Here is a 57671-nt window from a genome sequence, read left to right as displayed (position 1 = left end):
CAGAGCAAGGTCGGTGTAATGCCTTGCTCTTCGATATACAAGTGCGCCTGCCTGCCGCCCCATGCCATTGGGTCGTAGCGAATGTAGGGCTGGCTCGCCAGCGCCGCATTGACCTCTCCACGCTGGTTGGCTTGCGACAGAAAGACCAGTTCTTCTCTCTTCAGCGAAACGCTGTTCAATGTCTTGGGGATATCGAAGGCTGGCGCGACCAGAATGGCGGCATCGATTTCTCCGGTCAAGAGGGATTGATATAAGGCGCGTGAGGTGCCCGGTACGATGACAGGCCGGATGTTGGGCCCGCGCTGGGCTAATGACATCAGCGCGGACGGCAACATGCCTGTCAACACGGTAGAGATGGCACCAATGCGTAACGTGCCGGTCAGTCCGACTTTGTCGGCATCGCCGGCCAGCAGAGCAACTTCGCGCACAATCCGGCGGGCCCTGGGCAACATGTCGATACATTCATTGGTTGGCTTGGCAGCACTACCGACACGGGAAAGTAGTGCAAAGCCAAAGCGTCGCTCCAGTGCCTGGACACGCTGACTGACTGCAGCAGCGGTTAAACCTTCGTGGCGTGCGGCCTCGGCAATCGATCCGCAGTCGACGACGCTGATGAGACTCTGTAGGTAGCGGACATCCATAAATAATTCTTACGATGGCAGATAAAACAATATGCTATTCGCTTACGGGAGATCAGGCTACTCTCTTGCTAGAGAATGTTTGACACCCATTAATACGGGAATCGCAGCACCTTGCCTGCTGTGGTCTCTCGGCTGATTGCGCTTCTGGAGATAGATGATGAAATCGATTTTTCACCTTGCTTATCATGTTCGCGACTTGAACATTGCGCGTGACTTTTACTGCAATTTGCTAGGATGCAAGGAAGGGCGAAGTACCGACACGTGGGTTGATATTGATTTTTTCGGACATCAGCTTTCGCTACATCTGGGCGAACCGTTCACTGTCACCAATACCGGCAAAGTGGGCGAACACATGGTGCCGATGCCGCATCTTGGCGTCATCCTGCAGATGGATGACTGGCGCCGCCTGGCTGATACCTTGTCGAACAAGGAAGGATTCCGTTTCATCCTGTCGCCGACGATCCGCTTCGCTGGGGAACCGGGTGAACAGGCGACCATGTTCTTCCAGGATCCGTTTGGTAACCCTATTGAGATCAAGGGCTTTACCGATCTTCTCGGCGTGTACGCAACATAAGCTTCAATGCTGGCACAGGATATCGATCCCAGATGGTAATCCATCACTGTTACCGGCATTGATATCAAAGTAGGTATTGTCAGCTCACAAATAGTCATTGGATTTTCGCGTTGCTGGTCGCTATGATCCACTCCGCACGGATCGCCCATAGAAGTACCTCACCAGCTAACGGATAAGACATGCAAGCGCGCAAACTAGGTAGCACTGGATTAACCATTCCTGAAATCGGTTTGGGTTGCTGGCAATTGGGAGGTGGTTGGGGCAATGACTGGGATAACACTATCGCGCAGCAAATTCTCGAAGCGGCCTATCAATCCGGTGTACGTTTTTTCGATACGGCGGATGTCTACGGCGATGGTGCGAGTGAGCAATCCATCGGTGAGTTTCTGAACCGGCATGCCGATGTCAGCGTCGCAACTAAACTGGGACGTGGTGCAATCTATCCTGACCATTACACCCGCGACACAATCCGCACGGCAACCCAGCGTTCTCTAGAACGACTGGGCGTGAGGGCACTGGATTTGACGCAGTTGCACTGCATTCCACCGGCCGTTTTGCGGGATGGCAAAGTCTTCGACTGGCTGCGTGAGTTGCGTGATGACGGCTTGATTGCCCGCTTTGGCGCCAGCGTGGAAACGGTCGAAGAAGGCTTGCTCTGCCTGGAGCAGCCGGGGCTGACCTCCTTGCAGATCATCTTCAATATCTTCCGGCAAAAACCACTGGAACAACTGCTAGCGCGGGCGCAGGAAAAAGGCGTCGGTATTATCGTCCGGCTGCCGCTGGCGAGCGGTCTCTTGAGTGGCAAGATGACGCGCGACACGGTATTCCGTTCGGGTGACCATCGTCACTTCAATCGCGATGGACAGCAATTTAATGTCGGCGAGACCTTCGCCGGAATCGAATTCGAGACCGGTGTCAGTCTGGCTGAAGACATTGCGCACCATGTCCCCGCCAATATGACCATGGCACAAATGGCCTTGCGCTGGATTCTTGACCATGACGCCGTGTCGGTCATCATTCCCGGTGCCAGTTCACCTGCGCAAGTGGCAGCAAATGTCACTGCGTCGCAACTGCCGCCGTTACCACAAGAGATACATCAAGCCTTGGCAAGTTTGTACCGGGAGCGCATCCACGGCGCCATTCGTGGGCCTTACTAAGCTCTGCTGAGACACCCATTCCATGATTATTTTTATCACCGGTGCGAGCGCGGGATTCGGCGCTGCCATGGCACGGCTTTTTGTACAGCGTGGTCACAAGGTCATCATCAGTGCGCGCCGTGCTGACCGATTGCATGAGCTTGCCAATGCGCTTGGCGATCAGGCACTTCCGCTGGTGCTCGACGTCAGTGACAGCGCATCGATTGCGACTACGCTGGCGACATTGCCCGCGCCATGGCAAGAGATTGATGTGTTGATCAACAATGCGGGTCTCGCACTGGGCACAACGGTTGCACAGCAATCGTCTTTGGCCGACTGGGAAACCATGATTGCAACCAATTGCACCGGACTGGTTGCCATGACCCATGCTGTGCTGCCGGCCATGGTCAGCCGTGGCAGCGGTCTGGTGATCAATATCGGCTCGGTAGCGGGTCACTTCCCGAGCCCGGGCAGTAACGTGTATGGCGCGACCAAGGCCTTTGTTGAGCAATTTACCCTCAATTTACGCGCCGATCTGATCGGCACTGGCGTCCGTGCGACCAATATCGCGCCGGGCATGAGTAGCGGTACAGAATTCTCCAACGTGCGATACAAGGGCGACGATACGGCAGCGGCCAAAGTCTATGAGCGCACGCAGTCATTGAGCGCGGAGGATATCGCTGAGATGGCTTATTGGCTCGCGGTTCTGCCACCGCATATCAATGTCAATCACATCGAAGTGATGCCTACCTGCCAGGGGTTTTCACCGTTGGCGATCAAGCGCGACTAATCGTTTTACTTAATGGTTTTACTTAATGGCTTTACTTAGTGAACTGACTTAGTGGCCTGTCAATTTGACGCCTATCATCATTTATCCACGTGGAGAACTGCACAATGCATTTACGGAACAAGGTCGTTTTGATTGCTGGTGGTGCATCGGGCATCGGTCAGGCGATTGCCGTGGCATGTGCGCAACAAGGTGCCAACGTGGCGTTCTCTTATTTATCGAGCAATCCGGAACCGACGCTGGAGCGCATTCGCCAATATGATCGACAAGCCTTGGCCATCAAGGCGGATCTGACGATTGAGGAACAAGCCGAGCACCTGATACAGGAGGCTGAATCTACGTTTGGCGCGATTGATGTCTTGATCTGCAATACGGGCGGGCTGGTTCAAAAAAGTCGTATTGTCGATATGCCGCTATCGTTGTGGAACGAGGTCATGTCAGTCAATCTGACCAGCACCTTCTTGTCTTGTCGTGCGGCGCTGCGCCGTATGGAACCACGTCAGCGCGGTAACATCATCTTGATCAGCTCCCTTGCTGGCCACAATGGTGGCGGTGCAGAAGCAACACATTATGGCGCCTCCAAAGGTGCACTGATTACATTCACGCGAGGCCTTGCCAAAGAAGTTGGTCCGCTGGGAATCCGTGTCAACGGGATTGCACCGGGTCTGATTGCGACCAGATTTCAGGACAATTTCAACACGCTCGACAATCGCAACGCTGCCATCAAAATGACGCCGCTGCGTCGCGAAGGCACCGCGGAAGATGTCGCCAATGCGGCAATTTACCTGGCATCAGATCAGGCATCCTTCCTGACCGGGGAAACGATTGAGGTCAACGGTGGATATGGGCTTTATTAACGGATTCTTTCAATCCATTCATACAGATAATCCATCAGCCATCTGCCAGCTGGGCCGGGCGGCGATGAGGCGAGGTGACAGGCCGACATCGGCAAGGCATGACCGGTAGAGGGCATGTCATCGACGTCCAGTAGGACCAGTGTGCCGGCCGCAATATCTGTCTCGACCATGTGCAAAGGCATGCTGCCCCAGCCTAGCCCATCTTTCAGGAAAGCATATTTCGTCGACAGATCTGCCAGCCGCCATGTCGACGCAGACATGACGCCATAGTCACGTCCTGCCATCAATTCGGAGCGGTCCGTCAGTACCAGCTGCACGTGATTTCTCAGCTCGTGTGGTGGAATCCGCTGGCGCACCATTGCCAAAGGATGATCTGGTGCGGCAACCATCACCAATGTCACTGCCCCCAGTCGCTGACTGACTAGCCCCGGGAAGCTGATCGGTAGCGAGGCGAGAATTCCTAAACTGCACCTGCCGTCCAATACCGGCTGATAGGCGGCACCCAGGCCTTCCACAAATATTCTCAGCGGTGTCAGGGGAAATCGCGTTGCAAATTCTTTGGCAGCAGCGCTGATGACGGTGGTCGGAAAGAAGACATCGACCACCACCGAAAGCTCCGCCTCCAGACCGGATGACATCAACTTGGCCCGCGCTTTCAGGGTATCGATTCCAGAGACGATATTGCGTGCATCGGCCAGCAGCAAGATGCCCTCTGATGTGAGTTTGGGGAAGCGGCCGGAACGGTCAAACAGGACCACGCCAAGTTGTGCTTCAAGGTCCCCGATCCAGCCACTGACTGCGGACTGAACGCGGTTGAGCTTTCTGCCGGCGGCAGAAAAACTACCCTCATCAACTGCGGTGACGAAGGTTCTGAGTTGATCCAAAGACACACCATCTAGCATGGTCGCACTCCATCTCAAAAAGAGATACATCAGTTCTCAATATACCATCTTCTCAGATATACAGAGAGCACTCATCATTCATCCCCATGCACACCACTGCATGCGGGATACGAAATGAAGACAGGATCAGCTCATTGCCGAGGCTGGTATGAGTCAGTTTCAAGTTCCCTCTTTTTCTCAATTTTTCAGGAGTTTTCATGCGCGCAACACTTATTGCCACGCTCATCGCATCCACCGCTTTTGCGCACGCGGCGCACGCGGAGGTGTCGACCTATGTGATCGATCCCGCCCATACCTTTGTGACATTCGAAGTCCAGCACTTTGGCACTTCCACTAACCGTGGACGATTCGACAAGAAAACCGGTTCCGTGCAACTCGATAAAGCTGCAAAAACTGCGAAGGTCGACCTGACCCTCGATACAGGCTCAATCAATACCGGTACTGCAGCCTTTGACAAACATCTGCAAAGTGACAATTTCTTCAATTCAGCGGTCTTTCCAACCGCCAGATTTGTGGCTGACAACTTCAGCTTCAATGGCGAAAAAGTGACCAAGGTCACCGGCCAACTGACCTTGCTTGGCAAGACCAATCCGGTCGTGCTGACGGCCACTAATTTCAATTGTTATATGAGTCCGGTTCTCAAGCATGAGGTCTGTGGCGGCGATTTCGAGACGACGATTGCGCGCGACCAATGGGGCATGAGCTGGGGTATTCAGTACGGCATTCCCAACAGCGTCAAGCTGCTCATCCAGGTCGAAGCAGTGCAGCAATAAAGTCCGTATTTTTCGCAGCCTGCGGGCTGCCAACATTATCTTAGAAAGCCATCATGAAATTACTTCATCTCGATTCCAGCATTCTTGGCGACTACTCCGCCAGCCGCCAATTGTCCGCCCAGATCGTTGCCCGCCAAAAGAGTCTGCATCCTGAACTCACCATCGCCTCCAGAGACCTCGCTACCGATCCTGCGTTGCACTTGTCGGGCAGCCACATCGCCGCATTTCAGGGCGCTGAGGTCGGCGATGCGGAGGTTGCGGCGGATCTCGTCAAGGGCAATCTTTATCTCGAAGAATTGTTTGCGGCGGACATTCTGGTCATCGGCGCGCCGATGTACAACTTGTCCATTCCTACGCCATTGAAGGCCTGGATTGATCGTATTGCGGTTGCCGGCAAGACGTTCCAATACACGGCAACCGGTCCTGAAGGGCTGCTGAAAAACAAGAAAGCCTACATTGCATCGTCGCGCGGCGGTATTTACTCGGCAGGTAGTCCAGCCGCAGCATTGGAACATCAGGAAAGTTATCTGCTCGGCCTTCTGGCATTCCTGGGTATTTCCGATGTGACCGTCATCAGAGCCGAAGGTCTGGCATTGAGTCCAGAGGCCAAGGAAGCCGCGATAACGCGTGCATTGACTGAAATTTCCGCCTTGTCTGCGTAAGCGGCCATCTCAATAGCCATCGATTGAAAGGAATCTCCATGTCATACGCCATCATCGGCTCTGGCAACGTGGGCGCTGCACTGGCAGCCCAGTTTGCACGTAGTCAAATCCCGGTTGGAATCGCCAATACCCGCGGGCCTGAATCCATTGCCCCGCTGGCAAGTGAGTTGGGCGCATTGGTGACGCCCATGTCGTTGATAGATGCCTTGCGAGCAAATATCATCATCCTGGCAGTACCGTTTCGGGCGCATTCCCTCGTTGCCCAGGCTGCGCCCGATTGGAATGGCAAAATCATCATTGATGCCATGAATACGTATGGTGTATCACCAGAAGAGTTGCAAGGTCTGGCCTCCACTGAGGTGGTCGCCCGGGCATTTCCCGGTGCGAGCATCGTGAAGACCTTCAACCAGCTTCCTGCCAAGCTCCTGGCAAAAGATCCGGCTCAGGACGGTGGCCGGCGTGTCATGTTTGTTGCCAGTAATGACGAAGTAGCTTCCGCATCGGCAGCCAAACTGGTCAGTGACCTTGGCTTTGCGCCAATCAACCTGGGCAAGATTACTGAAGGAGGGGCATTGCTGGGTATGGGTGCACCACTGATTCTGCAGAATCTGATCAAACTGTCCTGATGTCATAAGACTTTCAGCGCACGCAGAATGAATTTTCTGCAACGTCATTTGCCACACTCCCCTCGCGGTAACGCTACCGCTTCAGAGGGGAGTGCAAATGCGTTTTACAGCTCAACGCGCGGAAAATCAATCTCGGTCGCCGCCAGATTATTGAAGTAATTGGTCAACACGTTGAGTGCCACTGCACTGACGACTTCCACGATCCGTGCGTCATCCAGACCAGCAGCACGGGCTGCTGCCAGTTCTGCATCGCTGATGTTGCCTTGTGACTGCAGTACCTGACGGGTCAATATCGCCACCGGGTCAACCACACCCTGACGTGCATCGGCAATCGCCTGAGGACTTAAGCCTGCGCCCTTGCCCATCAAGGTATGCGCCGACAGGCAATAGCCGCAACCATTGAATTGTGCTGCCGCCAGAGAGATGGTTTCGCGCTGGGTTGCAGTGAGGGCGCCGTGACGCAATGCGTCTCCCAATTGCAGGTAACCAGATAGCGCTGCCGGCGAGTGCGCCAAGGTGCTGAACAAATTTGGCAACATCCCCAACTTGGTCTTGGTGGCTTGCAGCAAGGTCTGTGCGGTGGGGGCGGCTTGTTCGATGGTGAGTGCAGAAATACGGGGCATGGTCTTCTCCAGTGAGGCGTGCGGGATTGCACAGGACCGATATTGCGCCTATAGTTGATCGTATTGGATGCAATTAATCTTAATAAATATACCAATCGTCTCAATGCAAACGGATCCTCTCTCTAACTTGTTCACCCGCTTCAATCTGCAAGCGGGTGTCTTTCACAATGGCAATCTGTGCGGCATCGTTGATTTTGGTATTGATGGCGACACGGGTGGGCACCTCCATCTTCTGCGCGCAGGCCGGTTACGGGTGCATCTGAAAGAGGGCAAGACAATGCAGGTGCATGCGCCTAGCCTGCTGTGCTTTGCGCGCTCCAGCGAACACCGCTTTGAGGTGACCGAGGAGGACAAGGCCGAGCTCACCTGTGCTTCATTGCATTTTCAGGGAGGCAGTAACAATCCGATTGCACAGGCAATGCCAGAACTGTTGGTCTTGTCGGTGGATGAACTGGTTCACGCGCGGCCGCTGCTGAACTGGTTATTTGCGGAAGCCTTTGAGCCGGCAGAGGGCCGCGTGGCAGTCTTGAACCGGCTGTGTGAATTACTGGTGATCCAGATCCTGCGCCATTTGATCCAGCAGGGAAAAACTGACAGCGGATTGCTGGCCGGGTTGGCAGATCCCCGTCTGGTACTGACACTGGAAGCACTCCATGCAGAACCTGCTGCAGCATGGACTATCGACAGCATGGCACAGGAGGCAGGCATGTCACGTGCGCGGTTCGCGGCGCACTTTCGCGCCATCATCGGATTCACACCGCTCGACTACCTGACGCGCTGGCGACTCATGCTGGCACAACAGCAATTGCTTGCTGGGCAAGCCATCAAGCTGGTTGCCAATGCCGTCGGTTATGAAAGCGCCTCGGCACTCACGCGGGTATTTCGGCAACGTCTGGGAAGCTCTCCTGCAAGCTGGCTGAGTCAGCAACGCAAAGATGCCGCACGTTTCTGATTCGGAGTTTTAGGCAAGAATAGGAGTGAAATGCACCTATCCATGCAGCGTACGTATCGCGACAATCAAGATCGTCGCAATCGCGTTCGGCATGCCCGCACGCGCTGCCTTTCCTCACCTTCCCTTACCTGCCTGCTTGCTCAAGGAGATCTCATGTTAGTTCATGCTTACGGTGCTCACGCCGGAGACAAACCGCTCGAACCGCTACAAATTCAACGCCGTGCGCCGGGTGCGCACGATGTCCAGATTGACATTGCCTACTGTGGCATCTGCCATTCGGATCTGCATCAGGTCCGTGCAGAATGGGAAGGCACGCAGTTTCCTTGCGTGCCGGGCCACGAAATCGTCGGTCGTGTCGCCGCTGTGGGCAACCATGTGTCCAGCTTCAAGGTCGGCGATCTGGTCGGTGTTGGTTGTCTGGTCGATAGCTGCAAGCACTGTGCAGACTGTGACGAAGGACTGGAGAACTATTGCGATGGCATGATCGGCACCTACAACTTCCCGACGCCGGATGCACCGGGCTGGACGATGGGTGGCTACTCGGAGCAGATCGTGGTCCACGAACGCTATGTACTGCGTATTCGCCATCCCGCGCAAGATCTTGCAGCCGTCGCACCATTGCTCTGCGCTGGTATCACCACTTACTCGCCGCTGCGCCATTGGCATGCTGGTCCGGGTAAAAAAGTAGGGATCGTCGGTATCGGCGGTCTCGGTCACATGGGGATCAAGCTCGCGCGGGCAATGGGCGCACATGTGGTGGCCTTCACGACGTCGGAGTCCAAACGTATCGATGCACTGTCACTCGGTGCGGATGAAGTCGTGGTCTCGCGCAATGCCGATGAAATGGCGGCGCATGCCAAGAGTTTTGATCTGATCGTCAACACCGTCGCAGCACCGCATCGTCTCGATGACATCCTGGTATTGCTCAAGCGAGATGGCACGATGACACTGGTCGGCGCACCGGCAACACCACACCCTTCACCAAATGTGTTCAACCAGATCATGAAGCGTCGTTCCATCGCGGGCTCAATGATCGGTGGCATTCCCGAGACGCAAGAGATGCTGGATTTCTGCGCCGAGCACGGCATCGTTGCCGACATCGAGTTAATTCGCGCTGACGAGATCAACGCTGCCTATGAGCGCATGCTCAAGGGCGATATTAAATATCGATTCGTCATCGATAACGCAACCTTGAGTGGCTAAGTTTAGTTTATCCATGTGAACACGCGGGGGAAGGCACAGCCATTGCCCCGTGTGTATACATTGAGTACAGGGCCACACCGCTATTGATGTTCGCCGCGCGCCCTGGCCGCATCAATCTGTGCCTGACGGCTTTCCAGATAGGCATCACGCACGAAGACGTATTTATCCAGCGACGCATCCTCCAGCAAATTGCTTGCACTGAGTAATTGCGCACGCCGATCCACCAGCCGCACCACCGTACCAATATTACGCACATCCACCGGGTACTTGTAGTGCCACGGATCACCATACAGGTCGATTGGCGTACCGGCGACATCACGCAGCGTGGATGAACCCAGCAACGGCATCACCACATAGGGCCCAGCGCCGACACCCCATACACCCAAGGTTTGACCGAAATCAGATTTTTGTTTGGTAAGGTGCGCTTCGGTGGCAATGTCGAGTACACCACCCAGACCAAACGTGGTGTTGAAGGCGACTCGCGTCAAGCTGGTGAAGCCAGCTTCACCACGTCCCTGTAACAGTTGGTTGACGGCAGACCATAAATCACCAAGATTGCCGAAGAAGTTACCAATACCGGTTTGTACAAAACCTGGTGTAACAGTTTGATAGCCTTTGGCTAAAGGCTGGAACGCGACCGTATCGACCTTATCATTGATCTTGAACATCATGCGGTTGTACCCCTCCAGCGGATCGCCTGGGTTGCCAGGGGTGCCGGAGCTGGCACAGCCAGTCACGGTAACGATCAGTGCCGCAGCTGCGAGCTGCTTTATCTGGTTCATATTGCTTTATCCTTTTGAGGAACGATGTATCCGATGACGATGCAACGGAAACTAAAGTGGATCCGAAAGCGCCAGCAGGAAGATAAAAACAGTCATTCCTAGTGCGAGCAGGATGATCAATGTTGCGGCAAATTTTTTGGCTGCCATCAATTTATCAAGAATCATCTCGACAACTCCTTTTGCTTCAGATTGAGCTGACCAGCAACGCGCATCGGGAACAAGGTTCGCTCCTTGCGTGGGTCTGCACTGGCACCCAAGAGCACAAGTTCCAAAGGGAGAAAAAACGTAGGTGAAAGCTTCCGTACAAGTTGGCTGGTGTTTTCAGCCAATACGCCTAGCCCGGTTGCATGAATACCTGTTGCAACATCAACGGGAGTTAATCCCCGCCGCAGTCCGTGGCGCATATAACTAATATTGAGTACCGCCGTCAGACTCTGTATTGATTGTGTTGTTAGCTGCTCCAACCTTTGACTTACATCGTCTGGCAGATCAGGCGCGCCACGACTCTTGATCAGCAATTCGATCATGTTGCGCTGTGCGGTATCATCGAGGCAATTTTTCAGCCGCAACCAAAGCACATCGCGTAGCGTGTGTAATGGATTACCGGAGCGTCGGAACAATTCGATATCGCTACCCACATCAAATGGCCACACCATGTCATTGAATACTTCCCTCACGATCGCCAGTTTGTCTGCAAAGTGCCAGTACACGGCTCCCCGGGTGACTTTGGCGGCCAGCGCAATATCTTCCAGCGTGGTGGCTCTTATTCCACGCTGGGCAAACGCATTCAGGGCTGCATCAAGCAGGGTCGCGCGCGTGCGCTCAGACCGTAAATTCATTGCCGCTCCTTAACTATGGCGTCAACGGCTGTCATCGTAACTACCTCTGATTACTTATATTGTCAGCACAACGATATTGGATACCAGCTTTAATCAAACCATACTGTACGGTATTATTAATTGACAACATAAGCAAGTCAAGCAATACTCAGCGCCTTCGTACAAATAAGGAGACATAACCATGCGCGTCAAGACAGAAGCCAAGCGCGAAGCAATCCTTGCGGCTGCGTCCGAGGTCTTTCTGGAATCAGGCTTCGATGGGGCGTCGATGACCGAAATTGCGCGTCGTGTCGGCGGTTCCAAAGGCACGCTATACGGTTATTTCAGCTCCAAGGAAGAATTGTTTGTGGCGGTTGTCCATGAAGAAGCGAACAGCCAGTTTGAGCCTGCCTTCGTTGCCCTGAATAAAGAAGTCGACGATCTGCAAAAGACCTTGCAGACCTTTGGAGAGAAAGCCTTTGAGTATCTTTGTTCGCCAAGCTCTATGCAGGCGCGTCGCGCCATCATTGCAGAATCTGGTCGCACCGACATTGGCCAACGCTTCTATGAATTAGGGCCAAAGCAAGGCATGCTGCGACTGGCAGGCATCTTCGAAAAGCAAATGGCATCGGGTAAATTAAGGAAGGCCGATCCGCAGCTCGTCGCCATTCAACTGTGTGCATTGCTGGAGTGCGAGACGATTCATCCCCTCTTGCTCGGCGTCGAAAAATCACTGTCCAAAGCCCAGATCAAACTTGCTGTCAGCCGTGCCTTGAACACGTTCTTTGCGGCGTATGGTGCCACCAAGACTGAAGCAAAGTAAGTCAAATCCAACCAGTACTTAGCCCTGCAGGCATGTCCAGATATGCAGACACACCGCAGGGCTCACCATCCGTTGATGACCGTTCACTTGGCAGAATCAGGCTCTTCCCAACCGCCACCAAGTACCTTGTACAAGGTGACCTGATTGGAAATACGCGACAACTGCGTGCTGATCAGCGACTGCTGCGCCGCATACAGTGAACGTTGCGATGTCAGCACATCCAGATAGCTGTCGATACCGTGCTTGAAGCGCGCCTCGGTCAGCGCCAGACTTTGTGCGGATGCGTCCACCAGTGCCTGTTGTGCTTGCAGCTGCCGTCCCAGTGTGCTGCGCTGTGCCAGCGCGTCGGCGACCTCACGGAAGGCGGTTTGTACCGTTTTCTCGTATTGCGCGACGTCGATGTCACGGGTGAGTTTGGAAACTTTCAGATTTGCAGCGTTGTAGCCGCCATCGAATAGTGGCAGGGAAATCTGCGGTGTGAAACTCCAGCTACCCTGCCCGGCATTGAACAGGCGGCTCAACTGACTGCTACCCGCACCTCCTGAAGCGGTCAGACTGATGCTGGGGAAAAACGCTGCACGTGCAGCACCGATATCAGCATTGGCAGCCTTGAGCGTGTATTCAGCCTCCAGCACATCAGGACGTTTGAGCAGCAGATCCGACGGCAGACCTTCTGGCAGGTCCATCGGTACACCAAGCGCTGCAGGTAATGCTTGCGGCAGCAGTGCTTCCGGTACATTGGCACCCACCGCCAGATTCAGGGCATTGATATCCTGCGCCACCTGGCTGGTGTATTTCTCAACATCGACCTTGGCGCTCTCCACACTTTGCTGCGTCTGCCGCAGCGTCAGCAGCGATGCGTTGCCCAACTGATAGTTGCGTTCAGTACGTGCATAGGTAGCATTCTGGCTGCTCAGCGTCTCCTGTGCCAGTTTTAGCAAAGCGCGGTCGGAGGCTAAGGTCAGATAATCATTGGCGACTTCGGCAACCAGGCTGATATGGGTACTACGACGTGCCTCCACCGTCGACAGAAAGGTTTGCTGCGCCTCTGCGGTCAGACTGCGTACACGGCCAAAGACATCCAGTTCATAGCTGCTGAATCCCACCGTTGCGCTGTATTGACGAGAAGTAAGTGCCTTCCCGGTCGATGACAGATCGGCAGGCGTGCGCGAGGCTGATTCACTGGTACTGGCCTTGATCGTCGGAAACAGCGAGGACTCCTGAATCCGATACTGCGCGCGCGACTTTTCGATATTCAGAATCGCCACGCGTAGATCGCGATTATTCTCCAGCGCCATGGCAATTACCTGCCGCAGATGCTCATCGTTGAAGAAGGTACGCCAGCTAATGTCAGCCAGTGCCTGCCCCGGCTGCGATCGCGTACCAGCATCGGGATAGCTGGTTGGCACCGGCGCTGCCGGCCTTTCATATTCCGGCATGAGCGTGCAACCGCCCAATGTCGCCACGATGGCAAGCGCCATGATCCGTATGCGTAATGTGTTCATATTATTCGCCCTCGATAGATGGATGCGCGATGGCTGCCTGACGTGGTCGCGCGGTCAAACGCATGACCACCACGAAAAACAGCGGCACAAAAAAGATCGCCAGCACGGTGGCAGAAATCATCCCGCCAATGACTGCCGTGCCCAGTGCATGCTGTGCACCGGAACCGGCACCTGTACCAATCACCATCGGTAATACGCCCAGCGTAAAGGCCAGCGACGTCATCAGAATCGGCCGCAAACGCAAACGGGCCGCTTCAATTGCTGCTTCGCTTGCTGATTTACCGTGGGCATATAACTCCTTGGCAAACTCGATGATCAGGATCGCGTTCTTGGCCGACAACCCCACCGTGGTCAGCAAGCCAACCTGGAAATAGACGTCATTCATCTTCCAGGTCAGCACGGCTCCAGCCAGCGTTCCCAGTACACCCAATGGCACCACCAGCAATACCGAAACGGGAATGCTCCAGCTTTCATAGAGTGCCGCCAGACAGAGGAAGACAATCAGGATCGACACGGCATAGAGCATCATCGCTTGGGAACCGGCCTGCTTTTCCTGCTTTGAAATACCGGTCCACTCATAGCCAATGCCCGGTGGCAGGGTCGCAGCGAGTCGCTCCATGGTCGCCAGTGCTTCACCACTGGACGACTTGCCGGGCATGTCCATGCCCAGAATTTCGACCGACGGTAATCCGTTATAGCGCTCCAGACGCGGTGAACCACTGGTCCAGTAGGCCTTGGCGAACGTCGAGAACGGGACCATGGTTCCAGCACTGTTGCTCACGTACCATTTGTCGATATCGCTGGGCAACATGCGGAATGGGGCATCCGCCTGCAGATAGACCTTCTTGACGCGGCCCTTGTCGATGAAGTCATTGACGTAGGAGCTACCCCAGGCAATCGAAAACGTCTGATTGATATCACTCAACGACAAGCCCAACGCGGTCGCTTTGGCCTGATCAATATCGAGCTGGAACTGTGGCGAGTCGTCCTGTCCATTGGGCCGCACGGCAACCAGTCCGGGCTCTTTCATGGCCAGGCCCAGCAGCTGATTACGCGCTTTCATCAAGGCATCGTGACCCAGATTAGCGTTGTCGACCAACTCCATATCAAAGCCGCTGGCGTTCCCCAGTTCCGACACCGCCGGTGGCGCAAAGGCAAACACATTGGCGTCACGGATCTTGGCAAATGCCTGACCAGCCTTGGCGATCACACCAGTCGATTGCAGCTCGGGCGTCTTGCGTTCATCCCATGGACGTAGTTTGACGAAGGCAATCCCCATGTTCTGGCCATTACCCGCAAAGCTGAATCCACTCACCGTAAAGATAGAAGAAACGGCATCCTTCTGATCGACCAAAAAATGATTCTCTACCTGCTCCAGTACCTTCAGTGTGCGGTTTTGCGTCGCACCTGGTGGCAGCTGCACCATGGCATAGACAATCCCTTGATCTTCATCCGGCAGGAAGCCACCAGGAATTTTCATGTAGACCATCACCACCAGCGCCGCCAGCACGGCGTAGATCAGCATATAACGCTTGCTGCGCCCGAGAATATGACCAACGGCGCCCTGATAGCCAACATTGCCGCGATCAAAATTGCGGTTAAACCAGCCGAAAAATCCTGTGCGGATCTGGTGATCCTTGGATACCGGCTTGAGCAAAGTGGCGCACAGTGCGGGCGTCAGAATCATTGCCGTGAGCACCGACAGAGCCATGGCCGAGACGATGGTGATCGAGAACTGACGATAGATCACGCCGACAGAACCGCCGAAGAATGCCATCGGTACAAATACCGCCGCGAGCACCAGCGCAACGCCCACCAGCGCTCCGGTAATCTGCCCCATCGACTTGCGGGTAGCTTCGACCGGTGACAAGCCCTCCTCACTCATGACCCGCTCGACGTTTTCCACCACCACAATGGCGTCATCCACCAGTAGGCCAATGGCGAGCACCATCGCAAACATGGTGAGCGTATTCATCGAATAGCCGAAGGCATACAACACACCAAACGTACCCAGCAACACGACCGGCACTGCAATAGTCGGGATCAGCGTTGCGCGGAAGTTTTGCAGGAACAGATACATGACCAGAAACACCAGTACCACTGCCTCGACCAGGGTCTTGATCACGTCCTCGATCGACAACCGTACAAATGGTGTGGTGTCATACGGCACTTCTGCCTTCATTCCCTGTGGATAAAACTTGCTCAACTCATCGAGCTTGGCATTGATTGCCTTGACCGTATCGAGCGCATTGGCACCGGTGGCCAGCTTGATCGCCAGACCAGCAGCCGGTTTGCCGTTATAGCGCGACAATGAGTTATAGGACTCACTACCCAGCTCGATACGCGCGACATCCTTGAGCTTGACGGTAGAGCCATCGGTTTGTGTACGCAGCACGATATCGCCAAACTGTTCAGCTGTCCGTAAACGGGTCTGCGCAGTAATGGTGGCATTGATCTGCTGATTCGGTGCGGCTGGCAAAGCACCCAGCTGACCAGCTGAAATCTGTGCATTTTGTGCGCTCACGGCAGTAGAAATATCCAGCGGCGTGAACTTGTACTTGGTCAGTTTGTTCGGATCCAGCCAGATCCGCATCGAATACTGCGCACCAAACAGCGTCGTATCACCGACACCGCTCACGCGGCTAAGCTGGTCCTGGATATTCCCGCCCACATAGTCGGAGAGATCTGCATCGCTCATGCTGCCATCAGTAGAAACAAAGGCAACCACAACCAGGAAGTTGTTTGATGACTTGGTGACCTGTACCCCCTGATTCTGTACTTCCTGCGGCAACAAAGGTGTCGCCAGAGACAGCTTGTTTTGCACCTGTACCTGCGCGGTATCCGGATCGGTGCCGTTCTCGAAGGTCAGCGTAATGGTGACCGCGCCCGACGAATCGCTGGTCGAGGACATATAGCTAAGCCGGTCCAGACCCTTCATCTTTTGTTCGATGATCTGGGTCACGGTATCTTCCAGCGTCTTGGCGGAAGCGCCAGGATAGTTGGCCGAAATGGCAATCGTCGGTTGTGCAATGGTCGGATATTGCGCAATCGGCAACGTTTTAATCGCGACGATACCTGCCAGCATCACGATAATGGCGATCACCCATGCAAAGATGGGACGATCAATAAAAAAGCGGGCCATGAGTTTTCTCCGTCAAAAATTAAGGCACTTTTTTCGCGGAGTCACCAGCACTTGCGTCGGTAGACGCGAGTGAGCCGGTACCAGTGCTACTAACAGATGTATAGGGCAGCGTCTTGACCTCTACACCCGGACGGATTTTCTGGAGGCCTTCGACCACCACGCGGTCGCCCGCCTGCAAACCACTACTGACAAGCCACTGATCGCCAATGGCACGATCAGTCACCAGGTGGCGTTGCTCAACCTTGTTATTCGCATTGACGACATAGGCCACAGGCTTGCCGGCACCATCGCGACTGACCGCAGGCTGCGGCACCAGCAATGCATGCTCCTTGGTACCTTCTTCAACGACGGCACGCACAAACATACCGGGCAATAACTGATGCTTGGGGTTGTCGAACTTGGCGCGCAGATTGACGGTGCCGGTATTCTGATCCACCGTGACATCCGAGAATTGCAAAATACCGATCACCGGGTAGCGGCTACCGTCATCAAACACCAGACTGACGGTGGCGCCACCATGCGACTTGCTGCTCAACTTGCCCTCCTCCAGCTCACGCTGCAGGCGCAACAAGACATTGCTGGACTGGGTCAGATCGACATAGATCGGGTCCAGTTGCTGGACATTGGCCAGCGCGGTGGTCTGATCGGCTGTCACCAATGCTCCGGGGGTTACCGAAGATTTCCCGATACGACCACTGATTGGTGCGGTGATGCGGGTGAAATCGAGGTTGATCTTGGCTGAATCCAATGAGGCCTGTGCGGCTTCGACATCAGCCACATCTTGCTGCAAGGTGGCCTGGATATCGTCATTGTCCTGCACGCTAACGGCCTGAATCTTGACCAGTTCCTGATAGCGCTCCGCTTTCAGGCGTGCCGTATGCAAGCTCGCCACCGCCTTATCCAGCGTGGCCTTGGCGTTGTTGTAAGTAGCACGATAAGTCGCGGGATCAATTTCGTAGAGCAGGCTGCCAGCCTTGACATCACTACCCTCAACAAAGTTGCGGGAACGGACCAGACCAGTGATTTGTGGGCGCACATCGGCAGACAAGACCGCATTCACGCGGGCTGGCAATTCGCTGGTCAACGCCACGCTTTGCTCCTGCAAGGTCAGCACACTCACGACGGGCGTGCCCTGTGCCGGTGGCGGCCCCATTCCAGCAGGCTTGCTGCAGGCTCCCAGCAACGAAGCAACGGCAGCCGCAGTTGCCATGGCAATGATGATTTTTTTCGGTGACGACATGAACAACTCCTTTATTGACCCGGAAGGATGACGCGACAATTTATATTAATACTGTACGGTACGGTATATTAATAGAAAAAAGATCGCTGTCAACCAAATTCATGTCGGTATCAAAAAATGCCGGGGAAAAACGACCAATTTGTACAGCCATGTAAAGAAACAGGCTGTGACCAGAAGACAGGCAAACGGAAGAACAACCAGCAATAGCAGGAGCAAGATCAGGAGATTGAGGAAGCGATGAGGGAAGATGCCAAGCCGTCAACAGTCGGTTTGGTCCAATGCAAAACGGCCCGTGATGACGGGCCGTTTGTTCATCGGGTGGGATATGCTGTCAGGACTGACTGTTTTCCTTGTCATCGGCAGCACGCAAAGCTGCCTCGCCAAGAATCGTGGAACCGCGTGCAGTGAGTATCTCACCGACACTACGCACGTCACGCAATTCCTTGTTCTGGCTCAGCTTGTTCTTGCCGACCAGACGGGTGATATCAATCTCGATACCGACGATAGCCTTGAGCAAAGTGTCGATGTAATCAGCCGGACTGTCGCCGATCTTCCAAGGCTTGGGCATGGCCGCCTCATGCGTGCGTGTGAGGCGGGCGACCACGCCGCGGACATAGCGCTCATCGTCATGAATCGATATCTTGCCGTAGGCATGCGTGACCATGTAGTTCCAGGTCGGCACCTGTTTGTGGGTCTCGTGCTTGCTGGGATACCAGGTCGGTGAGATATACGCGTCAGCGGCACGGAACACCACCAGTACTTCATCGCCATTCTTGACGTCCTGCCAGACTGGATTGGCACGTGCCACATGCGCCGTGAGCTTGCCCAGTTCCCCCCCCTCGAGCAACTCGAAAGGAATGTGATTGGCATCCAGACCACTTTGACCGTTAGTGACCAGCATGCCAAACGGATAGGTCTTGATGAACTCCTGCAACACCTCGGGGCGGGATTCATTGAAATGGGCTGGCACGTACATCTGACTGACTCCTGATAAAAGTAAAAGGGTCATGTAGCACCCGGTATATACCTTACTTTATCGACACAGAGATGCCGCGCATAGATCCAATTTCGATCAATTTTGGTGGTCCAACATGGCGCTGCGCACATCGGCAAACACCATGCTGAATCAATAACAACCCCGCCTACCTCTTGCCGGACCAGGTGGCAGGCAACGATTAGTCGGCTTCCATATTGCGGTCTGTCACCACATACAGTTTGCTGGCATCTTCAACAATTCGGAATATACCTTTGAAACCGGGTTGAATGATGCCGGTATCACCTGGCCCGAAGTGCTTTACGGCACCGGTCTCATCGCAGCTGATCGCGACCTTGCCTGTGAGAATATGAAAAAACTCGTGCTTGGAGTCTGGCATGGCGATCCGGTAGGCGCCAACGCCTGCACTCCAGGTGCCTGAACTGAGGCCAAAGGCAGGCGCCAGAAAGCGGCTTTGTGTTTCCCGCTCAGGTGCGCCTTCGATGCGCATTTCAGGGTCGGGTTGACGGGTGGTGATCGTCGGCTTGATCTCGGCAAAGTGTAATACGGTCGCTTGAGTCATGTTGATTTTGTCTGTCATGGTTAAGGGTTCATTGTCAGGTCGCAGCTCAAACCAAGGCTCAGGCCAGTCCGCCCTGACACAGATACTTGATGTGCATATAGTCTTCGAGGCCGTGACGGGAACCTTCACGGCCATAGCCGGATTCCTTGACACCCCCAAAGGGGGCCGCTTCACTGGCGAGTGCACCTTCGTTGATGCCGACAATACCGGTCTGCAAGGCACGCGAGACACGCCAGATACGTGCTGGTGTATTCGCGTAGAAGTAAGCAGCGAGACCGAACGGGGTATCGTTAGCCATCTGGATCGCCTGTTCTTCAGTGCCAAAGCGAAACAGCGGTACGACCGGGCCAAAGGTTTCTTCGGCAAAGAGCTGCATGTCGCGATGGGCATCGCCCAGAATGGTGGGTGCATAGTAAAAAGGCCCGTCTGCCAGCGCAGTACGCACGCGCTCACCACCCAACAAGAGCTTGGCACCCTTGCTGATTGCATCGTCAACATGGCGGCTGATTTTTTCTACGGCACGGGCATTGATCATGGGGCCGATCTGCACGCCGTCGGCTTGTGCGGGGCCGAGCTTCAAGGCTGCTACGCGCGCAACCAGCTTGGCCGCAAAGCGTTCGTAAATGGTCTCTTGCACATATACCCGGTTAGGCGACACGCAGGTCTGCCCCCCGTTGCGAAACTTGGCTTTCATCAGCCCCTCAACGGCGGCGTCGAGATCAGCATCGTCAAATACGATAAAAGGCGCATTGCCACCCAGCTCCAGCGACAGCTTCTTGAGGGTGTCAGCCGAGCCGCGCGCCAGATGCTTGCCGACCGGTGTGGAGCCAGTGAAGGTGATTTTGCGTACCCGGGAATCGGTCAGCCAGACATCCACCACACGCGGCGTATTGTCCCGCGAGGCGCTCACAAGATTGAGTACCCCTGCCGGAAATCCTGCCTGTTCGCCCAGATACGCCAATGCTAATGCGGTGAGCGGTGTATCTTCGGCTGGCTTGGCCACAACCGTACAACCGGCGGCCAGTGCCGGTGCGATCTTGCGTGCAATCATCGCCAGTGGAAAATTCCACGGTGTGATGGCGGCAACTACGCCGACGCCTTCATAAACAGCACTCATGTGCTTGCCCGGCACCTGCTCGGGAATGATGTCGCCATAGGTGCGCACAGCTTCTTCGGCAAACCATTCCACATAGGAGGCGCCATAGCCCACCTCGCCACGCGCTTCGGCCAGTGGCTTGCCCTGTTCGGTCGAGATCAGCAAGGCGAGTTCATCAATGTGGGCCATGATTAACGCGTGCCAGCGTTTGAGCAGACTAGCCCGTTCGCGCGCAGGCCGGGCCTGCCAGGCGGGCAAGGCGGCCGCTGCAGCATCAACTGCTGCTGCGGCATCGCTGGCGTTGCCATCGCTGACGGCGGCGATGCTTAAGCCATCGGCAGGATTGATAACGGTGAAAGATGCGCCATCGCTGGCATCACGCCAACTGCCTGCAATAAAATGCTGGGTGCGCAGCAGCGGCTGACTGGTAAGCGTATCGGGCATAGCGTTTCCTGTGAAGTCGTTAAAATGAATGGGTGATCACGGGGTTCAGGCTGCGACGTGGGCGGCGATCGCCTGCCCCAGCTCGGTGGTGGAGGCAGACCCACCGAGATCAGCCGTATGCGGACCGCTGATGAGCACGGCCTTGATGGCGGCAACGATGGCGTCATGGGCTTGACGGCCAGCACCTTCACTACCGGTGAGGAAGTCCAGCATCATCGCGCCAGACCAGATCATAGCGACCGGATTGGCAATGTTCTTGCCATAGATATCGGGTGCCGAGCCATGCACCGGCTCGAACAGCGACGGGAAATTGCGCTCCGGATTCAGGTTGGCCGATGGTGCCAGACCAATGGTGCCGGTACAGGCTGGTCCCAGATCGGAGAGGATGTCGCCGAACAGATTAGAGGCGACGACCACGTCAAAGCGTTGTGGTTGCAGTACGAAGCGGGCGCAGAGAATATCGATGTGCTGCTTGTCCCAGGAAATATCGGGATACTGTGCCGCCATTGCTGCGGCGCGGCTATCCCACCAAGGCATGGAGATGGAAATGCCATTGCTCTTGGTTGCCACCGTGACGTGCTTGCGATGGCGCGAGCGTGCCAGTTCAAAGGCAAATTTGAGGACCCGGTCACTGCCCCGGCGTGAAAAAACCGCCTGCTGCATGACAACTTCCTGCGGCGTGTCCTGATACATAATGCCGCCGACGGAGGAATATTCACCTTCGGTATTTTCGCGCACGATCATCATGTCAATATCACCGGGACCACGTCCAGCCAGCGGGCTGCGTACACCCTCAAAGGTTAATGCCGGGCGCAGGTTGATGTACTGATCAAACTCGCGCCGGAACTTCAACAATGAGCCCCACAGTGAAATATGGTCAGGCACGATATCGGGCCAGCCAACCGCGCCAAAGTAGATCGCATCCATGCTTGACAGCTGGGCCTTCCAGTCATCAGGCATCATCTGGCCAGTGCTGGCGTAGTAGTCACAGCTGGCCCAGTCGAAGTGGTGCAGATGCAGATCAATGCCAAAACGTTGGGCGGCGGCCTGCACTACGCGCAGGCCTTCAGGCATGACTTCCTTGCCGATACCGTCACCGGGGAGTACGGCAATGTTGTAGGTTGTTTTCATGATGTTCTCAGGAGGAAACTGACATAAGAAAATGCGGAATAAGGGAAATACGACGGACGTACACTGTCGCGCCGCATGCGCAGCAGAACGGTGAACCGTGGGAGGTGTTGCGGATAGAGCCGGGAATTGTTGACCCGCTGCGGATGCAGCGGTCGCCAGATCAGGTTTGTGCGTTCAGGAATTTTTCCAGCGGGTAGTGATTCTTGATGAACGGTGACTTGATCACGATGTAGCTGAAATATTTTTCGATACCAAGGTGCTGCTCCAGCAGGTTCTCGATGATGCTTTGGTAATGCACCACGCTTTGCGTAACGAACTTGAGTAGATAATCGTAGCCACCACTGACCAGATGACATTCGACAATTTCGTCGACACTGCGAATACCGGCTTCGAACTTGGCAAAATCCTCGCGTCGATGATCCGATAGCGTCACCTCGGTAAACACCATCTGTACGTTGCTGAGCTTTTCCAGCTGGATGTGGGCACCGTAGCCACTGATATATCCCGCCTTTTCCAGACGCTTGACGCGAATCAGGCAAGGGCTGGGTGACAGGCCGACGGCATCGGCCAGTACGACATTGGTGATACGGCTGTTTTGCTGCAAATGGCAAAGAATACGCAGATCGATCCGATCTAGTTTGAGAGCGTTGTTTCCGATCATGGTCTGCTCCAGGGTGAGGCCTTTTTTGTCTTGCAATGATGATATCACGCAAGCTTTTTATGCTTGCGTGTGGCGCGGAAGAAAACATGCCTGTGTGCATCATTCAGGCCAGTGCGGCACGGACCTCGGGCTGGGCAGCAACTTCATCAAGGATCGTGCGCAGCCTGCTGAAGAGTAGATCGAACTCAACGCTGGTGTAGCACAGTGCCGGCGCGAACCCAAGAATATTGTCGCCAAATGCACGGAAGATCAGGCCGTGGCGATAGGCTGCAGCCGCAATACGTTCATGCAGTTTCAACGCCGCCGGGAAATGCGCCTTGGTCTGTTTGTTGGCCACCAGTTCGAGCGCGCCCAGCAAGCCGCGGCTGCGGGCATCGCCGACCAGCGGATGCGCAAGCAGATCCTGCAAGCCTTGCGCAAAGCGTGGTGCCAGTGCCTGACCATTGGCCAGCAGGCCGCCTTCTTCATACAGGCGTAACACCTCCAGTGCGATGGCAGCGCTGACCGGATGGGCCGAATAGGTCTGACCATGACCGACTACTGCTTCGATCGCATTGCCGTCGGCAATGGTGTCGTAGACATGCTGCGACATCATCACTGCGCCCATTGGCGCATAGCCGGCGGTCAGTCCCTTGGCCATGGTCATCAGATCGGGTTGCACATCTTCAGCCAGGCAGGCAAACATGGGGCCGGTGCGACCAAAACCGGTAATGACCTCGTCGACGACAAACAGGATATCGAGTTCGTTACAGAGCTCCTGCATGGCTTTAAGCCAGCCCACCGGGGGCACAATCACGCCACCCGAACCCTGAATTGGTTCACAGAAGAATGCTGCCACCTGATCGGCACCCAGCGCTGCCACCTTGCTGCGCAACGCCTCTAACGATGCCTGAATGACGGCTGCATCACTGTCAGGTGTATTGTGCGTTGCGCTACGATAGGGATAGGGTGAAGCAATGTAGTGCTGATGCGGCAGCGGTACGTCGAAGTTCAGATGAAAGTTAGGCAGCGCAGTCAACCCGGCACCAACGGAAGACGAACCGTGGTAACCGCGCTCCAGTGAGATGAAGTGTTTCTTGTGCGGTTTACCCAGTGAATTGTAATAGTGCGTAATGTAGCGAATGGCCGCATCCACCGCATCTGATCCACCCAGCGTGAAATAGACATGCTGCAACGAAGCCGGCGTTATCTCCACCAGCTTTTGTGCCAGACGGATGGCCGGCTCCGAGCCAAAGTGAAAATAGCCGGTGGCATAAGGTAGCTGACGCATCTGTTCTGCCGCCACCTGGACGATACTCTCCTGACCATAGCCTGTATTGACACACCACAGTCCCGAAAAGGCATCCAGCAATTGCTTGCCCTGATAATCAGTCAGATAGGCACCCTGACCGGATTGCAGAATGGTGACGCCTCTCTTTTCATGGCCGCGAAAGCTGGCAACCGGATGGATCAGATGTTGACGATCCATCTCGGTCAAAGCGCCGAGATCATTGTGGGTCTGTGCAGCGACGGGAAGTGCAGAAATAGTTGGCATGGCGATGAACCTCACGGAGCGGTAAAGGATGGCTTTATGTTACGGCCACCCCGTGCCCGGTTCGTCGCAAGTTGGGCACGTCAAAACGACACTAATAGGTTTTTTCAGTCACGCCACGACATTTTATGCGGTGCCGCCCGATGCCTGCTCAGCGCAACGCGATATCACTAATAACCACGTGTGCGATCTACCAGACCCAACAGTGGCAAGCCGGCCTGATGCCGACGAATATTCTCCAGTACCAGATCAACAGCACCGGCGGGCTGAGTCATGCTGGCGATATGCGGCGTGATGACGATCTCTGGATGTGACCAGAATGGATGCTGTGCGCTCAGCGGTTCGTGTTCGCACACATCCAGTACGGCTCCTGCCAGATGGCCGCTTTCTAACGCTGCCAGCAGATCTGCTTCGACCAGATGTCCACCGCGACCAACATTGATGACACTGGCACCTGCGGGTAACTGTGCAAATACCGCCTGATTGAGGATGCCACGGGTCTCTGCCGTCAGCGGCAACAGACAGATCAGGATATCGCTACGTGCGAGAAAAGCGGACAGACCGTCATCACCGCTATAACAGGTGACGCCCTCGAGAGAATGTGCCGAGCGGCTCCAGCCCGCGCAGGAAAATCCCATCCCAGCCAGTTGCTGCAAGACCGCACGACCCAGCATACCCAGACCAAGCACACCAACACGCGTGTCACTGGCTGGCCTGACACGATGCGCCTGCCAGACGTGTGCTTGTTGCTGACGCGCATACAGGCGGCTTTGACGGTGGATGCCGAGTACAGCATGGGTCACATATTCCACCATGCCTGCGGCGATGCCAGGCTCCACCATGCGCACCACCGGCAGATGGGTGGGCAGTGACGAAAAATCGAACTGGTCGATACCAGCGCCGACCGAAAAAACGATCTCCAGATGAGGAAACTCGCTGGTGATATCTGCCGGCGGCAACCATGCCGCCAGATAGCGCACTGCATTGCGATCACCAGTATCGGGCCAGCAGTAGAAAGGAATATCGGGTGCCTTGGCAGCAAATAACTGGGCCCACTCGGCGCCCCTGACGGGATCAGCCTTATACAAAAAGCTCATACATGTTCCTGATGGTGAAGTCGCTCTGATCCAGACGCCCTACTTATTGCTTATGCCCTACTCCGCCTCTATTAACCCAGCGCCTGATTGATGACTGAGAACAGCCGGATCGCAGGGTCGGTTTGTGGCAAGCTGCCCTTGCACATGGATACGACCGTATCGACGCGGGTCAGGCCAATCTCACTCAGCCATGGACTTAATTCACTCTCCTCGGTCACATCAATCCGGGTGAAAGAGCCGGCATAACGATGCAGCCAGTAACTGATTAATGCCTTGGCATGTTCGGCACTCGGGGCAACGACCGGTCCGATGGCATGACCGTGGCCGAAGCGACGTACCAGTGCAAAGCCGAGCATCTCGCCGTCGCTGTCGAGTGCAACGCCCTCGGCCACTTCACTGAGGGCGGCAATGACATGCCCACGGTCGAGACCACTAGCACGCCGGTCCAGCGCTTGCAGACGGGCGGTGTCATTGACCCCGAGTGGCCGCATACGCAGGCCGGTGGGCAACGGCACGAATGGCGCCTGCACGATACTGCCCTGATGCTGATGTAATTTCCCGGTCGCCTGAAAACCGAGCTTTTCATACAGTGGCTGACCGGCAGCAGTGGCATTGAGCAGCACGCTGCGGTTACCAGCCTGCTCTAATAACCGGGTCATCAGCTTGCGCCCGAGCCCAAGCCCTTGCAACGTTGACATCACAATGATCATCCCCAGCGATGCATGGGTATCACCATACGGCCAGATCAGACCGCTGCCAGCAATCACGGGGCCATCTACCACCGATGCTCCCGCAGCATGGCCACTGTTGCCGCCATCGATGACCAGACCTTGCCCCAAAGGCGCAATAAACTGCCAGTCCGCCAGCCGGTGCGGCCATTTGCAGGCTAGCGACAGTCGGTGACAGGCTTCCAGATCATCTGGGTGCATGGTGCGCAAAGTAAATTGCGGGTTCTGTTCGGCGGAGAGTGTGACTTGGTTTTGCATAGACATTCCTTGTAGGAAGCGATTCCTGAATTCTGGTCAACATGCATGATGCCCGTTTTTGACCCGCACAATACCGCCTTCGCAGGGCGTAATTCGCAATCTTATGGCGATCTTGGCGCATGTCTCGGCACAAAATAATGCGGTACCAGCATTAGCATGAATGGCTGGCGAATGTCCTGCCATCAGCACGACGTTCGCGACTTTGGTCGCCTTCTTCCCCTATTTTGCAGGTAAACCCATGCTCGATTTCTCTCCCCAGCAGGTCGCCGTCAGGAGTGCCCACTTCATTGGCGGCAGTTACGTTGATTGTGCCGCCAAGACCAATCATCTTGATGTATTGCGTCCGTCTGATGGTCAGGTTTATGCAGGCTTGCCATTGGCAGACGAAGCACTTGTGGATCATGCCGTGGAAAATGCTTGGCATGCCTTTACCACCAGTAACTGGGCCACGCAGGCGCCACGGGATCGCGCCCGGATCATGCGCCGCTGGGCCGATCTGATTGATGCAGATGTGGCGACACTGGCACCACTGGAAGCAGTCGGCTCGACCCGTCCGATCAAGGATGCCACGCAATGGGATGTCCCGTTTACTGCCGAAGGTATTCGCTTCTTCGCGGAACTGGCCGACAAGCATGGCGGTGAAGTTGCCGCCACACGCATTGATCATCTGGGCATGCTGCTGACCGAACCGTATGGAGTCATCGGTGCGATCGCGCCCTGGAATTTCCCGCTGGTGATGGCGTCATGGAAAATCGCCCCAGCTTTGGCTGCAGGTAATGCGGTGGTGCTAAAGCCCTCTGAACTGACCCCATTCAGCGTCTTGCGACTGGCTGAACTGGCCATTCAGGCAGGCGTCCCGGCAGGGATCTTCAACGTGATCCAAGGCGATGGTCGTATCACGGGCGATAGCTTATGCCGTCACCCGAAAATTTCAAAAGTCACGTTTACCGGCTCCACCGCCACCGGTGCCGCCATCATGCGGGCCTGTGCCGACAGCGGGACTAAACCTGTCACGCTGGAGCTGGGCGGCAAGAGCCCGCAGCTGGTCTTTTCCGATGCACCAGACCTCGATAAAACTGCCCGTACCATTGCCGCCGCCATTACCGGCAATGCTGGTCAGGTCTGTGTCGCCGGCTCACGCCTGATTGTGCAGCGCAGCGTGGCCGATCAACTCATCGCGGGCATACAACGCCATATGGAAGGGCTGCGGCCGGGCGCAACCTGGTCGCAGGCGACGACGCTGGCACCGATCATCTCTACCAAGCAAAGTGCACGCATTGCCGATATTGTTACCCGTAGCGTTGCTGCCGGTGCCCAGCTCATCAGCGGTGGTCGGCATGCAGCAGAGAGCGCGGCTCATTATCTGCCGACCATTCTGAGTCAGGTGGACCATCACAATGAAGCGGTACAGGCAGAAATTTTCGGCCCGGTGTTGACCGTACAAAGCTTTGACGATGAAACCGAAGCACTGGCGCTGGCAAGTCATCCCGAATACGGTCTGGCAGCCGGCGTGCATACCAGCGATCTGAATCGCGCGCTGCGTATGGCACGCACGCTGGAAGCGGGCACTGTCTGGATAAACCGTTATGGCCGTAGCAATGATTTCATCATCCCGACAGGCGGCTACAAGCGCTCTGGCATGGGCAAGGACCTGGGACGACAGGCATTTGAAGCCAACCTGCGCATCAAGAGCGTGCTGGTAGATTTTTCCTCCTGAACCAGTACAAACAACACAGGCGGCACTGTGAATGATGGTGCAGTTAGCGCACTAACTTGGTGAAAAATCAGCATAGAGGCAGCTGTTCTGCACAATGCTGCACCGCTCGGCAAGCTATGCTGATTGCACCGTCTAAAACACATGTTTCTGTTTCACGATGCCGCCAAAACGGAATAAATAGCGCGTATCTGTATGTTGTAATCCATCTCAGGACATGTCATTGCGTCGTCATAAATTCAGTACTAACAAACGCAGCACTAACAAGGTCAGCAGTAACGATTTCAGTAGTACCAATGTTTGCAGTAACCCAGTCACCTGATGTCACCATGCCTGATCGGCAAGATAGCAGGTCTCAGGTGGCATTAATCACCGGTTCACTTTTGATAGGAATATTAGCAATGAGCACATTCAAGCCTAAGTTCATCACCTTCGACTGCTACGGCACACTGACACGCTTTCAGATGTCGGATACGGCCCGCGTGATTTATGCCGATCGCGTCTCCGAGGCGGACATGCCGTTTTTCCTCCGGCAGTTCGCAGCCTACCGTCTGGATGAAGTGTTGGATCAATGGAAGCCCTACAAGGATGTGGTGGCCAATGCCATCCGTCGCACCTGCGCACGCTGGAACATCAAGACCACTGAAGAAGAAGTCGGTAGCTTCTATCAAGCAGTCCCAACCTGGGGTCCGCATGCCGATGTGCCTGCGCCATTAGCCAAGGTTGCCAAGGAATTTCCGCTGGTGATTTTCTCGAATGCGTCTGACGATCAGATCATGCATAACGTCGAAAAGCTGGGTGCGCCTTTCCACAAGGTCTTCACGGCACAACAGGCACAAGCCTACAAGCCACGCCTGCGCGCTTTTGAATACATGCTCGACAATCTGAACTGCAATCCTGAAGATGTGCTGCATGTGTCTTCCAGTCTGCGCTACGACCTGATGCCAGCATCCGATATGGGGATCAAGAACAAGGTCTTCGTGGCCCGTGGTCATGAGCCATCGACCCCGCATTACGGCTATACAGAAATCACCGACCTGAGCGGCCTGCCCGGCATCGTTGGTCTGTAAGTGCGCACTCAGACTGCGGAGCAGGCACCATGAAGCTGCAATCCTATTGGCTCGATACCGCACCATCATTTGATGGTGCAGCCATCACGCCATTGCCCACAGAAGTGGACGTGGTAGTCGTGGGTGGTGGCTTTACCGGCCTGTCGGCAGCATTACGGCTGCGTCAGCAAAACCGGTCGGTCGTGGTGCTGGAAGCTGATCGTGTTATCGGCGAGGCTTCCGGACGTAATGGCGGCCAGTGCAACGGTGGACTGGCGCATGACTTTGCTGCACTGGCAGCCGAGATCGGCCGGGAGCGCGCACGTGCCATGTACCAGTCCTATCTGGATGCAGTGGAAACGGTGGCAAGCATCGTTGCAGAGCAACACATTGACTGTGACTTCACCCGTTGCGGCAAGCTCAAGCTGGCAGCCAAGCCAGAGCATTACGGCAAGCTTGAGCAAGTCTATCGGGAACTGGCTGCGGAGATCGACCCCCATCTGGAAATGGTTCCTGCGCAAGAAATGGGGAGTGAAATCAACGGTCCCTTCTTCGGCGGTCTGCTACAGAAAAACAGCGCCCAGCTTCACGTCGGCAAGTTTGGTGTCGGACTGGCACATGCCGCCGCGCGTCTGGGCGCGCAGATTCATGAGTACACGCCACTGACCGGGCTGCGGCAGATTGCTGGTCAAGCCTATGAGGTACAGACCAGCAAAGGCAACATCAAGGCCAGTCAAGTTCTGCTGGCTACCGGCGGCTGTGCGACAGGACCATTGGCTTACTTCCGACGTCGCCTGATTCCTGTTGGCAGTTTCATCATTGTCACCGAGGTATTGCCGCAATCATTGATCGACCAGCTGTTTCCGGGGGGGCGCAATTATGTGACCTCCAAAAACATTGGCAATTACTTCCGACTCACGCCAGACAACCGTTTGCTGTTCGGTGGAAGAGCCCGCTTTGCCATGTCCAATCCGCGTTCGGATGAAAAAAGCGGCGTGATTCTGCGTGCTGCCATGGTGGCAATGTTCCCTGCCCTGCGTGAAGTGCGCATCGATTATTGCTGGGGCGGCTCAGTCGATATGTCGGCAGATCGGTTGCCACGTGCAGGGCAGCACAAGGGCCTTTTTTATGCACTTGGCTATAGCGGTCATGGTGTACAGATGTCGGTCCATCTTGGTCAGCAGATGGCCAATACCCTGTGTGGAAAGCCATCACTGCAGCCATGGGAAAACGCCTGGCCACCCATCCCTGGACATGTTGGCAAGCCTTGGTTCCTGCCATTGGTGGGTGCCTATTACACCTTGCGTGACAAGTTAAGTTAAGTTGATTTGATTTGAATGGCAGTAAATTTTGCAGGTCGTGACGGCATGTAAATTGCATTGATATAGTCCACCGGTGTAGCGGCTGGTGATTCAGGTGATTGAATTTCTTAGGTGAGGCTTTTCATGAGTAAGAATAAAATTGAGCAAAACCCCGCAGGCGACCAATTGATCGTTGGCGAATCAATCGAAAATGTCCGGGCCGGTTTTAGCCGCCGTGACATGATGCGTACCGTGCTGGCAGGCAGTCTGCTGGGCGCGACGTCAACTGGTTTGCTCACCATTGCTGGTAGTGCACAGGCACAAACAGCAACACCGCGTCGCGGCGGCAAAATCAGAATCGCCACCCAGTCCAGCGCCACTTCGGATACGCTCGACCCTGCCAAGACCGCACACTCCACCGACTACACGCGGGCGCACATGTTCTACAACGGTCTGACCTCGCTTGATACCAAGCTGGCACCGGAGATGGTACTGGCCGAGTCGATGCTGACCAATGACGCTACGGTATGGGTCGTCAAGCTGCGCAGCGGAATCCGCTTCCATGATGGCAAGCCACTTACCCCGGCTGACGTGGTGTACTCTCTGATGCGCCACAAAGATCCGGCAACGGCCTCCAAGGTCAAAGTGATTGCTGATCAGTTCGACTCCGTCAAGGCCATTGGCCCCAACGAAGTACAGATCAAGTTGACCGGCCCTAACGCGGACTTACCGGTGATTCTGGCAACGGCGCAATTCCTGATCATCAAGGATGGCACCACCAACTTCACAACCGCCAACGGTACCGGCGCATTCAAATGCAAAGAGTTCACCCCGGGTGTGCGTACCATCGCCGTACGCAATGAGGAATACTGGAAATCCGGCAAGCCTTATCTGGATGAAATCGAACTGTTCGGCATTCCGGATGAAGCTGCGCGCGTCAATGCGCTGCTCTCTGGTGATGTGCACTGGATCAACGAACTCAATCCTCGCTCCACCACGCGGATCAAATCCACCGCCGGTTACTCGGTGCTGGAAACCAAGTCGGGCCTCTATAGCGACCTGGTGATCCGTCAGGATGTTGTACCCGGCAATAGCATGGATTTCACGCTGGGTATGAAGTATCTGATGGATCGTGAACAGATCAAGGCTGCTGCCTTCCGTGGTTATGCGGTCGTCGCCAACGATCAGCCAATCGATCCGACCAATCGCTTCTTCTTTGCTGGTCTGCCGCAACGTCCCTATGATCCGGACAAGGCGAAATTCCATCTGCAAAAGGCAGGCGTCATTGGCAGCACCATTCCGCTGGTTGCCTCCGTTGCCGCAACTGGTTCGGTCGACATTGCCTTGCTGATGCAACAGTCCGCACAAAAGATCGGCCTCAAACTCGACGTCAAGCGTTTGCCTGCCGACGGCTACTGGTCCAATCAATGGATGAAGGTGCCGCTGGGATTCGGTAATATCAATCCGCGTCCGAGTGCCGATATTCTGTTCACCCAGTTCTTCAAGTCGGACGCACAATGGAACGAATCTGGCTGGAAGAACGCCCAGTTCGATCAGCTGCTGGTAGCTTCACGTGGCGAAACCGACTTTGACAAGCGCAAGAAGTTGTACGCCGATATGCAAACACTGGTCCATGAAAAATGTGGCATCGGCATTCCAGTCTTTATCACCAATCTGGAAGGCATTAATAGCAAAATCAAAGGCATCCAGCCAATTCCATTGGGTGCCTTCATGAACTACACCTGTGCTGAATACGTCTGGCTGGAAGCCTGACGTGTAGTCGCTCCACACTATCTCACCGGCACGCTACCCGTTGCCGGTGAGATGGGCAGAAAGGATTGAAATGAACAGTATGGTCTTGCGACTTATCCTGCGACGCCTGGCACTGGGAGCACTGACCTTGCTGCTGGTGTCAATTGCCGTTTTCCTGATTACCAACCTGTTACCGGGTGACGCCGCGCAGACTGCGCTGGGTCAAGCTGCTACGCCAGAAACCGTGGCCGCATTGCGGCATCAGTTTGGGCTCGACTTGCCCTTGCCATTGCGTTATGCCAACTGGCTCAGCGGTATGCTCTCGGGCGACCCTGGTATGTCACTGGTGAATAATTCACCGGTGGCGCAAATGATTGCCGGACGCTTACCTTCTTCGTTGCTACTGGCCGGTGTCACCGCCGCTGTATCGGTACCGATCGCCTTGTTGCTGGGAATTGCTTCAGCCATGTATCGCGGCTCGCTGCTAGACCGCTGTGTCAACGTCGGTGCAGTGATGATGGTGTCAGTACCAGAGTTTCTGGTGGCCACCATTGCGGTGATGATCTTTGCGGTCAAGCTGCGCTGGCTGTCGGCGTTGTCGCATACCTCCGATATCAACGGGATCGCAGATTTTCTGAAAGCCTACGCCATGCCGGTGATGACGCTGTGCTGCGTCATCGTGGCGCAAATGGCACGCATGACACGCGCCGCCGTGATCGATCAACTGCGTGCGCCCTATGTTGAGATGGCGTTGCTCAAAGGCGCCAGTTCGACCCGCATCGTGTTGCGTCATGCGTTACCCAATGCGGTTGGCCCGATCGCTAATGCGGTGGCAATGAGCCTGTCGTATCTCCTCGGTGGGGTCATCATTGTGGAGTCGATTTTCAATTATCCCGGCATCTCGACACTGATGGTCGATGCCGTCACTACCCGCGACATGCCTTTAGTTCAAGCCTGTGCCATGATTTTCTGTGCAGGTTATCTGCTACTGGTACTGGTCGCCGACCTGCTTGCCATTATCTCCAATCCAAGATTGAGAAACCGATGAACGCTCCCGCACACAACACCGTTGATTCTGCTGCAGCGGACAAGGTAGAGAACGCCGTCGATACCGTTGCACCACTTAACCTTGCCAACACTACGGCAACCGTAACAACCCCGTATCGCAAGCCGCACGGTCGCTCCAGATTAAGCATGCTGGGACTCGCGATTGTGTGCTTCTGGCTATTGATGGCGGTGTTCGGCCCCAGTATTTCTCCCTTTGATGCCAGTGCCATTGTTGATAACGATGTCTTCGGCGGGATGAGCAGTCATTTCTGGCTTGGCACCGACTATCTGGGACGTGACATGCTCAGTCGCATCCTGTTCGGCACGCGCTACACAATCGGGCTGGCACTGGCAGCGACCGTCATGGCCAGTACAGTCGGCACGACGCTGGCGCTGTTTGCAGCGCTTGCGGGCGGCTGGATCGATGACGTCCTCAGCCGGATTCTGGATGCATTGATCTCCATCCCCAGCAAGATGTTTGCGCTGATGATGGTGGCATCGTTCGGTTCCTCGGTCTGGTTACTGATCCTGACAGCCGCGTTGACCTATATGCCAGGTGCATACCGGATGGCACGCTCGCTGGCGGTCAATGTGCAAGCCATGGAATACGTTCAGGCTGCCAAAGCACGCGGTGAAGGCGTGTTCTACATCACCTGTGTGGAGATGCTGCCCAACATGATCCGTCCGGTACTGGCCGACTTCGGGCTGCGCTTTGTCTTTGTGGTGCTGCTGCTCAGTGGCCTGAGCTTTCTGAGTCTGGGGGTACAGCCACCAGATGCCGACTGGGGCTCGCTGGTACGTGAAAATATTTCTGGTCTCGGTGATGGTTCCGTAGCCGTGATTATGCCGGCACTGGCCATTGCCACCCTGACCATTGGTGTCAATCTGCTGATCGACAATCTGCGCGGCAAACGCGCCAGAAAGGAATAATGCCATGAACCATTGCGACAAAGATCATGGCCAGACCGGGGCCACGCTGGTGGAGGTAAAGGGCTTGCGTGTGGTTGCCAGCAAGGATGATGGCAGTGACACCGTGATCGTCAAGGATGTTGATTTTTCGTTGGCGCGAGGCGAAGTACTTGCCCTGATCGGTGAATCGGGCTCCGGCAAGACCACCATCGCGCTCTCGCTGATGGGCTATGCCCGCAGCGGCTGCCGGATTGTTGGCGGCAGTGTGCGTATTGGGCAACGTGATGTTCTTGCACTCAGTCACGGCGAGCTGTGCGGCATGCGTGGGCGCGATGTTGCCTATATCGCGCAAAGTGCTGCCTCGGCGTTTAATCCGTCACGGACTCTGATGGAACAGGTGATCGAGAGCGCACTGATTCACAAGACCCTGTCGCGCGAGCAGGCAGAGGCCAAGGCAATCAAGCTGTTTCGTTCGTTGGCGTTGCCGGACCCTGAGCATATCGGCGAGCGCTATCCACATCAGGTCTCGGGTGGTCAGTTACAGCGTCTGATGGCGGCGATGGCATTGATTACCGATCCTGAGCTGGTGATCCTGGATGAGCCGACGACGGCACTGGATGTCACCACCCAGATCGAGGTGCTGCGTGCATTCAAACATGTGGTCAAGGAAATCGGTACTACCGCTGTTTATGTCTCCCATGATCTGGCCGTAGTGGCACAGATGGCGGATCGCATCATCGTCCTGCGTGACGGTGCAGTGCGGGAAGTCGGTGACACCGGACAAATTCTGACTACTCCTGCCAATGCCTACACACAGAGCCTGCTAGCCGCTGCTACACCGGCTCTGCAACTGGCAGAATTAGCACCGGCAGTGCTCTCTTCTGATGTGCTTGAGCAAGCTGAAAAAGAGCCCTTGCTGAGGATTCGCGGTCTGATCGCTGGTTACGGCAGCCCCGACAACAAGGGCTTGCCAGGTGTCCGTATTCTCGATGACATCAATCTGACCATTGCCTGTGGCACCACCATCGGCGTCATTGGTGAATCCGGCTCCGGCAAGACGACGCTGGCGCGTGCGGTGGCGGGCATGATTGCACCTGCCCGCGGATCGATTTCGCTGGATGGCGTACCGCTGTCACCAACGCTGGCAGGTCGCACGCGGGAGCAGTTCCGACGGATTCAGATCGTGTTCCAGAATGCCGATACCGCGCTCAATCCGGCGCATACGATCGGCCGTATCCTGAGCCGGCCACTGGCCTTCTACCATGGCCTGTCCGGTCAGGCCATGCGACGGCGCATGCTGCAATTGCTGGATCTGGTGCAACTCCCGGCCAGCGTCGCTGATCGTCTGCCCGGCGAACTCTCCGGTGGTCAGAAGCAACGTGCCAATCTGGCCCGTGCACTGGCTGCTGAACCGGATCTGATTCTGTGCGATGAAGTCACCTCCGCACTCGACACCGTAGTCGCCGCTGGGATTCTGGAACTGCTGGCACAGCTGCGTCGTGAGCTTGGCGTGTCCTACATGTTCATCAGCCATGACATCAGTACCGTGCGCGCAATCTGTGATGACATTGTCGTGCTGTACGCCGGCCATATGGTCGCCAAGCGCCCGCGTGAAGCAATGATGGCACCGCCTTACCATCCCTATTCGCATCTGTTGCTGTCATCCGTGCCGGCGCTGCGTCAAGGCTGGCTGGAGCAGGCCAGTGGCCGTACGCCACAAGAGCTGCCTGCCATTGGCGAGGTATCCACCTCACCCGATATCTGTACCTTCCTGCCACGCTGTGCACTGCGTATTGATGGCGTGTGCAACGTCGTGCCGCCACGTCGCCGCAATATGGAGCATGGTGGAGAAATTCTATGTCATCGGTCCGATGCCGATCTGCAACGTATACAACAGGCACTGGTCCCCGTCGAAGGAGTCACCATATGAGTTCGCCCCCCCTGACATCGCTGCCCGCTGCGCGCATGGTCCGGCTTGATGAAACCCAGCGCACCGAGATCCGTTTCAGACTTGACGGACGAGAAGTGACTGCGCTGCAAGGCGATACCTTGCTCACTGCCATGCTCATGCACGGCGACTACGTGCGCCGCTCCGAGTTTGGCAGCGAAAAGCGCGCCGGATTCTGCCTCATGGGTGCCTGCCAGGACTGCTGGGTCTGGAATACTGCGGGTCAGCGTCTGCGCGCCTGCGCAACCCAGGTCGAAGCTGGCATGGATGTCACAACCAACACGCTGGAGCTGACATGGCCCAACCTCGCATAGTCATCATCGGCGCAGGCCCGGCCGGTGTGCGCTGCGCTGAAACGTTTGTCGCTGCCGGACTGAGGCCGACCATCATTGATGAAGGACGGCGCGACGGTGGTCAGATCTACCGCCGTCAGCCCGACAACTTCAGTCGTTCCTATCCACAGCTGTATGGCACGGAAGCCAATCGTGCCCAGGCCTTGCATGACTGCTTTGATCAGCTGCGCGACAAGGTCAACTACCATCCGCAAACCCTGGCCTGGAACATCAGCGAAGGACGGGTGCATCTGATGCATCAGATGCAACAAATGCAACAGGAGCGCGCACCACGTGCCAGCGCATTGGCCTACGACATTCTGGTGCTCTGTACCGGTGCCACCGACCGGCTGATGCCCACACCCGGCTGGCAGTATGCGGGGACCTACTCGCTTGGTGCAGCACAGGTCGCCCTGAAGTCACAGGCAGTCTCGGTCGGTCGCAAGGTCGTCTTCATGGGAAGCGGTCCGCTGCTCTATCTGGTCGCCAGTCAATACAGCAAGGCTGGTGCCAATGTGGCAGCAGTGCTGGATACCTCACCGTTCCGCTTGCAATGGCGCGCACTACCGAAGTTGCTGGCGCGCCCGGGTGTCTTGTTTAAGGGGCTATTCTTGCTCAATGCAATCCGGCGAGCCGGTGTCGATATCCAGCGCGGAATCACCCCAGTGCAGATCGAAGGCACCCCGGAGTCAGGGGTACAAGGTGTACGCTATCGCAGCGCTGACGGTCGCGAACATGCCCTCAGCTGCGATGCAGTCGCCATGGGTTATCACTTGCGTGCCGAAACCCAGCTGGCCGATCTGGCACGTTGTGAATTTGTATTTGATGAGGCTTCACGCCAATGGCTACCACGAGTTGACGCTGATGGCCGTAGCTCGGTACCGGGGGTTTATCTGGCCGGTGATGGTGCACGCATCCGTGGCGCCGATGCCGCCGAAAATGCCGGACGACTGGCTGCACTGGCTGCGCTGGCAGACTTACGAAGTACCTCCAAGAGCAATCAGGCAGCGCCTGTTGCGGTCGAGCAGCTGGCACAGCTGCATCAGGAACAAGCTGCCATGGAACAGTTCCGTCTCGGGCTGCAGCAAGCCTTTCCGTGGCCGGCGCAACAGGCTGCCAGCCTGCCCGATAGTGCCATCGTCTGCCGTTGCGAGGGCATCACGGCGGGAGAGCTGCGTGAAGTCGTCCATCACAAGGGCGCGCAAGAGGCCAATCGTGCCAAGGCTTTCAGCCGGGTCGGCATGGGCCGTTGTCAGGGACGCTATTGCGGGCATGCCGGTGCTGAGGTCATTGCCGCTGCCATTGGCTGCCCGGTCGCGGACGTCGGCCGCTTGCGTACCCAGGCGCCAGTCAAGCCGCTGGCATTCAGTATCGTTGAGGAACCACAATGAGTAGCGTCTCTGCAATGAATGGCAACGCAATAATCAATGATGCAGGCCGTGTTGCCACGATTGTCTCGGCTGCTCAATATCAGGCCGATGTGATCATTGTCGGTGGTGGCATCATGGGTAGTGCAGCAGCCTTTTTCCTGCGCCAACGCGGCCGCTCGGTGATCCTGCTGGAACGCGGTTTGCTGGGTCAACAAGCTAGTGGGACCAATTTTGGTAACGTCCGGCGGCAGGGACGCAATCTGCTGCAGATTCCACTGGCAAACCGCTCACTGGACATCTGGCGAAAACTGCCGCAGCTGATTGGTGAAGATGTCGAGTTTCTCCCTTCCGGTCATATGCGGGTCTGCTATGGCACTGAGCGACTAGGGATGTTTGAAGACTACGCCCTGCGCGCGCGAGAGCTTGGGCTCGATCTAGAAATTTTTAGCGGCAAGCAATTGCGTGAGCGCTTTCCGTTCCTTGGTCCGCAAATCGGTGGTGGATCCTACTCGCCATTAGACGGCCATGCCAATCCGCGACTGGCAGCGCCCGCCTTTGGTCGAGCTGCAGCGCGCGCAGGCGCACAGATTTTTGAAAATACCGAAGTCGACGAGGTCGAAAAAGATGGTGAAGACTTTCGCGCTACCGCCACCGATGGCAGGGTCTTCCGTGCGCCTGCCGTATTGATTGCTGCCGGAGCGTGGGCTAACAGGTTATCGAGCAGTTTTGGCGAGTCAGTCAATCTGGTCGCCCACGGGCCACAAATGGGCGTGACCGAACCGGTTCCCTATGGTTTGAAAACCGTAATCGGCGTCTCTGCCTCTAACGATCTGGAAACGCTGTACTTCCGCCAGATCCCGCGCGGCAATATCATTTTCGGTGGTGGCAATCGCGGGCCGGCCTATCCTGATCTCAAACGCGCCTATGTGCGTCCTGAAAACACGCTCAACCAGCTCTACCAGCTGCAACGTATCGCCCCTGCCTTGCGTCAGTTAAATCTGCTGCGGGTATGGTCGGGCATTGAAAGTTACCTGCCGGACGATTTGCCGATCATGGGCACCAGCACCAAAGAACCGGGTCTGCATTATGCATTTGGCTTCTGCGGCGCAGGCTTCCAGCTTGGACCGGGGGTGGGTGATGTGATGGCCGAGTTGATTGATACCGGCAGCACGGTAACGCCGATTGAAGCGTTTTCGATTCGACGGTTTTTCCGCGAGGATTTCGTGGCACGCGCCCTGCAGCGATAATCGGGACCGGCCATCACGTTTTTTCCTCAAAAGCTATAATCAAAGGCTCGACGTTACACCTACACGGAGCCCACCATGGCCGATACGCCAAGCTACACACCGCCCGCCGTCTGGACCTGGACCAAACCCAACGGTGGCACCTTTGCCAGTACCAATCGTCCGGTTGCCGGCGCCACGCATGACAAGGAACTGCCGCGCGGCAAACATCCGCTGCAACTGTATTCGCAAGGTACACCGAACGGCGTCAAGGTCACGATTTTGCTGGAAGAATTACTGGCACTCGGTCACACCGGTGCTGAGTACGATGCCTGGCTGATCCGCATCGGCAATGGCGATCAGTTTGGCTCCGGCTTTGTGGACATCAATCCTAATTCCAAGATTCCGGCACTGCTCGACTACAGTGGCGCAGCACCTGTGCGGGTATTTGAGTCAGGTTCGATCCTGTTGTATCTGGCAGAGAAATTCGGTGCCTTCCTGCCCAAGGACAGCGCAGCCCGCACCGAAGCCTTGAACTGGCTGTTCTGGCAAATGGGTAGCGCCCCCTATCTGGGTGGCGGCTTTGGTCACTTCTATACGTATGCACCGACCAAGATCGAATACGCGATCGATCGCTTTGCGATGGAAGTCAAGCGCCAGCTGGACGTACTCAACCAACATCTGGCCAAGCATCGCTTCCTCGCCGGAGATGAATACAGCATCGCCGATATCGCCGTCTTCCCTTGGTACGGTGGACTCGTTAAAGGCTGGAACTACGGCGCTGCGGAGTTTTTGAGCGTGCACGAATACCAGCATGTACAACGCTGGGCCGACGAGATTTATGCACGACCAGCGGTCAAGCGTGGGCGCATGGTCAACCGAACCAGCGGCACCCCGGCCGAGCAACTGCTCGAGCGCCATGATGCCAGCGATTTTGAGACCAAAACGCAGGATAAGCTGACGGCTACAGCCAGCTAGAGAAGTCAGCTAGCCAGCTAGCTGACCTTGACTCCCTTCCAGAAGGCGACCCGGTGCTTGATACTGGCCGCTTCTGGTTTGGGATCGGGGTAGTACCAGACGGCATCCTGATTCACTTCGCCATTGACCAGCAGCGAGTAGTAACTGGCCTCTCCCTTCCACGGGCAAATGGTCTTGTGACTGCTGGCGGTCACCAATTCTCGCTTAAGCGCACTCTCGGGAAAATAATGATTTCCTTCGACCAGCACGGTATCGTCGCTCTCGGCAATGACCGTGTTATTCCAGATGGCTTTCATTGCTACCCTCCCTACAGTGACTACCCTGGTCCGGGAATGTCCGGCCAGCAGCTTGCTGCATCAGTGGGCACACGGTCACTACTTGACCGGCGCAAATAATTTCCCGAAATCAATTTCGACCGGCTGCGATGGTTCGTCAAGCAACCCCATCGCATATTCGCCCAGATGATGTTCCATCAATCTGGCAGCCAGTGCTGGCTGCCCTTGTTCAATCGCATCCAGAATCGCAACGTGCTCGTCGGCGGAGCAGCTGTTGCGCTTCGGTTTTTCATACAGGCCGATCAGTAAGGAGGTACGTGCGATCAAGGTGCGCAGGTAACCACTGACGATGTCGTTCTGGTTGACTTCGGCCAGCTTGATATGGAATTCACCAGAGAGACGAATCCAGTCGCGCCAGTTACCGTCTTCGCGCAGCGCATGTTCGCGCTGAATCATCTCGCGCAGCTCGGTAAAGGCACGACTTTTGTTGCCAGCCTTGGCGGCCAGTCCTTTGACGGAACCGACTTCGAGAATCACGCGAGCCTCAAAGACTTCCCGGGCTTCATCAATGTCATGCAATGCGATGATGGCGCCACGATTGGGCTGCAGCTCAATGACACGCTCGTGTGCCAGTTTGACAAAGACCCGCCGCAAGGTACCACGGGTCACGCCAAAGGCTTCACATAATGGTGCCTCAACCAGTCTGGTACCGGGCGGCAGCTTGTGTTCCAGGATGGCGTCAATGATTGCCGTGTAGATACGGGCATCGACGGCTTCGTTACTCAGCTCGTCGTGACGTTCGGCTTTATCGGCATGCTCGACTTCAGCCGCTTTGCTCCGTCGCACCTTAGATTCGCTCATCCAGGCCCCGCAACGTGAAAGAAGATGACCTTATTGTGCTCAATCGACGCATAGTTTGTGTGAACTGCCTTGTACTGGTTAACTTGATCAATAGGCCACAGTATAAGTCTTCAGCTGGCTGCACGCACAGCATCTCTCCGCAGTATTCGCCTCTGGTAAAGACGAAATGACGCACCAACAGAAAGCATGATCACTATTATTGTGCACAATCATTAAAATGATTTGCGCACAATAGGCATGTAAGCAAGCCTCCTTGTGCTGTCCCACGCTTGGTCATCTCAACAACACCCCACCTCAATCCGTCAGCAGCGGGGTTTCATCGTAATTTCCCGAAAAAAGCACGGCTGGCACGGTTTTAGCTTATTGCAAAACCGTGATTGTGCACAATCCAAAATCAAATTGTTATCACTGCAAATCTGTTCTTCAAGAAGTCGATGTCAGTAGCACGCTTAATTAACAATCAGATATGGCGCGGTTGGGAGGCCGAATCATCATCGCTATCGGATAAGAAAAGGAAAATCATGCGTACCATCACTACCCTCGGCACAGCAGGCATTTTGCTTGGTTTGCTGGGCGCAAGCGGAGCAGCTTGTGCACAATCCTCAATCACCATCTCTGGGGTGATCGATACCGGCCTGGCGTACTCCAACAATACCGGCACCGGTCACCAGAACACGGTTGGTGTGACCAACAGTATTCTAGGCGTCTCCAACATCGGCTTTTCTGGCAAGGAAGATCTAGGTGGCGGTCTCAGCGCCATCTTTAACCTGCAGGCAGGTTTCAACCCGGGCAACGGCACGATGTCGTCCAGTGGCGATCTGTTCTCGCGCAATTCGCTGGTGGGGCTGCAAAGCAATTCGGGCACGCTCACCGCCGGCAAGCAATGGAACTTCAACGATGACTGGTTAGTCGGCAGTGTCTTCAAGGGCGGCTATAACTCCGGCTCGGTGTTCAAATTCTCTGAGTTTGATGCCGTCAGCGAAATCTATAACAACACCGTGAAATATGTGTCGCCAGAGGCAGGTGGTGTGCAGGCAGGCTTCATGGTCGGTTTTGGCGAGGCCGCAGGTAGTGTCAAGACGGGCCAGCTCTATAACGCCGCGGTGAAGTACAACCAGGGACCGGTCTACGTGGCATTGAGCTATGACCATGAACAGGATGGCAGCGCCAGTGTCGCCAGCCTCGGCAATGACCTCAAGCTCACCACACTCGGTGGCAGCTATACCGTTGGCAACTTCAAGGCCCGGCTTGGCGCAGCATATAGCGATATCTCCGGCCCTGGCACCTTCCAGTCGATCAGCTCGCAACCAGCCAGCAAGGCCTATGCCGTGGAAGCCGGTGTCGATTACACCTTCATCCCGGCCTTTACCGGCTCGGCTGATGTGCTGTATCGCCGTAACACTACCTTCTCCAATGACACCAAAGTTTATCGTCTACTGGGGATTTACAGCTTGTCCAAGCGCACCAGCCTGATCATGAATCTGGCCTATTTGCGCAACGGCGATGGTGCCACCGAAGCCTTGGTCAATACCAGCTCCGGCACCGTCGGCGGCGGTTATGCCAACCAGCACCAGATGTCACTGGCGCTGGGTGTACGCCATACGTTCTGACTACCACGCAGTATCTGACACGGCATGAAGTTTGCCTGTCAAGCAAGAGCCACTCTTTACCAAATTGTTATCTGTGCAAATTCTCAACCAGGAGTAATGATGAACAAGCGTATGTCCCTGAAAACTCTGGCCGCCCTCACCTTCGCCATGTTTGGCAGCATGCCGCTGGCACATGCAGACGATGCCGTCCTCAAGATTGGCGTCAACGGCGTCATGTCGGGCGCTGCTGCCTCGTGGGGTCTGGTCAACAAGTACTGTGCCGAAACCACTGCAGAGATGTACAACGCCAAGGGCGGTGTCGATATCGGCGGCAAGAAGTACAAGATCGAAATCGTCGCACTCGATGACAAGAATGATCCCAAGATCTCCATCTCAAACGCCGAAAAGCTGGCCAGCGAAGGGATCAAGTACATCATCGGCCCCAACATCGACACCACTGCCATCGCCGTCAAGCCAGTGATGGAACGTGCCAAGGCGATCAACTTTCCGTATGCCTTCTCCAAGGAGCTCTACACCGCTCCCGCCAACGCCTCGGTACTGGGCATGGTGGCCTCATATCAGGTCGGCCCGGTGGTCTACAAATATCTGATGGACAAGAAAGGCGTGAAGAGCATCTCCTTCGTGGCACGCAATGAATCGGACGCCAAGAACCAGCAGGAAGAAGGTGTTGCCGCCGCCAAGAAGCTGGGCCTGAAGGTGCTTGCCGACAAGGAAAGCTACGAGCCAGGCACCACCGACTTCATGCCGATCATGTCCAAGCTGGTACGCGCCAAACCAGATGCAATCGTGCTCTCAGGTGTGGCACCGTCAGATGCGCCACTGCTGATCAAGGCCGCACGTGATCTCGGCTTCAAGGGTCAACTTTCGACCGAAACCGGACAAGACGCCAAGATTCTTGAACAGGTCGCCGGTGACAAGGCAGCTGGGTTCCTGTCGGTCGGTGGCGCTTCAACGCCAGCGATCCAGTCGGACTACATGAAGCAGTTTGTCGAGGTCTACAAGAAGCGCGTCGGCGAATGGAATGACGAAGCCGGTACCAAGGCCTACGCGCTGGAGCTGATTTTGGCAGTACTGCAAAAGAATCCGAAGGCACTCAGCGATGTCGACCAGTTCCGCAAGGAAATGCCGACCTTCAAGATGACCAATCCGTTTGTGAAGGACAAGACCACGCTGCAATTCGTCGGCAAGCAAGACTTTGGTCGCCAGTCGCAAGTCGGCGTGCCGCTGGTCGTCAATGCTTATGCCAAGGGTGGTTTTGAAGCCGTCTACGTCGGTCAGGTCACTAACTGAATGTAGTTGTAACGTGCAGTGTTGTACCCGCCAAGCGACTCCCTCCGTGCGGCGGTTGTTGTCAATGCTGTCCTCGTGGCAGCAGGTAGTCCCCATTGCCCGGGCTGGCTCTCCCTTCTGGCTCGGGCAATGGCTTTTTGATTTCACTCTGGATGACAAACGGACGCGCTACTCGCCATGCTACAAATCCTTATCAACGGTCTCATCCTCGGCTCAGCCTATGCGCTTATTGCGCTGGGACTGACTATGGTTTTCAGCATCATGCGCGTGGTCAATTTCGCGCATGGACAAATGTACATGCTCGGTGGCTTCGTCATGTATTACCTGTATGGCCAATACGGCCTGCCGTTCTGGCTCGCTCTGCTAATGGCCGGCATCACGCTGGGCGTGATCGGCATGGCCTTTAACCGCTGGCTGTTTCAGCCGGTGCTGACGACCTCCAAACGGGAAGAAAGCAGCATGCTCATGGCAGTCGGTACCGCCTTGCTGCTAGAAAATGTGGCGCTCTCCGTCTTCGGCGAAAAGCAGCGCGGCGTACCGCCTCTGATTGACGGTGTGCTCATGCTCAACGACGGCGACGCCTATCTGCCCTACTCCAATCTGTTGGTGGCGCTGCTGTCGATCGGCTTCATCATTGCGCTGCTGCTGTTTGTGCAATTTACCAAACCGGGTCGCGCTTTGCGCGCCGTGGCGCAAGACAAAGAAGCTGCGCTACTGCAGGGCGTAAACGTCAAGTTCATCACCACGCTCGGTTTTGCCATCGGCGCTGGTCTGGCCGGTATCGCCGGTGCGCTGCTGGTGACGCTGTATGGCGTCAACACCGGTGTCGGTACCAATATCTCGACCAAGGCCTTCATCATGATCATGATCGGTGGCGCCGGTGTGACCTCGGGTGCGATTGTGGGTGGCTTTGTGCTCGGCATGGCCGAAGCGGTTGGCTATGAACTGCTACCCAGCAGCATGACCTATCTGCTGATCTTCGTCGCCATGATCGTGTTCCTGGTCTTTAAGCCCAACGGCTTGTTTGGCAAGCCCTGGGGCTAAGGTCAACCATGCTGTCATCCTCTCTTTCTCTGCTTGTTCCCTGCTTTTGCGAGGCTCCATGAAACAAGAACAACGTCGTGATTTCTCCACGATTCTGATCATTCTGGTGGCGCTACTATTGCTGCCACTCTTGCTGGGCCAATCACGCTACCTGATCTCGGTGCTGATGAACTGTGCCGGTGTGGCTGTCATTGCCAGTGGTGTCTGGCTGACCTTCTGTATTGGTCGTATCAATATCTGTCAGGCTGGCTTTGCGCTGATCGGTGCCTATGTCAGCGCGATCCTGATCATGAAGGCTGGCTTCAATGTCTGGCTGGCACTGCCGCTATCGTGCGTCGTGGCAGCGCTCTGCGGTGCGCTGATCGGCAGCGTGATCCTGAAGCTCAAGGGTATCTATTTTTCGATGCTGACGATCTGTCTGACCGAAGCGATTCGACTGGCGTTTCTCAACGGCGGCGAGTTGACCCAAGGCGCAAAAGGCATCACCGGTTTGCCGCAAGCGTTTGCGACCGACTCGCCGCTACCACTGTATTACGTGGGCGTGGCCTTGCTGGCACTGGCGCTGGCAGTGGTGTGGCGCGTGCATTATTCGCGACTCGGGGGCATCTTCCGCGCCATGCGCCTCAATGAAGATCTGGCCGAAAGCTTTGGCGTCAATGTCTGGCGCTATCGCATCATGGCCTTCGCGATTGCCTGCGGCCTCGGTGGTCTGGGTGGCGGTTACTTCGCGCTGTTCACCCAAAGCGTGTATCCACAAAGCTTCACGGTGGAGCACAGCATTTACTACATGCTGTATTGCTTCCTCGGCGGGCTCGACTATGTCAGCGGAGCCATGATCGGTGCCTTCGCATTGACGATCCTGTTTGAGTTGCTGCAAGACTTCCAGCAATATCAATCACTGATCTATGGCGTGCTGATGATCGTGGTCATGCTGACGCTACCCAATGGCCTCATGGCATTGCGTGGCTGGTCGTGGTCGCTACCGCTGCACAAGGACAAAGGAGTCGTCAAATGATGACGAGCACACCATCGAGCACCGTCATCCTGCAAGCCAGTGGTTTATCCAAACGCTTTGGCGGCCTGCTGGCCAACGATGATATTTCACTCTCGCTCGGCACCGAAACGGGCAAAGTCACCTCCGTGATTGGCCCCAACGGCGCGGGTAAAAGTACCTTCTTCAAAATGCTGGCAGGATTTTGCGCACCGAGTACGGGTAAGGTTCATCTGTTTGGCGAAGACATCACCGGGCTGGCACCACATAAAATTTCCGCACGCGGACTGGTACGCACGTTTCAGGAAACCACCATCTTTCCTGAACTAAGTGCACTTGAACACGTCGCCCTGGCGCGCCAGTTATCACGCCGCGCCAATGACCTGCAAGTCTTTGGTGGCACTGCCGCCGCCCGTCGAGATGAAGAACGCATGCGCGCTGATGCACTGGAAATTCTGCGCTTTCTGGATCTCGGCAGTGTCGCCGACAGCGTCGCCAAGACCTTGCCGCACGGCTACCTGCGACTACTCGGTATTGCCATGGGCATGGCCGCGAGCCCCAAAGTATTGCTGCTAGACGAACCCTATGCCGGGCTCAACCCGGACGAAACCGACCGCGCCGTGGAACTGACGCGCAAGATCGCCGCCAGCGGTGTCTCCATTCTGCTGGTCGAGCATGACATGAAGGCCGTCATGAAGATTTCCGACACCATCCACGTACTCTACTTCGGCAAAAAAATCGCCGAAGGCACCCCCGAAGAAATCCGCAACAACGAGCAAGTGATTGAAGCTTATCTCGGCAAGGAAGATGAGGATATTGGTCTATGAATACCGTCGTCGACACCAACACTGCTGCAGATACCATTGCAGCACCAGCACCAGCGGCAACGCCTGCACATCTGGAACTGCAGCAGGTTTCACTGAACTACGGCCAGGTACGCGCGCTGCAGGATGTCAGTCTGCGCGTCGACACCGGTAGCGTGGTGGCATTGATCGGTGCCAATGGCGCCGGCAAGTCCTCCACCCTGCGCGCCATTACCGGGCTGTCATCGGTGCATCAAGGTCAGGTACTGCTTAACGGCAGCAATGTTACCGGCACACCGGCACATAAGCTGGTCGAAATGGGTGTAGCGATGGTGCCGGAAGGTCGCCATGTGTTTCCGTTCATGTCAATCAAGGACAACCTGCTCATGGGCGCTTACACCCGCGCCGACAAGGGCGGCATTGCCGCCGATCTGGAGCGCGTGCTGACACGCTTCCCGCGCCTGAAGGAACGCTTTAGCCAGCAGGCATCGAGCCTCTCTGGCGGCGAACAGCAAATGGTGGCGATCGGGCGCGCGCTGATGGCCAAACCACGTCTGTTGCTGCTCGACGAACCGTCGCTGGGCATTGCCCCACAGTTCATCCGGCAGATTGCCCGCACGATTCTGGAGATCAATCGCGATGATGGCGTCACCATCATGCTGGTCGAACAGAACAGTCGCATGGCACTGATGATTTCGCACTATGCCTACATTCTCGCCACCGGCCGTATTGAGCTGGAAGGCGCATCGCGCAGCCTGCTCGATCATCCCGATATCAAACGCCTGTACCTGGGCGCCTGAAGAACGACTACAAAACAGTGAGAAACCCGCGTGAAAATCAACATCGTCAATCCCAACACCACCGCCAGTATGACGGCCAAGATCGCAGACTGTGCGCGCCAGGTTGCTGCCCCTGGCACCGAGATCTGGGCCTGCAATCCGCACTCGGGTCCGGTCTCCATTGAGGGACATTACGACGAAGCCATGTGCCTGCCCGGGCTGCTGCAAGAAATCCGCCGCGCCGAAGCTGCCGGTGCTGATGCCCACATCATTGCCTGCTTTGGCGACCCCGGCCTGACTGCCGCACGTGAGATTGCCAGCGGCCCGGTGTTTGGCATTGCCGAATCCGCGATGCATGCAGCCAGCTTTGTGGGCAGTCATTTCAGCATCGTCACCACGCTAGGCCGCACCCGCGGGATTGCCGCCCATCTGGCCGAACGCTATGGCATGGAACGCTTCTGCAACAAGATCCGCGCCTGCGAAATCGCAGTACTGGAACTCGATAACCCCGCCTCGCAAGCCTATGCCTCCATCGTGCAGGAATGCCGTCTCGCGCTGGAAGAAGATGAGGTCGATTGCATCGTCCTCGGCTGCGCCGGCATGGCTGACCTGTGTCAGGCCATCAGCGCCGAGCTTGGTGTGCCGGTGATTGATGGCGTGAGCGCTGCGGTCACTTTTGCCGAGAGCATGGTGCGCTTGGGATTACGCACCAGCAAGCGCGGCGAGTGGGATTACCCGTTGCCGAAGGTGTATCGGTGAGAAGCAGTGAAGAGCAGTGAGGAGAACTAGTACACGACAGACAACGTGAAGACACCATGATTGTTTGCCAGATTTTGATCAATCTCACGCTGCGATAAGGGGCGGCTGAAGAAATAACCCTGAATCAGCTTACATCCCATTTTTTCAAATAACTGTACCTTGGCGAGGTCTTCCACACCTTCAATCACACAACTCAGACCGAGATCTTCACACAAGGTCAGCATGCTGCGCACGATGGCATGGTTAGCCCTCTCAAACTCGGTGGCGATGGCGAAGGTACGATCTATCTTGATTTTGTTGACCGGTAATTGCTGCGCGGCACTCAGGGTCGAACCACCAGTACCGAAATCATCGAGCGCGATGCTGGCGCCCCAGTCACGTAATTTCTGAATCGATTGCCTTGCCTGATGAAGATCGTCGATGAAAGCCGTCTCGGTCACTTCAAATTCAATGCGTTCAGGCGGGAAGTCATATTGTCTGACGATGTTCAGGATGCGATGCGCAGCATCTTGCGAGGCAATATTGTGTACTGACAGATTAAAGCTGATCCAGTACTGTGCAGGCCAACGACTGGCTGCCTGAAGCGCCTTATGCAGCAGCACTCCGGTAATGCTGCAAATCAGACCGCTGGTTTCAGCAATCGGGATAAATTTGGCTGGGGAAATCGCCCCAAGAATAGGACTCTCCCATCGTGCCAATGCCTCAAAGCCAACGACCCGCTTTGTGGTGATATCAACGATCGGCTGAAACACCATTGAGAGCTCGCTCTCCCAATCTGCTTCCCGCAGGCATTGCTCAATATTATTGCGGTGCTGCATGTCGATTTCGTGCTGGCGCGAGAAGATGGCAACATTCCCTTTACGATTTTTCTTTAAATGCCGCAACGCATATTCGGCACGGTCATAGACATTCTTGATGCCGTCATCCAGATGCGCATTGACCGCAAAACCGATTGCTGCTGAAATTTTGAACGATACCTGATTGATGTTCAAAGGCTCGGTGATCAAGGCGTTAACTTTCTCGCCGATGTGCTTGATGTCGGCGACACCAGCACCAACATTGAGCACACCAAACTCATCACCACCAACCCGCGAAACAAAGAAATCATGGGTCACCAACGATGCCAGCCGGTTGCCGATGATCTGAATCACCTGATCCGCAAACACATGGCCATAGATATCGTTGACGCTTTTAAAGCCATCCAGATTGATGATCCCGATCACAATAGTGCCCGGTGTGCCCTTTTTCAGCTCCTGGTTGATGAGCGCCTGAAAAGAACGTCGATTCGCCAGACCGGTGAGCACATCCAGATTAGCCAGACGAAGATTTTCCTTGCTCAGCTTGTCCATCATGGCATTCTGCAAGCCGAGAGAACGCATGGAGGTCACCATCTGTGCGAAATTCCGATAATGCGCAAACAGCACAATCGTCAGCGCCAGCCACACCAGCAACAGATTGATCCCGATTGCCATCAACACCGGTTGGTCGCGGGTCAGGAAAAATAAGGTAAAGGGGATCGCGACGATAAAGGTCACCATCATGGCGAGTCCGCGCGAGTTCATCAGGCAGACCGAACAGGCGGCCAGCGTGATACCGATGTAAAACGCGACATGACACTTTGCATACGCGTCACCATAGGGAAAAAGCGCAAAGGCCCATAGCGCAAAGGCCGTTGCAGCAGTTGCTCCCATGACAAATAGCTGGTGCAAATCCCTGGCGATTTTTTCATCCGAATGCGCCGTACTACGCGAGACACGAAACCAGTACACGCCACGATACAGCGCAAGCATACAAAACAGGAGCGGCAAATACAGGCTTAACCAGACAGGTGCGCAATCGTAATGGGTCCAGCAGAGTGCGGCGGTATTGATGATCAATGTGCCATACAGAATGGGAATTTGCTGCGCAACAAACTGGTGCTGTGCACGATGCAACGTCGGATCGGAATGAGCAGAGGTCAAGATGGTAAAGAGTAAGAAGTAAATAAAGCCGCACTACCACGACAACAGCCAGGATTGATCACGGACATCGCGCTGAACAAGCAAAAACGTACCAATTATCTTTTAAAAACGGCGTGTGATTTTAGCTTTAACATAAAATTACGAGACAAAGAGCGACGATAGCGACAGGAAAATCAAACCATCCCTACAAAAATGCGTTACCAAAAGCTGATTCTACGGGTTTTAAATACATTTTCTGGCGAATCCAATTGATCTAAAAAAGACATGTTGTATGCAGCAACTGGTCTCTACCTCCGGCAACCATGCTCCGCATCGAGTATGGCGAGGTATTGAAAAACGCGGATTCAGCGCGCTATGCCGCTAAACCGGATAGAAGGCTCACACGAAGGCTGCCTCTACGGCAACTTGCTGGAAACCACGTTCGATATCTCCACCGGCATACAAGCCTGTCTACAACTGATCTATACCAGCAGCTCGAACGCGAAGCCAATGAAGACGCCGAGACCGAGGACCAGGCTGTTCCCGCCATTGGCATCGTCCTGGCCGATCAATTGATGCGCCTCTCGATTGTCTCTGCTGGACTGTTGGGCGATGAGGCACGGCGGCAGGTGGGATGGTTGAACGAGTCGGAAACGACGGACGCGACAGTGTAGTCGATCCATTTCCGCATAGTAGAATTCAGTGCAGACTGCGTAGGAGCTACGTATCTGCACTGCGCGAAGTGAATGCGATGCAGAATCGGGTAGATATGCTCAAGCATTCCATATCGGTGCGCACCAGGTCTGGTATTGGCAATTTATTAAGTCATTTTCATTATTTCCAGAAAGACTTTTTCTATTGCGCTGAAGCACCTAAATGACATACATTACGTGACTTTTATTTATTCATAACATTAAACAAATATTAATCTTAAATTTTCGAACTGATGGATTATCAGAAATCAAGTAAAAATACCGGGTAGCTTGGCGACGGGATTGGAATTTATTGCCCTGTTATTCATTATTTTAATTCTGATTAAAAATCAAATATTCGAGAAATAAGGTTTTATATTTTTCAATTTAAAATATCTACACAGTCATGTTGATAAAGAAAATTCTCTTCCCGGCGATTACTGCATCATTACTCTTGCTAAGCGGCTGTGCCACGCCCAAGATGGACTACACTGACGGCCCATCAGCGATGGGGGGAATCAATTCCCAGTATGCCGTTCTTGGCTACGAAGGTGATATCAAGCCATTTGATCAGATCGGCATTGTCACCACTGACGGAGACATCCAGATACATGCGATTGATGGTAATCCTATTGCGTTGTATCGCACGTTCAAAATAAAAGGCTTTTATCCCGCGGGAAGATTTCAGCTGCATTTGCAGGATGGCATACACCTCATTACTGCTGGATTTGAGATCCGCGCAAATCCCTCGTACTGGTCGACTTCAGATCTGACCGTCCCTGTCGTCGTTACACGAGGCAAGGTGGTACATCTTTCCGTTTTACGCGACGGTAAAAAATGGAGTATTAATCAAACAGATGGCGCAGCTGCTTTGACATTAATTAGAAGTGATTTTGAAACGTTGAGTAAAAACCAATAAGCATGCTGCACGCTCCCTCATCAAAAATCCGAACCATGATTAAACACGCTTCCCTTGGCAGCACATTGGCGATTACCTTGTGCCTGCTTTCTCCTGCTGACGCTTCAGCCCAGCAATCAAAGCCGGAATGCCAGATCCAAGCGGGCAGCAATTTCACGGCGTCGATGTGTCTGACACGGGCGGTCGGGCTGGAACATGATTTGTATTCACTGATCGTTGACAAGGCGTTGATCTTTACCTTGACGGATGACTTCTCCGAAGATGTGCATCTCAAACACACCATTCCACCAGGAATGACCTTAGAACATCCGCTATCGAAAGCAGCGGGGACGCCAACAGTAGAAATTATCGGCGGCTGTGTTCCGCAAAGTAAAGACGGGATGGAAGTTGCTCGGCTCTGTAACTTCAGGTTCGGGCCGACGCAAGTGATCAAGGATGTTCGCTTTACGTTTGAGTAGTTTCGAGTAGCTTCGCATGCAGGTATGGACGGTCTTGGTCAACCGCCCATTCCATCTGCTCATCCCCCTAGCTCGCCATTGACATCGTACTGGCCGATCAAATGATGGGCCAGTCGATTGCGTCAGCAGGGTTGCTACGTGATGAGGCACGGCGGCAACTGGAATGGTTCTACGAGTCGGAAACGACCGGCGCCACGCTGTCGTCGATGCACTTCCGCAAATTAAAATTCAGTGCGGACTGCGTAGGCGCGACCTATCTGCACTGCGCGAAATTTATCGGCTTTATAACAAACGACTCCGTAGAATTCATTTCTTTTTCCTGGGAGAAAGAAATGTTTGTGTCATCTCCATCCAATAATCACTTTGTCAACGTTGGGAATCTGAACGCCTCCGGCCGCGGTCAGTCGATCATTAACAACAGAATATTCAATAACACCATAATTCAAGTGGCGAGTTCGACTGCCAATGCGCCAAACACTAGTAATACTCAGCACAAACGTGATTTTTCAGTACCGATTGATAGCAATCAGTGGCTTATTGACGCGATTCTCGATCGAGAACGGATTGAGGACGGTACGGCAGTTGAGACAACTGACTTTACTGCTGGAAGATTTGGTGAGGCTGAATGGAATGAAGCGGCACTAGCTGCAAATGATGAGACAACTGACTTTACTTCTGGAAGATTTCGTGAGGCTGAATGGGATGAAGCGGCACTAGCTGCAGAAATTATGAAGCAATGGCATGCAAGAAATGAGGGGCTTAATGAACCAGAGACAGCCATTCTGAATAGACATGGTTATCTCAACGGCCAAGGCTTCATGACCTGGAAGGCTCTGAAAGCATTGGGTGTCGAAATACCAGGCGGGAATTCCCAGCCGAACTTGCGGTGAGCAGAAGCAACGGTGATGCTAGAGCCAAAGCATAACTATAGAAGCCAGTTGAGACACATCCCCACAATGAATCTGAACTTGGGCGGTCTGTACCCGGATACCTTGTGTTGCATCCCCTTCTGTATTTCTGAGAAGCCCTGCGACGATCTGGCAATCTGGCAATCCGTACATTACAACATGGTGCAACATTCGCATCGGAACAGAGCCATCTTGGATCAAGTTCCGGCATTGCTGGTGATATGCCCTACACTCCAACTCAGCTCCCTATTTGTCGACTGTCATCCCGCTTTATAAGTCTCCCGACAAACCCGCCGTAACGCATCCGCAAACAATTGTTCAGCCGTCCGGTTGCCGCCTTCTGCGCGTGTAAATAACGCAATCGGTGGCAGCGTCCAATGGAATGAATACGGCACGATCGCCACGCCGGAAATACGCACCAGTTCTTCTGCAATATCGGCTGGCACAATCGAGACGGCATGCTCGTTGGCGACGATCATTTCACCGATCAGTTTAGATGAATAACTCTCTACAATCGGTGCCGGTGGCACCACATCGGCCGCCAGAAAAATCGCGGCAACCTGCTCGCGCAGGATGGTGTTGGGAGCGCCGAGAATCCAGTCGAGCTCGCGCATTTTGGCCCAGTCGAGGCGGATGCGGGCGAGTTGCCCAGCCAGTCGGCGGCTGGCAATCAGACGCGGTTGCTGGTGATAGAGCACTTCACAGTTGACCTTGCCAGTATCCATCGTGGCCGAGGCACGACCGAGCACGATATCGAGCGCATGGTCGTTGAGTTGCGCCAGTAACTGGTCGGTCGTGCCTTCGTGAATCGTTACCGTGAGGCGACGATCACCGTCGGGCAGTGTGCGCTGGATCGCGCTGGTGAGCATCTGACCTGAGATGAAGGGCGTGACGCCAATGTGCAAATGCGCACCATGCCCGGAGGCCAGCGTTTCCATGTCGCGCACCAGATGGCCGAGGTCTTGCATCATCGCGCCGGCACGCTCCAGTACCACCTTACCCAATGCGGTCGGTGCCATGCCGCGTACCGAACGGTCAAACAAGGGGGCACCGAACATGGCTTCCAGCTCGGAGAGCGCATTGGTAATGGCAGGCTGACTGCTGGCCATTTGCTCGGCCACCCGTGTGAGCGAACCGTGTTGCCTGATTTGCAATAGCAACATGAGGTGCCGCATTTTCAGGCGCGTGGTGAGCCTTCTTTGCAGCTCGCTGGCATCAAAACCATCCATCCGGCAATGCTTTCATTAGAAAAAAATGATGGAGTCATAATAAATCAAAATAATCTTCTTATGGCTGCTGCTTACACTGGCGACAAGTCAACTGCAATAACGCTTTTTGACGATTAACACTAGCCGGCCTTGAATCCATCAAAAAGTTGTCAAATATCAATATTCAAGACTGGACACCAAACCGCGATCGGGCCGAGCCCGGCACTCTTCTGGAGGATGCACCCATGAATATCAATGAACGCCAAGCCGCATTGGACTATCACGAATTTCCGACCCCGGGCAAACTGGCTGTCAACGCCAGCAAACCACTGGTGACGCAGCGCGATCTGTCGCTGGCGTACACCCCGGGTGTAGCTGCTGCCTGCGAGGAGATCGTGGCGGATCCGCTAAATGCTTTCCGCTTTACCGGGCGCGGCAATCTGGTCGGTGTGATCACCAACGGTACTGCAGTGCTGGGTCTGGGCAATATCGGCGCGCTGGCATCCAAGCCGGTGATGGAAGGTAAGGCAGTACTGTTCAAGAAGTTTGCGGGTATCGATGTGTTCGATATCGAAATCAATGAGACTGATCCCGACAAGCTGGTGACCATCATCGCCGGTCTGGAAGCGACTTTTGGTGGCTTGAATCTGGAAGATATCAAGGCGCCGGAGTGCTTCACGGTGGAGCGTGAACTGCGCAAGCGCATGAAAATTCCTGTTTTCCATGACGATCAGCACGGTACCGCAATCACCGTATCGGCAGCCTTCATCAATGGCTTGAAGGTGGTCGGCAAGGATATCTCCGAGGTGAAGGTCGTGACCTCGGGTGCCGGTGCGGCAGCGCTGGCGTGTCTGGACCTGATGCTCGATCTGGGCCTGCGTCTGGAAAACATCACCGCAACCGATATCGAAGGTGTGGTCTACGAAGGTCGTACCACATTGATGGACCCGGACAAGGCGCGCTTTGCCCGCAAGACCGATGCCCGTACGCTCGCCGATGCCATCAAAGGTGCCGATGTCTTCCTGGGTCTGTCGGCTGGTAACGTGCTCAAGGCCGAACATGTGGCCAGCATGGCCGCACATCCTCTGATTCTGGCGCTGGCCAATCCAACGCCAGAGATTCTGCCTGAAGTCGCACTCGCAGTGCGCGATGACGTGGTGATGGCAACTGGCCGCTCGGATTTTCCGAACCAGGTCAACAATGTGCTGTGCTTCCCTTACATCTTCCGTGGTGCGCTGGACGTCGGAGCAACGACCATCACCCGTGAAATGGAAATCGCCGCCGTCTATGCGATTGCCGGTCTGGCTGAGGAAGAGCAGAACGATGTCGTCGCGGCAGCCTATGGCAGCTACGATGTCCCGTTTGGTCCGCAATACTTCATCCCCAAGCCATTTGACCCTCGCCTGATCGTGCGCATTGCACCGGCAGTGGCCAAGGCGGCGATGGAAGGTGGCGTGGCAACGCGTCCGATCGCTGATCTGGATGCCTACGCGGAACAGTTGCAACAATTCGTCTATCACTCAGGCGCATTCATGAAGCCTTTGTTTGCGGCGGCCAAGCAAAAGGTCAGAGACGGTGGCAAATCGCGCATCGTGTTTACCGAAGGCGAAGACGAGCGCGTGCTGCGTGCAGTGCAGGTGATTGTGGATGAGAAGCTGGCACGTCCGATTCTGGTTGGTCGTCCAGAAGTGTTGCTGGCGCGAATCCAGAAGTTCGGTTTGCGTCTGCGTTTAGGAGAGGATGTTGAAGTCACCAGCCCGGATTACGATGAGCGCTTCCATCAATACTGGACTACCTATTGGGACTTGATGGCCCGTGAAGGGATCACCAAGGAAATGGCGCGCGTGGAAATGCGTCGTCGCCTGACCCTGATCGGCGCGATGATGGTGCGTCTGGGCGACGCCGACGGCATGATCTGTGGCACCGTCGGTGGCTATCACGACCATTTGCGTTACATCGATCAGGTAATCGGCAAGAAGCCAGGTGCCAATACCTACGCAGCAATGAATATCCTGTTGCTGGATTCGCGTACCATCGCGTTGGTGGATACGCATATCAATGACGATCCGACGGCGGAACAGATTGCTGAATTCACCATCGCCGCGGCCGAAGAAATGACATGGCTGAATCTGGAGCCGAAGGCAGCGCTGTTGTCGCGCTCGAACTTTGGTTCGGCCAGCTCGGCATCCGGTACCAAGATGCGTCGCGCCTTGCAGTTGATCACGCAGCAGGCACCACAGCTGGAAGTGGATGGCGAAATGCATGGCGACTGCGCACTGGATGAAGCATTGCGCCTGAAGATTTTGCCAACGTCGCGCCTCAAGGGTTCGGCCAATCTGCTGGTCTGCCCCAATGTGGACGCTGGCAATATTGCCTACAACCTGCTCAAGACTGCTGCTGGTAGCAATGTTGCGGTGGGTCCGTTCCTGCTGGGGGTGAATGCACCGGTGCATATCCTGACATCGAGCTCCACGGTACGCCGCATTATCAACATGGCAGCACTGACCGTGATTGATGCTAACCGCCCGGCCTCATCGGGAAATTAAACGGCAGCGCACGCTGAAGATTGCACGGTGTGGATTCACACCGTGCAACCGGTATCTTCATCTCGTACTAAATCGAAAGTGAAGACCTAATTGCAGTAAGCATCGTCCAACGCAACAAAAGACCACTAGCATCACACGCTTTCATTGAAGACTTCATGGAGGCGTTCAGATGATCATCAGTCCCCCATTCATTTTGCCGGTCGTCAAAGAAGACGATCAACTCCGCGTTAAAGGGATATCCACAGCGACTCCCCGACCAAGCGACGACGAGATCACAGAAAACGCCATGTGCCCAACTGCCAGCATCATGATTGGCGGCACCGGTGCAGAAGACGGGACCTTCCCGGTTGCGAGTCACCTGATGTGGCACAACGGCATTCATCTGCAAGCCAAGGACGCGGGTAGTCACGATTATCC

53 protein-coding genes and 1 pseudogene (1 of these 54 running past the window's edge) are annotated in these 57671 nt (G+C 55.3%); 34 read left to right on the top strand and 20 right to left on the bottom strand.

The genetic code is table 11. From position 1 onward, the window contains the following. Positions 1-641: the 5' portion of a LysR family transcriptional regulator gene (locus FHW66_RS15465; protein ID WP_183380715.1), read on the bottom strand. The gene continues 232 nt to the left of window position 1, outside the view; 641 of the gene's 873 nt are visible here — the first part of the coding sequence; it begins with the start codon at positions 639-641; the stop codon falls past the left edge of the window. A gap of 157 nt (positions 642-798) precedes the next feature. Between FHW66_RS15465 and FHW66_RS15460 the strand changes: the two genes are divergently transcribed. The 4 genes from FHW66_RS15460 to FHW66_RS15445 all read left to right on the top strand — a co-directional run bounded on the left by FHW66_RS15460 (position 799) and on the right by FHW66_RS15445 (position 3995). After that, the gene (locus FHW66_RS15460; protein WP_183380812.1) at positions 799-1215 is read left to right on the top strand and encodes a VOC family protein; all 417 of its coding nucleotides are present in this window, start codon (positions 799-801) and stop codon (positions 1213-1215) included. A 179-nt stretch (positions 1216-1394) separates the two neighbouring features. Continuing rightward, complete coding sequence (locus FHW66_RS15455; RefSeq protein ID WP_183380714.1) at positions 1395-2372, top strand: aldo/keto reductase; 978 nt, start codon at positions 1395-1397, stop codon at positions 2370-2372. A 22-nt stretch (positions 2373-2394) separates the two neighbouring features. Then, positions 2395-3141 (top strand): SDR family NAD(P)-dependent oxidoreductase, encoded by a 747-nt coding sequence (locus FHW66_RS15450; protein WP_183380713.1) that lies wholly within the window; start codon positions 2395-2397, stop codon positions 3139-3141. A gap of 104 nt (positions 3142-3245) precedes the next feature. Beyond that, positions 3246-3995 (top strand): SDR family NAD(P)-dependent oxidoreductase, encoded by a 750-nt coding sequence (locus FHW66_RS15445; RefSeq protein WP_183380712.1) that lies wholly within the window; start codon positions 3246-3248, stop codon positions 3993-3995. On the opposite strand, the gene FHW66_RS15440 is transcribed toward FHW66_RS15445, so the two are convergent. Then, positions 3992-4885 (bottom strand): LysR family transcriptional regulator, encoded by an 894-nt coding sequence (locus FHW66_RS15440; protein WP_370543479.1) that lies wholly within the window; start codon positions 4883-4885, stop codon positions 3992-3994. The two genes, FHW66_RS15445 and FHW66_RS15440, sit on opposite strands and share 4 nt — an antisense overlap. 209 nt (positions 4886-5094) lie before the next feature. Here FHW66_RS15440 and FHW66_RS15435 point away from each other — a divergent pair, with 209 nt between their 5' ends. Genes FHW66_RS15435 through FHW66_RS15425 form a run of 3 tightly spaced genes read left to right on the top strand, consistent with a single transcriptional unit; the run spans position 5095 to position 6958 of the window. Then, positions 5095-5670: a YceI family protein gene (locus tag FHW66_RS15435; protein WP_183380710.1), complete on the top strand. Its 576-nt coding sequence runs from the start codon at positions 5095-5097 to the stop codon at positions 5668-5670. A 53-nt stretch (positions 5671-5723) separates the two neighbouring features. Beyond that, a complete protein-coding gene (locus FHW66_RS15430) occupies positions 5724-6332 on the top strand; it encodes an FMN-dependent NADH-azoreductase (RefSeq protein ID WP_183380709.1) in 609 nt (202 codons plus the stop codon). Between the two features lie 38 nt (positions 6333-6370). After that, positions 6371-6958, top strand: coding sequence for an NADPH-dependent F420 reductase (locus tag FHW66_RS15425; protein WP_183380708.1), 588 nt, complete (start codon positions 6371-6373; stop codon positions 6956-6958). Between the two features lie 104 nt (positions 6959-7062). Here the strand turns inward: FHW66_RS15425 and FHW66_RS15420 are convergent, their stop codons facing one another. Then, positions 7063-7581 carry a carboxymuconolactone decarboxylase family protein gene (locus FHW66_RS15420; RefSeq protein ID WP_183380707.1) on the bottom strand — a complete coding sequence of 173 codons (519 nt, stop codon included), beginning with the start codon at positions 7579-7581 and terminating at the stop codon, positions 7063-7065. Between the two features lie 103 nt (positions 7582-7684). Here FHW66_RS15420 and FHW66_RS15415 point away from each other — a divergent pair, with 103 nt between their 5' ends. Together FHW66_RS15415 and FHW66_RS15410 are read left to right on the top strand one after the other, a co-directional pair. After that, entirely contained in the window at positions 7685-8533 is an 849-nt protein-coding gene (locus FHW66_RS15415; protein WP_183380706.1) for an AraC family transcriptional regulator, read from the top strand. Positions 8534-8686: 153 nt separating this feature from the next. Then, on the top strand, positions 8687-9736 hold the full coding sequence (locus FHW66_RS15410) for an NAD(P)-dependent alcohol dehydrogenase (protein WP_183380705.1): 1050 nt from the start codon (positions 8687-8689) through the stop codon (positions 9734-9736). Positions 9737-9816: 80 nt separating this feature from the next. Here FHW66_RS15410 and FHW66_RS15405 read toward each other — a convergent pair whose 3' ends face one another. Further along, positions 9817-10518 (bottom strand): VacJ family lipoprotein, encoded by a 702-nt coding sequence (locus FHW66_RS15405; protein ID WP_183380704.1) that lies wholly within the window; start codon positions 10516-10518, stop codon positions 9817-9819. Positions 10519-10679: 161 nt separating this feature from the next. Beyond that, entirely contained in the window at positions 10680-11357 is a 678-nt protein-coding gene (locus tag FHW66_RS15400; protein WP_183380703.1) for a TetR family transcriptional regulator, read from the bottom strand. A 181-nt stretch (positions 11358-11538) separates the two neighbouring features. On the opposite strand from FHW66_RS15400, the gene FHW66_RS15395 reads away from it, so the two are divergent. Continuing rightward, complete coding sequence (locus FHW66_RS15395; protein ID WP_183380702.1) at positions 11539-12159, top strand: TetR/AcrR family transcriptional regulator; 621 nt, start codon at positions 11539-11541, stop codon at positions 12157-12159. Between the two features lie 83 nt (positions 12160-12242). Here FHW66_RS15395 and FHW66_RS15390 read toward each other — a convergent pair whose 3' ends face one another. The 11 genes from FHW66_RS15390 to FHW66_RS15340 all read right to left on the bottom strand — a co-directional run bounded on the left by FHW66_RS15390 (position 12243) and on the right by FHW66_RS15340 (position 26548). Next, the gene (locus tag FHW66_RS15390) at positions 12243-13664 is read right to left on the bottom strand and encodes an efflux transporter outer membrane subunit (RefSeq protein ID WP_183380701.1); all 1422 of its coding nucleotides are present in this window, start codon (positions 13662-13664) and stop codon (positions 12243-12245) included. A gap of 1 nt (position 13665) precedes the next feature. After that, the gene (locus FHW66_RS15385; RefSeq protein ID WP_183380700.1) at positions 13666-16806 is read right to left on the bottom strand and encodes an efflux RND transporter permease subunit; all 3141 of its coding nucleotides are present in this window, start codon (positions 16804-16806) and stop codon (positions 13666-13668) included. A 19-nt stretch (positions 16807-16825) separates the two neighbouring features. Next, positions 16826-18046 (bottom strand): efflux RND transporter periplasmic adaptor subunit, encoded by a 1221-nt coding sequence (locus tag FHW66_RS15380; protein ID WP_183380699.1) that lies wholly within the window; start codon positions 18044-18046, stop codon positions 16826-16828. Positions 18047-18377: 331 nt separating this feature from the next. Beyond that, complete coding sequence (locus tag FHW66_RS15375) at positions 18378-19022, bottom strand: FMN-binding negative transcriptional regulator (protein WP_183380698.1); 645 nt, start codon at positions 19020-19022, stop codon at positions 18378-18380. Between the two features lie 199 nt (positions 19023-19221). Beyond that, positions 19222-19620: a cupin domain-containing protein gene (locus tag FHW66_RS15370; RefSeq protein WP_183380697.1), complete on the bottom strand. Its 399-nt coding sequence runs from the start codon at positions 19618-19620 to the stop codon at positions 19222-19224. Between the two features lie 40 nt (positions 19621-19660). Continuing rightward, positions 19661-21142: an NAD-dependent succinate-semialdehyde dehydrogenase gene (locus FHW66_RS15365; protein ID WP_183380696.1), complete on the bottom strand. Its 1482-nt coding sequence runs from the start codon at positions 21140-21142 to the stop codon at positions 19661-19663. Between the two features lie 45 nt (positions 21143-21187). After that, positions 21188-22273, bottom strand: coding sequence for a tartrate dehydrogenase (locus FHW66_RS15360; RefSeq protein WP_183380695.1), 1086 nt, complete (start codon positions 22271-22273; stop codon positions 21188-21190). 160 nt (positions 22274-22433) lie between these two features. After that, the gene (locus tag FHW66_RS15355; protein ID WP_183380694.1) at positions 22434-22934 is read right to left on the bottom strand and encodes an Lrp/AsnC family transcriptional regulator; all 501 of its coding nucleotides are present in this window, start codon (positions 22932-22934) and stop codon (positions 22434-22436) included. Positions 22935-23037: 103 nt separating this feature from the next. After that, entirely contained in the window at positions 23038-24468 is a 1431-nt protein-coding gene (locus FHW66_RS15350; protein ID WP_183380693.1) for an aspartate aminotransferase family protein, read from the bottom strand. A 167-nt stretch (positions 24469-24635) separates the two neighbouring features. Next, the gene (locus tag FHW66_RS15345; RefSeq protein WP_183380692.1) at positions 24636-25562 is read right to left on the bottom strand and encodes a glyoxylate/hydroxypyruvate reductase A; all 927 of its coding nucleotides are present in this window, start codon (positions 25560-25562) and stop codon (positions 24636-24638) included. Positions 25563-25633: 71 nt separating this feature from the next. Further along, positions 25634-26548 (bottom strand): GNAT family N-acetyltransferase, encoded by a 915-nt coding sequence (locus FHW66_RS15340; RefSeq protein ID WP_183380691.1) that lies wholly within the window; start codon positions 26546-26548, stop codon positions 25634-25636. Between the two features lie 238 nt (positions 26549-26786). On the opposite strand from FHW66_RS15340, the gene FHW66_RS15335 reads away from it, so the two are divergent. From FHW66_RS15335 to yghU, 11 genes are all read left to right on the top strand, one after another. Next, positions 26787-28265 (top strand): aldehyde dehydrogenase, encoded by a 1479-nt coding sequence (locus tag FHW66_RS15335; RefSeq protein WP_183380811.1) that lies wholly within the window; start codon positions 26787-26789, stop codon positions 28263-28265. Positions 28266-28663: 398 nt separating this feature from the next. Then, a complete protein-coding gene (locus FHW66_RS15330) occupies positions 28664-29332 on the top strand; it encodes a haloacid dehalogenase type II (RefSeq protein ID WP_183380690.1) in 669 nt (222 codons plus the stop codon). Positions 29333-29361: 29 nt separating this feature from the next. Next, positions 29362-30633: an FAD-binding oxidoreductase gene (locus FHW66_RS15325; protein ID WP_183380689.1), complete on the top strand. Its 1272-nt coding sequence runs from the start codon at positions 29362-29364 to the stop codon at positions 30631-30633. A 219-nt stretch (positions 30634-30852) separates the two neighbouring features. After that, the gene (locus FHW66_RS15320; protein WP_370543478.1) at positions 30853-32385 is read left to right on the top strand and encodes an ABC transporter substrate-binding protein; all 1533 of its coding nucleotides are present in this window, start codon (positions 30853-30855) and stop codon (positions 32383-32385) included. Positions 32386-32455: 70 nt separating this feature from the next. Further along, positions 32456-33412 carry an ABC transporter permease gene (locus FHW66_RS15315; protein WP_183380687.1) on the top strand — a complete coding sequence of 319 codons (957 nt, stop codon included), beginning with the start codon at positions 32456-32458 and terminating at the stop codon, positions 33410-33412. Continuing rightward, positions 33409-34341: an ABC transporter permease gene (locus FHW66_RS15310; RefSeq protein WP_183380686.1), complete on the top strand. Its 933-nt coding sequence runs from the start codon at positions 33409-33411 to the stop codon at positions 34339-34341. Before FHW66_RS15315 ends, FHW66_RS15310 begins: the two co-directional genes overlap by 4 nt. A 4-nt stretch (positions 34342-34345) precedes the next feature. Then, on the top strand, positions 34346-36250 hold the full coding sequence (locus FHW66_RS15305; protein ID WP_183380685.1) for an ABC transporter ATP-binding protein: 1905 nt from the start codon (positions 34346-34348) through the stop codon (positions 36248-36250). Continuing rightward, the gene (locus tag FHW66_RS15300) at positions 36247-36582 is read left to right on the top strand and encodes a (2Fe-2S)-binding protein (protein ID WP_183380684.1); all 336 of its coding nucleotides are present in this window, start codon (positions 36247-36249) and stop codon (positions 36580-36582) included. The genes FHW66_RS15305 and FHW66_RS15300 overlap by 4 nt, the downstream gene beginning before the upstream one ends. Continuing rightward, entirely contained in the window at positions 36564-37991 is a 1428-nt protein-coding gene (locus tag FHW66_RS15295; protein WP_183380683.1) for an NAD(P)/FAD-dependent oxidoreductase, read from the top strand. Before FHW66_RS15300 ends, FHW66_RS15295 begins: the two co-directional genes overlap by 19 nt. A gap of 14 nt (positions 37992-38005) precedes the next feature. Continuing rightward, on the top strand, positions 38006-39217 hold the full coding sequence (locus FHW66_RS15290; RefSeq protein ID WP_183380810.1) for an FAD-binding oxidoreductase: 1212 nt from the start codon (positions 38006-38008) through the stop codon (positions 39215-39217). Positions 39218-39292: 75 nt separating this feature from the next. After that, complete coding sequence (gene yghU, locus FHW66_RS15285) at positions 39293-40171, top strand: glutathione-dependent disulfide-bond oxidoreductase (RefSeq protein ID WP_183380682.1); 879 nt, start codon at positions 39293-39295, stop codon at positions 40169-40171. Between the two features lie 17 nt (positions 40172-40188). Here the strand turns inward: yghU and FHW66_RS15280 are convergent, their stop codons facing one another. Both FHW66_RS15280 and FHW66_RS15275 read right to left on the bottom strand, forming a co-directional pair. Beyond that, on the bottom strand, positions 40189-40467 hold the full coding sequence (locus tag FHW66_RS15280) for a DUF427 domain-containing protein (protein ID WP_183380681.1): 279 nt from the start codon (positions 40465-40467) through the stop codon (positions 40189-40191). A gap of 78 nt (positions 40468-40545) precedes the next feature. After that, a complete protein-coding gene (locus tag FHW66_RS15275; RefSeq protein WP_255459001.1) occupies positions 40546-41307 on the bottom strand; it encodes a GntR family transcriptional regulator in 762 nt (253 codons plus the stop codon). A gap of 521 nt (positions 41308-41828) precedes the next feature. Here FHW66_RS15275 and FHW66_RS15270 point away from each other — a divergent pair. From FHW66_RS15270 to FHW66_RS15240, 7 genes are all read left to right on the top strand, one after another. Then, positions 41829-42917 (top strand): porin, encoded by a 1089-nt coding sequence (locus FHW66_RS15270; protein ID WP_183380680.1) that lies wholly within the window; start codon positions 41829-41831, stop codon positions 42915-42917. Positions 42918-43028: 111 nt separating this feature from the next. Further along, the gene (locus FHW66_RS15265) at positions 43029-44207 is read left to right on the top strand and encodes an ABC transporter substrate-binding protein (RefSeq protein ID WP_255459000.1); all 1179 of its coding nucleotides are present in this window, start codon (positions 43029-43031) and stop codon (positions 44205-44207) included. A gap of 177 nt (positions 44208-44384) precedes the next feature. Then, positions 44385-45251: a branched-chain amino acid ABC transporter permease gene (locus tag FHW66_RS15260; protein ID WP_183380678.1), complete on the top strand. Its 867-nt coding sequence runs from the start codon at positions 44385-44387 to the stop codon at positions 45249-45251. A gap of 58 nt (positions 45252-45309) precedes the next feature. Next, entirely contained in the window at positions 45310-46266 is a 957-nt protein-coding gene (locus tag FHW66_RS15255) for a branched-chain amino acid ABC transporter permease (protein WP_183380677.1), read from the top strand. Then, positions 46263-47069 (top strand): ABC transporter ATP-binding protein, encoded by an 807-nt coding sequence (locus FHW66_RS15250; protein WP_221197019.1) that lies wholly within the window; start codon positions 46263-46265, stop codon positions 47067-47069. Before FHW66_RS15255 ends, FHW66_RS15250 begins: the two co-directional genes overlap by 4 nt. Next, on the top strand, positions 47066-47845 hold the full coding sequence (locus FHW66_RS15245; RefSeq protein WP_183380676.1) for an ABC transporter ATP-binding protein: 780 nt from the start codon (positions 47066-47068) through the stop codon (positions 47843-47845). Before FHW66_RS15250 ends, FHW66_RS15245 begins: the two co-directional genes overlap by 4 nt. A 30-nt stretch (positions 47846-47875) precedes the next feature. Further along, the gene (locus tag FHW66_RS15240) at positions 47876-48583 is read left to right on the top strand and encodes an aspartate/glutamate racemase family protein (RefSeq protein ID WP_183380675.1); all 708 of its coding nucleotides are present in this window, start codon (positions 47876-47878) and stop codon (positions 48581-48583) included. 26 nt (positions 48584-48609) lie between these two features. Here the strand turns inward: FHW66_RS15240 and FHW66_RS15235 are convergent, their stop codons facing one another. Beyond that, entirely contained in the window at positions 48610-50544 is a 1935-nt protein-coding gene (locus FHW66_RS15235) for a bifunctional diguanylate cyclase/phosphodiesterase (protein WP_183380674.1), read from the bottom strand. Between the two features lie 1077 nt (positions 50545-51621). Here FHW66_RS15235 and FHW66_RS15230 point away from each other — a divergent pair. From FHW66_RS15230 to FHW66_RS15220, 3 genes are all read left to right on the top strand, one after another. Then, positions 51622-52134 carry a hypothetical protein gene (locus tag FHW66_RS15230; RefSeq protein ID WP_183380673.1) on the top strand — a complete coding sequence of 171 codons (513 nt, stop codon included), beginning with the start codon at positions 51622-51624 and terminating at the stop codon, positions 52132-52134. Positions 52135-52136: 2 nt separating this feature from the next. Then, positions 52137-52592, top strand: a complete 456-nt coding sequence (locus tag FHW66_RS15225) for a hypothetical protein (RefSeq protein WP_183380672.1) — start codon at positions 52137-52139, stop codon at positions 52590-52592. Positions 52593-52693: 101 nt separating this feature from the next. Further along, a complete protein-coding gene (locus FHW66_RS15220) occupies positions 52694-53482 on the top strand; it encodes a hypothetical protein (protein WP_183380671.1) in 789 nt (262 codons plus the stop codon). Between the two features lie 278 nt (positions 53483-53760). On the opposite strand, the gene FHW66_RS15215 is transcribed toward FHW66_RS15220, so the two are convergent. After that, the gene (locus FHW66_RS15215; protein WP_183380670.1) at positions 53761-54729 is read right to left on the bottom strand and encodes a LysR substrate-binding domain-containing protein; all 969 of its coding nucleotides are present in this window, start codon (positions 54727-54729) and stop codon (positions 53761-53763) included. On the opposite strand from FHW66_RS15215, the gene FHW66_RS15210 reads away from it, so the two are divergent. The 3 genes and pseudogenes from FHW66_RS15210 to FHW66_RS15200 form a co-directional block, all read left to right on the top strand. Further along, a complete protein-coding gene (locus FHW66_RS15210; RefSeq protein WP_183380816.1) occupies positions 54667-54846 on the top strand; it encodes a hypothetical protein in 180 nt (59 codons plus the stop codon). The genes FHW66_RS15215 and FHW66_RS15210 overlap by 63 nt on opposite strands. Positions 54847-54953: 107 nt before the next feature. Next, positions 54954-57254: an NADP-dependent malic enzyme gene (locus FHW66_RS15205; RefSeq protein WP_183380669.1), complete on the top strand. Its 2301-nt coding sequence runs from the start codon at positions 54954-54956 to the stop codon at positions 57252-57254. Positions 57255-57423: 169 nt separating this feature from the next. Then, positions 57424-57671, top strand: a pseudogene (locus FHW66_RS15200) (hypothetical protein); the annotation flags it as partial.

The organism is Herbaspirillum sp. Sphag64 (assembly GCF_014192645.1).
Lineage (GTDB): Bacteria > Pseudomonadota > Gammaproteobacteria > Burkholderiales > Burkholderiaceae_D > Herbaspirillum.
This window is presented reverse-complemented; position numbering and strand designations above follow the sequence as displayed.

Coding starts and splice junctions, on each gene's coding strand:
- FHW66_RS15375 (WP_183380698.1), bottom strand. CDS start 19,022: ATGTACGTGCCAGCCCATTTCAATGAATCCCGCCCCGAGGTGTTGCAG.
- FHW66_RS15410 (WP_183380705.1), top strand. CDS start 8,687: ATGTTAGTTCATGCTTACGGTGCTCACGCCGGAGACAAACCGCTCGAA.
- FHW66_RS15275 (WP_255459001.1), bottom strand. CDS start 41,307: ATGAGCGAATCTAAGGTGCGACGGAGCAAAGCGGCTGAAGTCGAGCAT.
- FHW66_RS15280 (WP_183380681.1), bottom strand. CDS start 40,467: ATGAAAGCCATCTGGAATAACACGGTCATTGCCGAGAGCGACGATACC.
- FHW66_RS15365 (WP_183380696.1), bottom strand. CDS start 21,142: ATGCCCGATACGCTTACCAGTCAGCCGCTGCTGCGCACCCAGCATTTT.
- FHW66_RS15225 (WP_183380672.1), top strand. CDS start 52,137: ATGCTGCACGCTCCCTCATCAAAAATCCGAACCATGATTAAACACGCT.
- FHW66_RS15395 (WP_183380702.1), top strand. CDS start 11,539: ATGCGCGTCAAGACAGAAGCCAAGCGCGAAGCAATCCTTGCGGCTGCG.
- FHW66_RS15320 (WP_370543478.1), top strand. CDS start 30,853: ATGATGCGTACCGTGCTGGCAGGCAGTCTGCTGGGCGCGACGTCAACT.
- FHW66_RS15460 (WP_183380812.1), top strand. CDS start 799: ATGAAATCGATTTTTCACCTTGCTTATCATGTTCGCGACTTGAACATT.
- FHW66_RS15400 (WP_183380703.1), bottom strand. CDS start 11,357: ATGAATTTACGGTCTGAGCGCACGCGCGCGACCCTGCTTGATGCAGCC.
- FHW66_RS15420 (WP_183380707.1), bottom strand. CDS start 7,581: ATGCCCCGTATTTCTGCACTCACCATCGAACAAGCCGCCCCCACCGCA.
- FHW66_RS15335 (WP_183380811.1), top strand. CDS start 26,787: ATGCTCGATTTCTCTCCCCAGCAGGTCGCCGTCAGGAGTGCCCACTTC.
- FHW66_RS15295 (WP_183380683.1), top strand. CDS start 36,564: ATGGCCCAACCTCGCATAGTCATCATCGGCGCAGGCCCGGCCGGTGTG.
- FHW66_RS15455 (WP_183380714.1), top strand. CDS start 1,395: ATGCAAGCGCGCAAACTAGGTAGCACTGGATTAACCATTCCTGAAATC.
- FHW66_RS15325 (WP_183380689.1), top strand. CDS start 29,362: ATGAAGCTGCAATCCTATTGGCTCGATACCGCACCATCATTTGATGGT.
- FHW66_RS15220 (WP_183380671.1), top strand. CDS start 52,694: ATGATGGGCCAGTCGATTGCGTCAGCAGGGTTGCTACGTGATGAGGCA.
- FHW66_RS15250 (WP_221197019.1), top strand. CDS start 46,263: ATGATGACGAGCACACCATCGAGCACCGTCATCCTGCAAGCCAGTGGT.
- FHW66_RS15270 (WP_183380680.1), top strand. CDS start 41,829: ATGCGTACCATCACTACCCTCGGCACAGCAGGCATTTTGCTTGGTTTG.
- FHW66_RS15380 (WP_183380699.1), bottom strand. CDS start 18,046: ATGTCGTCACCGAAAAAAATCATCATTGCCATGGCAACTGCGGCTGCC.
- FHW66_RS15355 (WP_183380694.1), bottom strand. CDS start 22,934: ATGATCGGAAACAACGCTCTCAAACTAGATCGGATCGATCTGCGTATT.
- FHW66_RS15405 (WP_183380704.1), bottom strand. CDS start 10,518: ATGAACCAGATAAAGCAGCTCGCAGCTGCGGCACTGATCGTTACCGTG.
- FHW66_RS15215 (WP_183380670.1), bottom strand. CDS start 54,729: ATGGATGGTTTTGATGCCAGCGAGCTGCAAAGAAGGCTCACCACGCGC.
- FHW66_RS15425 (WP_183380708.1), top strand. CDS start 6,371: ATGTCATACGCCATCATCGGCTCTGGCAACGTGGGCGCTGCACTGGCA.
- FHW66_RS15330 (WP_183380690.1), top strand. CDS start 28,664: ATGAGCACATTCAAGCCTAAGTTCATCACCTTCGACTGCTACGGCACA.
- FHW66_RS15360 (WP_183380695.1), bottom strand. CDS start 22,273: ATGAAAACAACCTACAACATTGCCGTACTCCCCGGTGACGGTATCGGC.
- FHW66_RS15390 (WP_183380701.1), bottom strand. CDS start 13,664: ATGAACACATTACGCATACGGATCATGGCGCTTGCCATCGTGGCGACA.
- FHW66_RS15450 (WP_183380713.1), top strand. CDS start 2,395: ATGATTATTTTTATCACCGGTGCGAGCGCGGGATTCGGCGCTGCCATG.
- yghU (WP_183380682.1), top strand. CDS start 39,293: ATGGCCGATACGCCAAGCTACACACCGCCCGCCGTCTGGACCTGGACC.
- FHW66_RS15290 (WP_183380810.1), top strand. CDS start 38,006: ATGAATGGCAACGCAATAATCAATGATGCAGGCCGTGTTGCCACGATT.
- FHW66_RS15415 (WP_183380706.1), top strand. CDS start 7,685: ATGCAAACGGATCCTCTCTCTAACTTGTTCACCCGCTTCAATCTGCAA.
- FHW66_RS15310 (WP_183380686.1), top strand. CDS start 33,409: ATGAACGCTCCCGCACACAACACCGTTGATTCTGCTGCAGCGGACAAG.
- FHW66_RS15430 (WP_183380709.1), top strand. CDS start 5,724: ATGAAATTACTTCATCTCGATTCCAGCATTCTTGGCGACTACTCCGCC.
- FHW66_RS15340 (WP_183380691.1), bottom strand. CDS start 26,548: ATGCAAAACCAAGTCACACTCTCCGCCGAACAGAACCCGCAATTTACT.
- FHW66_RS15230 (WP_183380673.1), top strand. CDS start 51,622: ATGTTGATAAAGAAAATTCTCTTCCCGGCGATTACTGCATCATTACTC.
- FHW66_RS15260 (WP_183380678.1), top strand. CDS start 44,385: ATGCTACAAATCCTTATCAACGGTCTCATCCTCGGCTCAGCCTATGCG.
- FHW66_RS15300 (WP_183380684.1), top strand. CDS start 36,247: ATGAGTTCGCCCCCCCTGACATCGCTGCCCGCTGCGCGCATGGTCCGG.
- FHW66_RS15345 (WP_183380692.1), bottom strand. CDS start 25,562: ATGAGCTTTTTGTATAAGGCTGATCCCGTCAGGGGCGCCGAGTGGGCC.
- FHW66_RS15315 (WP_183380687.1), top strand. CDS start 32,456: ATGAACAGTATGGTCTTGCGACTTATCCTGCGACGCCTGGCACTGGGA.
- FHW66_RS15435 (WP_183380710.1), top strand. CDS start 5,095: ATGCGCGCAACACTTATTGCCACGCTCATCGCATCCACCGCTTTTGCG.
- FHW66_RS15255 (WP_183380677.1), top strand. CDS start 45,310: ATGAAACAAGAACAACGTCGTGATTTCTCCACGATTCTGATCATTCTG.
- FHW66_RS15265 (WP_255459000.1), top strand. CDS start 43,029: ATGTCCCTGAAAACTCTGGCCGCCCTCACCTTCGCCATGTTTGGCAGC.
- FHW66_RS15385 (WP_183380700.1), bottom strand. CDS start 16,806: ATGGCCCGCTTTTTTATTGATCGTCCCATCTTTGCATGGGTGATCGCC.
- FHW66_RS15245 (WP_183380676.1), top strand. CDS start 47,066: ATGAATACCGTCGTCGACACCAACACTGCTGCAGATACCATTGCAGCA.
- FHW66_RS15445 (WP_183380712.1), top strand. CDS start 3,246: ATGCATTTACGGAACAAGGTCGTTTTGATTGCTGGTGGTGCATCGGGC.
- FHW66_RS15205 (WP_183380669.1), top strand. CDS start 54,954: ATGAATATCAATGAACGCCAAGCCGCATTGGACTATCACGAATTTCCG.
- FHW66_RS15370 (WP_183380697.1), bottom strand. CDS start 19,620: ATGACAGACAAAATCAACATGACTCAAGCGACCGTATTACACTTTGCC.
- FHW66_RS15350 (WP_183380693.1), bottom strand. CDS start 24,468: ATGCCAACTATTTCTGCACTTCCCGTCGCTGCACAGACCCACAATGAT.
- FHW66_RS15305 (WP_183380685.1), top strand. CDS start 34,346: ATGAACCATTGCGACAAAGATCATGGCCAGACCGGGGCCACGCTGGTG.